General features: G+C 68.9%; 51 protein-coding genes, 1 tRNA gene and 2 pseudogenes (2 of these 54 running past the window's edge). 44 read left to right on the top strand and 10 right to left on the bottom strand.

From position 1 onward, the window contains the following. The 5 genes from ACQY9S_RS11500 to ACQY9S_RS11480 form a co-directional block, all read left to right on the top strand. On the top strand, positions 1–667 hold the 3' portion of the coding sequence (locus ACQY9S_RS11500) for an ABC transporter permease (RefSeq protein WP_428419841.1). It extends 254 nt beyond the left edge of the window; the window shows 667 of its 921 coding nt (coding positions 255–921); its start codon lies off the left edge, out of view; the stop codon is at positions 665–667. Between the two features lie 40 nt (positions 668–707). After that, positions 708–1,853: a BMP family ABC transporter substrate-binding protein gene (locus tag ACQY9S_RS11495; protein ID WP_428419840.1), complete on the top strand. Its 1,146-nt coding sequence runs from the start codon at positions 708–710 to the stop codon at positions 1,851–1,853. A gap of 88 nt (positions 1,854–1,941) precedes the next feature. Beyond that, complete coding sequence (locus ACQY9S_RS11490; RefSeq protein WP_428419839.1) at positions 1,942–2,922, top strand: Rieske 2Fe-2S domain-containing protein; 981 nt, start codon at positions 1,942–1,944, stop codon at positions 2,920–2,922. Next, positions 2,922–4,007, top strand: a complete 1,086-nt coding sequence (locus ACQY9S_RS11485; RefSeq protein ID WP_428419838.1) for an adenosine deaminase — start codon at positions 2,922–2,924, stop codon at positions 4,005–4,007. Before ACQY9S_RS11490 ends, ACQY9S_RS11485 begins: the two co-directional genes overlap by 1 nt. Positions 4,008–4,458: 451 nt before the next feature. Further along, positions 4,459–7,032: an ABC transporter permease gene (locus ACQY9S_RS11480; protein WP_428419837.1), complete on the top strand. Its 2,574-nt coding sequence runs from the start codon at positions 4,459–4,461 to the stop codon at positions 7,030–7,032. Between the two features lie 124 nt (positions 7,033–7,156). On the opposite strand, the gene ACQY9S_RS11475 is transcribed toward ACQY9S_RS11480, so the two are convergent. Beyond that, positions 7,157–7,834, bottom strand: a complete 678-nt coding sequence (locus ACQY9S_RS11475) for a TetR/AcrR family transcriptional regulator (RefSeq protein ID WP_428419836.1) — start codon at positions 7,832–7,834, stop codon at positions 7,157–7,159. Positions 7,835–7,965: 131 nt separating this feature from the next. Here ACQY9S_RS11475 and ACQY9S_RS11470 point away from each other — a divergent pair, with 131 nt between their 5' ends. The 19 genes and pseudogenes from ACQY9S_RS11470 to tatC all read left to right on the top strand — a co-directional run bounded on the left by ACQY9S_RS11470 (position 7,966) and on the right by tatC (position 20,707). Next, entirely contained in the window at positions 7,966–8,925 is a 960-nt protein-coding gene (locus ACQY9S_RS11470) for an ABC transporter ATP-binding protein (RefSeq protein WP_428419835.1), read from the top strand. After that, a complete protein-coding gene (locus ACQY9S_RS11465; protein ID WP_428419834.1) occupies positions 8,922–9,689 on the top strand; it encodes an ABC transporter permease in 768 nt (255 codons plus the stop codon). The genes ACQY9S_RS11470 and ACQY9S_RS11465 overlap by 4 nt, the downstream gene beginning before the upstream one ends. 21 nt (positions 9,690–9,710) lie before the next feature. Then, complete coding sequence (locus ACQY9S_RS11460) at positions 9,711–9,989, top strand: BolA family protein (protein ID WP_428419833.1); 279 nt, start codon at positions 9,711–9,713, stop codon at positions 9,987–9,989. Positions 9,990–10,080: 91 nt separating this feature from the next. Then, complete coding sequence (gene murA / locus ACQY9S_RS11455; protein WP_428419832.1) at positions 10,081–11,346, top strand: UDP-N-acetylglucosamine 1-carboxyvinyltransferase; 1,266 nt, start codon at positions 10,081–10,083, stop codon at positions 11,344–11,346. A gap of 103 nt (positions 11,347–11,449) precedes the next feature. Continuing rightward, the gene (gene hisG / locus ACQY9S_RS11450; RefSeq protein WP_428419831.1) at positions 11,450–12,094 is read left to right on the top strand and encodes an ATP phosphoribosyltransferase; all 645 of its coding nucleotides are present in this window, start codon (positions 11,450–11,452) and stop codon (positions 12,092–12,094) included. Positions 12,095–12,096: 2 nt separating this feature from the next. Continuing rightward, positions 12,097–13,470 carry a histidinol dehydrogenase gene (hisD, locus tag ACQY9S_RS11445; protein WP_428419830.1) on the top strand — a complete coding sequence of 458 codons (1,374 nt, stop codon included), beginning with the start codon at positions 12,097–12,099 and terminating at the stop codon, positions 13,468–13,470. Further along, entirely contained in the window at positions 13,467–14,612 is a 1,146-nt protein-coding gene (gene hisC, locus ACQY9S_RS11440) for a histidinol-phosphate transaminase (RefSeq protein ID WP_428419829.1), read from the top strand. The genes hisD and hisC overlap by 4 nt, the downstream gene beginning before the upstream one ends. After that, positions 14,609–15,208: an imidazoleglycerol-phosphate dehydratase HisB gene (hisB, locus tag ACQY9S_RS11435; protein WP_428419828.1), complete on the top strand. Its 600-nt coding sequence runs from the start codon at positions 14,609–14,611 to the stop codon at positions 15,206–15,208. Before hisC ends, hisB begins: the two co-directional genes overlap by 4 nt. Before the next feature lie 31 nt (positions 15,209–15,239). Beyond that, entirely contained in the window at positions 15,240–15,896 is a 657-nt protein-coding gene (hisH, locus tag ACQY9S_RS11430; protein WP_428419827.1) for an imidazole glycerol phosphate synthase subunit HisH, read from the top strand. 22 nt (positions 15,897–15,918) lie between these two features. Next, positions 15,919–16,665, top strand: coding sequence for a 1-(5-phosphoribosyl)-5-[(5-phosphoribosylamino)methylideneamino]imidazole-4-carboxamide isomerase (gene hisA / locus ACQY9S_RS11425; protein ID WP_428419826.1), 747 nt, complete (start codon positions 15,919–15,921; stop codon positions 16,663–16,665). A 14-nt stretch (positions 16,666–16,679) separates the two neighbouring features. Next, positions 16,680–17,441 (top strand): imidazole glycerol phosphate synthase subunit HisF, encoded by a 762-nt coding sequence (hisF, locus tag ACQY9S_RS11420; protein ID WP_428419825.1) that lies wholly within the window; start codon positions 16,680–16,682, stop codon positions 17,439–17,441. A gap of 151 nt (positions 17,442–17,592) precedes the next feature. After that, positions 17,593–17,982, top strand: coding sequence for a phosphoribosyl-AMP cyclohydrolase (hisI, locus tag ACQY9S_RS11415; protein ID WP_428419824.1), 390 nt, complete (start codon positions 17,593–17,595; stop codon positions 17,980–17,982). After that, positions 17,979–18,338, top strand: coding sequence for a phosphoribosyl-ATP diphosphatase (locus tag ACQY9S_RS11410; RefSeq protein WP_428419823.1), 360 nt, complete (start codon positions 17,979–17,981; stop codon positions 18,336–18,338). Before hisI ends, ACQY9S_RS11410 begins: the two co-directional genes overlap by 4 nt. Next, positions 18,335–18,712 carry a DUF4870 family protein gene (locus ACQY9S_RS11405; protein ID WP_428419822.1) on the top strand — a complete coding sequence of 126 codons (378 nt, stop codon included), beginning with the start codon at positions 18,335–18,337 and terminating at the stop codon, positions 18,710–18,712. The genes ACQY9S_RS11410 and ACQY9S_RS11405 overlap by 4 nt, the downstream gene beginning before the upstream one ends. A 22-nt stretch (positions 18,713–18,734) precedes the next feature. Further along, positions 18,735–19,085, top strand: a complete 351-nt coding sequence (locus tag ACQY9S_RS11400) for a histidine triad nucleotide-binding protein (RefSeq protein WP_428419821.1) — start codon at positions 18,735–18,737, stop codon at positions 19,083–19,085. Between the two features lie 81 nt (positions 19,086–19,166). Continuing rightward, a complete protein-coding gene (gene tatA / locus ACQY9S_RS11395; RefSeq protein ID WP_428419820.1) occupies positions 19,167–19,394 on the top strand; it encodes a Sec-independent protein translocase subunit TatA in 228 nt (75 codons plus the stop codon). A gap of 20 nt (positions 19,395–19,414) precedes the next feature. Then, positions 19,415–19,642 (top strand): annotated as a pseudogene (gene tatB, locus ACQY9S_RS11390) (Sec-independent protein translocase protein TatB); the annotation flags it as partial. Between the two features lie 135 nt (positions 19,643–19,777). After that, a pseudogene (gene tatB, locus ACQY9S_RS11385) lies at positions 19,778–19,915 on the top strand (Sec-independent protein translocase protein TatB); the annotation flags it as partial. Between the two features lie 3 nt (positions 19,916–19,918). After that, positions 19,919–20,707: a twin-arginine translocase subunit TatC gene (tatC, locus tag ACQY9S_RS11380; RefSeq protein WP_428419819.1), complete on the top strand. Its 789-nt coding sequence runs from the start codon at positions 19,919–19,921 to the stop codon at positions 20,705–20,707. 1 nt (position 20,708) lies between these two features. Here tatC and ACQY9S_RS11375 read toward each other — a convergent pair whose 3' ends face one another. Beyond that, positions 20,709–21,869: a S1C family serine protease gene (locus ACQY9S_RS11375; RefSeq protein ID WP_428419818.1), complete on the bottom strand. Its 1,161-nt coding sequence runs from the start codon at positions 21,867–21,869 to the stop codon at positions 20,709–20,711. A 12-nt stretch (positions 21,870–21,881) separates the two neighbouring features. On the opposite strand from ACQY9S_RS11375, the gene ACQY9S_RS11370 reads away from it, so the two are divergent. After that, positions 21,882–22,631 (top strand): Nif3-like dinuclear metal center hexameric protein, encoded by a 750-nt coding sequence (locus tag ACQY9S_RS11370; protein ID WP_428419817.1) that lies wholly within the window; start codon positions 21,882–21,884, stop codon positions 22,629–22,631. Positions 22,632–22,639: 8 nt separating this feature from the next. Further along, entirely contained in the window at positions 22,640–23,650 is a 1,011-nt protein-coding gene (gene pdxA, locus ACQY9S_RS11365) for a 4-hydroxythreonine-4-phosphate dehydrogenase PdxA (protein WP_428425694.1), read from the top strand. Between the two features lie 198 nt (positions 23,651–23,848). Here pdxA and ACQY9S_RS11360 read toward each other — a convergent pair whose 3' ends face one another. Both ACQY9S_RS11360 and mscL read right to left on the bottom strand, forming a co-directional pair. After that, positions 23,849–26,437 carry a DUF1631 family protein gene (locus ACQY9S_RS11360; protein ID WP_428419816.1) on the bottom strand — a complete coding sequence of 863 codons (2,589 nt, stop codon included), beginning with the start codon at positions 26,435–26,437 and terminating at the stop codon, positions 23,849–23,851. Between the two features lie 52 nt (positions 26,438–26,489). Then, complete coding sequence (gene mscL, locus ACQY9S_RS11355; RefSeq protein ID WP_428419815.1) at positions 26,490–26,903, bottom strand: large conductance mechanosensitive channel protein MscL; 414 nt, start codon at positions 26,901–26,903, stop codon at positions 26,490–26,492. Between the two features lie 207 nt (positions 26,904–27,110). Between mscL and petA the strand changes: the two genes are divergently transcribed. From petA to ACQY9S_RS11325, 6 genes are all read left to right on the top strand, one after another. Then, positions 27,111–27,710 carry a ubiquinol-cytochrome c reductase iron-sulfur subunit gene (petA, locus tag ACQY9S_RS11350; protein ID WP_428419814.1) on the top strand — a complete coding sequence of 200 codons (600 nt, stop codon included), beginning with the start codon at positions 27,111–27,113 and terminating at the stop codon, positions 27,708–27,710. Between the two features lie 16 nt (positions 27,711–27,726). Continuing rightward, complete coding sequence (locus tag ACQY9S_RS11345) at positions 27,727–29,127, top strand: cytochrome b (RefSeq protein WP_428419813.1); 1,401 nt, start codon at positions 27,727–27,729, stop codon at positions 29,125–29,127. Between the two features lie 20 nt (positions 29,128–29,147). After that, positions 29,148–29,915: a cytochrome c1 gene (locus tag ACQY9S_RS11340; protein ID WP_428419812.1), complete on the top strand. Its 768-nt coding sequence runs from the start codon at positions 29,148–29,150 to the stop codon at positions 29,913–29,915. 122 nt (positions 29,916–30,037) lie between these two features. Beyond that, the gene (locus ACQY9S_RS11335; protein WP_011828452.1) at positions 30,038–30,652 is read left to right on the top strand and encodes a glutathione S-transferase N-terminal domain-containing protein; all 615 of its coding nucleotides are present in this window, start codon (positions 30,038–30,040) and stop codon (positions 30,650–30,652) included. Positions 30,653–30,674: 22 nt separating this feature from the next. Continuing rightward, positions 30,675–31,217 (top strand): ClpXP protease specificity-enhancing factor, encoded by a 543-nt coding sequence (locus tag ACQY9S_RS11330; RefSeq protein WP_428419811.1) that lies wholly within the window; start codon positions 30,675–30,677, stop codon positions 31,215–31,217. 55 nt (positions 31,218–31,272) lie between these two features. Then, positions 31,273–31,348 (top strand) — tRNA-Thr (locus tag ACQY9S_RS11325). 276 nt (positions 31,349–31,624) lie between these two features. Here ACQY9S_RS11325 and ACQY9S_RS11320 read toward each other — a convergent pair. Continuing rightward, a complete protein-coding gene (locus ACQY9S_RS11320) occupies positions 31,625–31,936 on the bottom strand; it encodes a hypothetical protein (RefSeq protein WP_428419810.1) in 312 nt (103 codons plus the stop codon). Between the two features lie 473 nt (positions 31,937–32,409). On the opposite strand from ACQY9S_RS11320, the gene ACQY9S_RS11315 reads away from it, so the two are divergent. Both ACQY9S_RS11315 and ACQY9S_RS11310 read left to right on the top strand, forming a co-directional pair. Beyond that, complete coding sequence (locus tag ACQY9S_RS11315; protein ID WP_428419809.1) at positions 32,410–33,336, top strand: histone deacetylase family protein; 927 nt, start codon at positions 32,410–32,412, stop codon at positions 33,334–33,336. A 4-nt stretch (positions 33,337–33,340) separates the two neighbouring features. Continuing rightward, positions 33,341–36,031, top strand: a complete 2,691-nt coding sequence (locus tag ACQY9S_RS11310) for a GNAT family N-acetyltransferase (protein ID WP_428419808.1) — start codon at positions 33,341–33,343, stop codon at positions 36,029–36,031. A gap of 58 nt (positions 36,032–36,089) precedes the next feature. Here ACQY9S_RS11310 and ACQY9S_RS11305 read toward each other — a convergent pair whose 3' ends face one another. Beyond that, on the bottom strand, positions 36,090–36,986 hold the full coding sequence (locus ACQY9S_RS11305) for an SDR family oxidoreductase (protein WP_428419807.1): 897 nt from the start codon (positions 36,984–36,986) through the stop codon (positions 36,090–36,092). 45 nt (positions 36,987–37,031) lie between these two features. After that, a complete protein-coding gene (locus ACQY9S_RS11300; RefSeq protein ID WP_428419806.1) occupies positions 37,032–37,772 on the bottom strand; it encodes an SDR family oxidoreductase in 741 nt (246 codons plus the stop codon). Positions 37,773–37,924: 152 nt separating this feature from the next. Here ACQY9S_RS11300 and ACQY9S_RS11295 point away from each other — a divergent pair, with 152 nt between their 5' ends. Together ACQY9S_RS11295 and ACQY9S_RS11290 are read left to right on the top strand one after the other, a co-directional pair. Next, on the top strand, positions 37,925–38,818 hold the full coding sequence (locus ACQY9S_RS11295; RefSeq protein ID WP_428419805.1) for a LysR substrate-binding domain-containing protein: 894 nt from the start codon (positions 37,925–37,927) through the stop codon (positions 38,816–38,818). Between the two features lie 163 nt (positions 38,819–38,981). After that, positions 38,982–39,827, top strand: a complete 846-nt coding sequence (locus ACQY9S_RS11290; protein WP_428419804.1) for a DUF3014 domain-containing protein — start codon at positions 38,982–38,984, stop codon at positions 39,825–39,827. A gap of 211 nt (positions 39,828–40,038) precedes the next feature. On the opposite strand, the gene ACQY9S_RS11285 is transcribed toward ACQY9S_RS11290, so the two are convergent. Then, positions 40,039–40,737 carry a GntR family transcriptional regulator gene (locus tag ACQY9S_RS11285; RefSeq protein WP_428419803.1) on the bottom strand — a complete coding sequence of 233 codons (699 nt, stop codon included), beginning with the start codon at positions 40,735–40,737 and terminating at the stop codon, positions 40,039–40,041. Between the two features lie 169 nt (positions 40,738–40,906). Here ACQY9S_RS11285 and scpA point away from each other — a divergent pair, with 169 nt between their 5' ends. From scpA to ACQY9S_RS11255, 6 genes are all read left to right on the top strand, one after another. Beyond that, positions 40,907–43,066 carry a methylmalonyl-CoA mutase gene (gene scpA / locus ACQY9S_RS11280; protein ID WP_428419802.1) on the top strand — a complete coding sequence of 720 codons (2,160 nt, stop codon included), beginning with the start codon at positions 40,907–40,909 and terminating at the stop codon, positions 43,064–43,066. 4 nt (positions 43,067–43,070) lie between these two features. Continuing rightward, complete coding sequence (meaB, locus tag ACQY9S_RS11275; RefSeq protein ID WP_428419801.1) at positions 43,071–44,084, top strand: methylmalonyl Co-A mutase-associated GTPase MeaB; 1,014 nt, start codon at positions 43,071–43,073, stop codon at positions 44,082–44,084. 66 nt (positions 44,085–44,150) lie between these two features. Continuing rightward, a complete protein-coding gene (locus ACQY9S_RS11270) occupies positions 44,151–45,683 on the top strand; it encodes an acyl-CoA carboxylase subunit beta (protein ID WP_428419800.1) in 1,533 nt (510 codons plus the stop codon). Positions 45,684–45,703: 20 nt separating this feature from the next. Then, complete coding sequence (locus ACQY9S_RS11265) at positions 45,704–47,731, top strand: acetyl-CoA carboxylase biotin carboxylase subunit (protein ID WP_428419799.1); 2,028 nt, start codon at positions 45,704–45,706, stop codon at positions 47,729–47,731. A 7-nt stretch (positions 47,732–47,738) separates the two neighbouring features. Next, positions 47,739–48,203, top strand: coding sequence for a VOC family protein (locus ACQY9S_RS11260; protein WP_428419798.1), 465 nt, complete (start codon positions 47,739–47,741; stop codon positions 48,201–48,203). Between the two features lie 365 nt (positions 48,204–48,568). Continuing rightward, the gene (locus ACQY9S_RS11255) at positions 48,569–49,525 is read left to right on the top strand and encodes a GGDEF domain-containing protein (RefSeq protein WP_428419797.1); all 957 of its coding nucleotides are present in this window, start codon (positions 48,569–48,571) and stop codon (positions 49,523–49,525) included. A gap of 32 nt (positions 49,526–49,557) precedes the next feature. Here ACQY9S_RS11255 and ACQY9S_RS11250 read toward each other — a convergent pair whose 3' ends face one another. Together ACQY9S_RS11250 and ACQY9S_RS11245 are read right to left on the bottom strand one after the other, a co-directional pair. Beyond that, complete coding sequence (locus ACQY9S_RS11250; RefSeq protein ID WP_428425692.1) at positions 49,558–50,022, bottom strand: DUF1854 domain-containing protein; 465 nt, start codon at positions 50,020–50,022, stop codon at positions 49,558–49,560. Positions 50,023–50,081: 59 nt separating this feature from the next. Beyond that, positions 50,082–52,427: an ABC transporter ATP-binding protein gene (locus tag ACQY9S_RS11245; protein ID WP_428419796.1), complete on the bottom strand. Its 2,346-nt coding sequence runs from the start codon at positions 52,425–52,427 to the stop codon at positions 50,082–50,084. A 182-nt stretch (positions 52,428–52,609) separates the two neighbouring features. On the opposite strand from ACQY9S_RS11245, the gene cphA (ACQY9S_RS11240) reads away from it, so the two are divergent. Together cphA (ACQY9S_RS11240) and cphA (ACQY9S_RS11235) are read left to right on the top strand one after the other, a co-directional pair. Then, entirely contained in the window at positions 52,610–54,775 is a 2,166-nt protein-coding gene (gene cphA / locus ACQY9S_RS11240; protein ID WP_428419795.1) for a cyanophycin synthetase, read from the top strand. A gap of 82 nt (positions 54,776–54,857) precedes the next feature. Next, on the top strand, positions 54,858–56,044 hold the beginning of the coding sequence (gene cphA, locus ACQY9S_RS11235; protein WP_428419794.1) for a cyanophycin synthetase. 1,381 nt of this gene lie beyond the right edge of the window; only the first 1,187 of its 2,568 coding nucleotides appear in the window; its start codon is at positions 54,858–54,860; its stop codon lies off the right edge, out of view.

Raw genomic sequence — 56,044 nt, 5'->3', positions numbered from 1 at the left:
CACCAACCAGTACGCCACCGGCCTGGCGCTGAGCCTGTTCGGCGCCGGCTTCTCGGCCTTCGTCGGCGTCGACCTGGTCGGCAAGAAGCTGGCCGACCGCGCGCCGTTCGAGCTGCCGCTGCTGGCTGATATTCCCTTCCTCGGTCCGGCGCTGTTCCGCCAGCACCCGATGGTCTACCTGGCGATCGCGGCGGTCGCGGCGCTGGCCTGGTTCCTGTACCGCAGCCGCGCCGGGCTGGTGCTGCGCGCGGTGGGCGAGTCGCCCGAGTCGGCCCATGCGCTGGGCTACCCGGTGCGCACGATCCGCTTTGCCGCGGTGGTGGCCGGCGGCGCGCTGTGCGGCGTGGCCGGCGCCTTCCTGTCGGTGGTCTACGCGCCGCTGTGGGTCGAGGGTCTGGTGGCCGGGCGCGGCTGGATCGCGCTGGCGCTCACCACCTTCGCCACCTGGCGACCGGCACGTGTCTTGCTCGGTGCCTACCTGTTCGGCGGCGTGACGATGCTGCAGTTCGCGTTGCAGGGCGCGGGCGTGGAGGTGTCGAGCCAGCTGCTGTCGATGCTGCCCTACATCGCCACGATCGTCGTGCTCGCCCTCATCTCGCGCAACCCGCTGTGGATTCGTATCAACATGCCGGCCTCGCTCGGCAAGCCCTTTCATCCCGGCTCGTGAGCCCGCCGGACCGGCCTTTCATCGCATCACAGGAGAAACCATGAACCTACCGAGCAAGCGCGCGCTGCTGAAACTGGCGGCGCTGTCGTCGATCGCGGCGACCGCGGCGCTGATGGGCTGCGGCAAGAAGGAAGAGCCGGTGGCTGCCGCGCCGGCCGCGGCGAGCGCACCCGCCGCGGAGCCGCTGAAGGCCGCCTGGGTCTACGTCGGCCCGGTCGGCGATGCCGGCTGGACCTATGCCCACGACCAGGGCCGCAAGGCGGTCGAGGCGGAGTTCGGCGACAAGGTCAAGACGACCATCGTCGAGAAGGTGCCCGAGGGCGCCGACGCCGAGCGCGTGATCCGCGACCTGGCGGCGCAGGGCAACAAGATCATCTTCGCCACCTCGTTCGGCTACATGGAGCCGATGCTGAAGGTGGCCGGCGAGTTCCCGGACGTGAAGTTCGAGCACGCCACCGGCTACAAGATGGCACCGAACATGCGCCTCTACGATGCCAAGTTCTACGAGGACGCCTACGTGGCCGGCATCGTCGCCGGCACGATGAGCAAGAGCGGCACGATCGGCTTTGTCGGCTCCTTCCCGATCCCCGAGGTGCTGCGCAACATCAACGCCTACACGCTGGGTGCGCAGAGCGTGAACCCGAAGATCAAGACCCGGGTGGTGTGGGTCAGCAGCTGGTTCGACCCGCCGAAGGAAGGCGAGGCCGCACAGTCGCTGATCAACGGCGGCGCCGACGTGCTGCTGCAGAACACCGACTCCTCGGCGGTGCTGCAGACGGCCGAGAAGAACGGCAAGTACGCCTTCGGCTGGGACAGCGACATGAGCACTTTCGCGCCCAAGGCCCACCTGGCCTCGGCCGTGGCGATCTGGGGCGGCTACTACAAGAAGGCCGTCAAGGACGTGATGGACGGCACCTGGAAGAGCGAGCGCACCGTGTGGGGCGTCAAGGAAGGCCAGAACGATCTCGTCAAGGTGGCCGACGTGGTGCCCGAGGCCACGAAGAAGAAGGTCGACGAGATCAAGGCCGGCATGAAGGCGGGGACCTTCGAGGTCTTCACCGGGCCGGTTTCCAGCAACGACGGCAAGGAGGTGCTGGCCAAGGGCGTGGCCGCCGACCAGGCCTGGAAGGACAAGATCGACTTCTACGTCAAGGGCGTCGAGGGCAAGATACCGTCGGCCAAGTGAGCGCAGCGGCCGCGGTTCGCCGTGGCCTGCGGTTCGACACGCCGCCTGCGCCGCGCCGCAGGCGGCGTTTGCATTTCGGGAGCGCGCGATGAACGAACACCGTTGGTGGTACCCCGTGGCCGCGGCGGCCGAACTCGGTGCGAGCCCGCTGCCGGTCGCGCTGTTCGGCGAGGCGCTGGTGCTGTGGCGCGACGAGACCGGCGCCCCGCACGCCTTCACCGACCGCTGCCCGCACCGCGGCACCCGGCTCTCGCTCGGCACGGTGCGTGTGGTCGGTGGCGCGGCGCAGCTCGAATGCCGGTACCACGGCTGGCGCTTCGACGGCGGCGGGCGCTGCGCGGGCATCCCCGCGCTGCCGGAGTTCCGCCCCGCCGATTCGCACGCCGTGCGCAGCCATCCGCTGCGCGAGGCGCACGGGCTGCTGTGGACCACCTTCGGCCCCGGCGCCGATGCGGCCGCCGCGCTGCCCGACCCGGGCCCGGTGCCGGGCCGCGCGGTGGTCTGCGGGCCTTACGACGTGGCGACCTCGGCGCCGCGCGTGGTCGAGAACTTCCTCGACACCTCGCACTTCGCCTTCGTGCACGAGGGCGGGCTCGGCGACCGCGGCCACACCGGGGTGCCGCCCTACGACGTGGTGATCGACGCCGCGGGCGCACCCGGCGTGCCGCACTACCGCGCGTGGCAGCCGCGGGCCAGCGCGCAGGCCGCCGGCGGGACCTGGGTCGACTACCGCTACCAACTGCTGTCGCCCTGCAGCGCACTGCTGCTCAAGCAGGCCAGCGGTGTCGATGCGGCGCCGCAGGAGGCTTATGTGCTGTGGGTCGCACCGCTCGAGCCCGAGCACAGCCGCGTCTGGTTCACGCTGTTCACCAGCGACACGGCGACGCCGGATGCGACACTGCGCGCGTTCCAGCACGCGGTCTTCATCCAGGACCAGCCGGTGCTCGAGTCGCAGCAGCCGCGCCGCCTGCCGCTGTCCGGCGGCGAGGCGCACAGTGCGGCCGATCGCCTGAGTGCCGCCTACCGCCGCTATCTGCAGGAGCAGGGCATCACCTACGGAGTCTGCTGATGAACACACCGATCGCCGCCGCACCGCCCGCCGCGGCAGCCCTGCCCTTCGACGCGGCCCGCATCGCGCGCGGTGCGCTGCCGGCGCTGCTGCGGACCATGCCCAAGGCCGAGCTGCACATTCACATCGAGGGTTCGCTGGAGCCGGAGCTGATCTTCGCGCTGGCCAGGCGCAACGGCGTGGCCTTGCCTTATGACTGCGTCGACGCATTGCGTGCCGCCTACGCCTTCGCCGACCTGCAGAGCTTCCTCGACATCTACTACGCCGGCGCCAGCGTGCTGCTGAAGGAGGCCGATTTCTTCGACATGGCGATGGCCTACTTCCGCCGCGCCGCGGCGGACCATGTGGTCCATGCCGAGCTGTTCTTCGACCCGCAGACCCACACCGACCGCGGCGTGCCGATGGCGACCGTGATCGGCGGCCTGGCGCGGGCGCGCGAGGCGGCGCAGCGCGAGCTGGGCGTCAGCAGCGAGCTGATCCTGTGCTTCCTGCGCCATCTCAGCGAGGAAGCGGCTTTCGAGACGCTGGAACAGGCCTTGCCCCACCGCGGGCACTTCATCGGCATCGGCCTCGACAGCAGCGAGCGCGGCCATCCGCCGGAGAAGTTCGCACGGGTGTTCGCGCGCTGCCGGGAGCTCGGCCTGCGCCTCGTGGCGCATGCCGGCGAGGAGGGGCCGCCGGCCTATGTGTGGAGCGCGCTCGATGTGCTGAAGGTCGAGCGCATCGACCACGGCGTGCGCAGCCTCGAGGACCCGGCACTGGTGGCGCGGCTGGCCGCCGGGCGCGTGCCGCTGACGGTGTGCCCGCTGTCGAACGTGAAGCTGCGCGTGTTCGACACGATGGCGCAGCACCCGCTGGCGGCGATGCTCGACGCCGGCCTGTGCGCCACCGTCAACTCCGACGACCCGGCCTATTTTGGCGGCTACCTGAACCAGAACTTCACCGAGACCTTCGAGGCGCTGCCGGCACTGGGCGCCGCGCAGGCCTACCGGCTGGCACGCAACAGCTTCGAGGCCAGCTTCGCGAGCGCGGCGCAGAAGCAGCGGTGGTGCGATGCGCTCGATGCGCATTTCGCGGGGGTGTGAAGGAAGCCGCCTGTTGAGTGTTGGCGCGGGCGCCGCGCCGGTCCGCTGTGTTGCGTTCATGTCCCCCGCGGCCAACCCTTCGGGCTGACCGCTCCTCCTCTACTTCGCTCCACACAGCGGCCCGTCACGGCGCTTCGATAAGCCGCGGTGTGCCGGGGTTAGAAGACCTTCGCAAGTCACGGTAGTGCGTGCGACCAAGGCGTCGGGTGAATGGCGAAGAGAGGTAAAGGAGGAGCGGTCGGCCGCAAGGCCGGCCGCGGGGGACACGAACGTAGTCGTTCACCCGGCGGCCTGGTCAGCAGCGCGCGGTGCGTGCAAGTAGCACCCAACAAGCAATCAGCAATCAGCCAAGCCGCAAACAGCCTCAAAGCCCCGCGCGGCGCTCGCCGTGACCGCTGCGCTACCGTGCATCTTTTGCCGATACGCTCCCCGCCCCTTGCCTGCCTCTCCGATGAACGCGTCCGCCCCGATCCCGCTGACCCCGCCGACCCTGTGGACCCTGGCACGCCGGCAGCTCGTGCGCGACTTCCGCGCCGGTGAACTGCGGCTGCTGATCGTCGCGGTGATGCTGGCGGTTGCCGCGCTCACCGCGGTCGGCTTCTTCGCCGACCGGCTGAACCAGGGCCTGGCGCGCGACGCGCGCTCGCTGCTCGGTGGCGATGCCATCGTCGCCAGCGACCAGCCGGCGCCGGCGGCACTGGCCGAGCGCGCGCGCGCCGACGGCCTGGCGGTCGCCCGCACCGTGAGCTTCCCGAGCATGGGCCGCGCGCCCGAGGCGCAGGGCGGCGCTTCGCGGCTGGTGGCGGTGAAGGCGGTCAGCAACGGCTACCCGCTGCGCGGCCAACTGAAGATCGCCGATGCCCCGGGGGCACCGGAGCGCACCGCGCCCGGCGTGCCCGCGCGCGGCACCGTGTGGGTCGACGCGGCCATCCTCGATTCGTTGAACCTGAAGCCGGGCGATGCGCTGCTGCTGGGCGATGCGAGCCTGAGGATCGCTGCCGTCATCACCGTCGAGCCCGACCGCGGCGCCGGCTTCATGAGCTTCGCGCCGCGCGCACTGCTGCACGAGGCCGACCTGGCGGCCACCGGCCTGGTGCAGCCCGCCAGCCGCGTGACCTACCGGCTGGCGCTGGCGGGGCAGGGCCCGCGCGGCGATGCGGCGGTGCGGGCCTACGTCGCCTGGGCCGAAGCGCAGGCCACGGCGCAGGGTTGGCGCGGCCTGCGCATCGAGTCGCTCGACAGCGGCCGCCCGGAGATGCGCCAGACACTGGACCGCGCGGCCAAGTTCCTGAACCTGGTCGCGCTGCTGGCCGCGCTGCTGGCCGCGGTGGCGGTCGGCATTGCCGCGCACGACTTCGCGGGCCGTCACCTCGACGACTGCGCGATGCTGCGTGTGCTCGGCCAGTCGCAGCGGCGCATCGCCGGCGCCTACACGGTGGAGTTCGCGGCGGTGGGGCTGCTGGCCAGCGCGCTCGGCGTGGCGCTGGGCCTGGCGGTGCACTTCGTGTTCGTCGCCTTGCTGGCCGGGCTGGTGGACGCGGCGCTGCCCGCGCCCAGCGTGTGGCCGGCGGTGTTCGGCCTCGGCGTCGGCCTCACGCTGTTGCTCGGCTTCGGCCTGCCGCCGGTGTTGCAGCTCGCGCAGGTGCCGCCGCTGCGCGTGATCCGGCGCGACCTCGGCGAGTTGAAGCCGGCCTCGATCGGCGTGCTGCTGGCCGGGTTCGTGGGCTTCGCGGCGCTGCTGCTGGCGGTGGCCTCGGACCTGAAGCTCGGGCTCATCACGGTGGGCGGCTTCGCGGTGGCGATCGGCGTGTTCGCGTTGCTGTCCTTCGTCGCGGTGCAGGCGCTGCGGCGCGCGGTGCCGTCGGCGAGCGCGCCGCGCTGGCTGGTGCTGGCGACGCGGCAGGTCGCGGCGCGGCCCGGTTTCGCGGTGCTGCAGGTCAGTGCGCTCAGCGTCGGCCTGCTGGCGCTGGTGCTGCTGGTGCTGCTGCGCACCGACCTGATCAGCAACTGGCGCCAGGCCACGCCGCCCGACGCGCCGAACCGCTTCGTCATCAACGTGCAGCCCGAGCAGGGCGTGGCCTTCCAGCAGCAGCTGCGCGACGCCGGCGTGAAGGCCTACGACTGGTACCCGATGATCCGCGGCCGCCTGGTCGCGGTGAACGGCCGGCCGGTGAAGCCCGAGGACTACACCGAGGAGCGTGCGCAGCGCCTCGTCGAGCGCGAGTTCAACCTCAGCCACGATGCGCAGCTGCCGGGCCACAACCAGGTGGTCGTGGGCCGCTGGACGGCCGACGAGGCCGGCGCGCTCAGCGTCGAGGAGGGCCTGGCGACGACGCTGGGCGTGAAGCTCGGCGACACGCTGCGCTTCGACATCGCCGGCGTCATGCAGGAGGGCCGCATCACCAGCCTGCGCAAGGTCGACTGGGGTTCGATGCGGGTCAACTTCTTCGTCATGTTCCCGACCGCGCGGCTGCCCGACGAGCTGCCGGCCAGCTACATCGCCGCCTTCCGCGCGCCGCCGACGCCGCCGGGTGCGCCGGGCTTCGACAACGCGCTCGCGCGCGCCTTCCCCAACATCACCAACGTCGACGTGTCGGCCTCGATCGCCCAGGTGCAGCGCGTGCTGGACCAGGTGATCCGCGCGGTCGAGTTCCTGTTCGGTTTCACGCTGGCGACCGGCCTGGTGGTGCTGTTCGCCGCCGTCACCGCGACGCGCGAGCAGCGCGCCCGGGAGTTCGCGGTGATGCGCGCCCTGGGCGCCGGCAGTGCCCTGCTGGCGCGCGTGCAGCGCGCCGAGCTGCTGGGCGTGGGCGCGCTGGCCGGCGTGCTGGCCTCGGTGGCCGCGCTGGCGGTCGGCTGGGCGCTGGCGCGCTATGCCTTCGAGTTCAGCTGGAACGCGCCGTTGTGGGTGCCGCTGGCCGGCGGCGCGGCCGGTGCGCTGCTGGCGCTCGCGGCCGGCTGGTGGGGCCTGCGCGAGGTGCTGACGCGGCCGGTCGTCGAGACGCTGCGCAGCGCTGCGCAGTGAGCGCTGCCGGCTGCGTCGCGCCGCAGGGCTGAAATCCCTGCGCCCGCGCCGCCATGCCAACTCGCACTCGAGCCTGTCAAATCACCTGGCGGCCTCGCCAGCAATCAGCATTTTTCCCCGGGAATCAGTCGCGCAGGTAGCGGCCGGCCAGCATGAGGAGGTGCTCGCGCTGCGCGGGGTCGAGGTAGGGCAGCAGCAGGCTCAGCACGTGCTGGGCACCGCGCAACAGCGCCGCACCGGCGCTCTCGGGCTCGAGGGCCTTGCGCGGGTCGCGCACGTACTCGTAGCTGAGCCAGTAGGTCAGCACCACGACCATCGACGTGGCGACCGGCTCGGCCTCGCGCGGGTCGATGCCCGACTTGCCGAAAGCCTGCGAGTGGCTCAAGCCGTCGAGCACCGCCTTGACCGCATGCTGCTTGTTCTTCAGCACGAACTGGAAGTGGGTTTCCAGGCGGCGGTTCTTGCTGAGCAGGTCGTTCAAGTCGCGGTACAGGAAGCGGTACTGCCAGATCAGCTCGAAGAGCATGTGGAAGAACAGCCATGCGTCCTCGACGTCGCGCACGCCGTCGGCCGCGCGCAGCAGCTCGGTGAGCGCCTTCTCGTAGCGGTCGAACAGGCTGTTGATCAGCTCGTCCTTGGCCGGATAGTGGTAGTACAGGTTGCCGGGGCTGATGTTCAGTTCGGCCGAGATCAGCGTGGTGCTGACGTTGGGCTCGCCGAAGCGGTTGAACAGCTCCAGTGTGACTTCCAGAATGCGCTCTGCCGTGCGACGCGGCGCTTTCTTCGGGACCCGTGGGCTCATGGCGCGGTCGACTCGTTGTCTGGCGAGCGGTCTTGTTTGCGGTCAATCTAGCATCAACGCCGCGCGCGACCAATGCGGGCTGCACCGATGCCGAGGCCTGCCTACAATGCCCGGCTCGCCCCGAGACCTTCATGCCGGCCGTCCGCTTCGACTCCGTTTCCAAGACTTATCGCGCCCCGCGCGGCAGCCAGCGCGGCGACCTCCACGCCTTGCAGGACGTGAGCTTCGACATCGAGCCGGGCGACTTCTTCGGCCTGCTCGGCCCCAACGGCGCCGGCAAGACCACGCTGATCAGCATCCTGGCCGGGCTGAGCCGAGCGACCCGCGGGCGCGTCACGGTGCTGGGCCACGACGTGGTGAGCGACTACGCCAGCGCGCGCAAGGCGCTGGGCGTCGTGCCGCAGGAGCTGGTGTTCGACCCCTTCTTCTCGGTGCGCGAGACGCTGCGCATCCAGAGCGGCTATTTCGGTGTTCGCGTCGACAGACGGGCCAACGACGCCTGGATCGACGAGCTGCTCCACCACCTGGGCCTTGCCGACAAGGCCGACGCCAACATGCGCCAGCTCTCCGGCGGCATGAAGCGCCGCGTGCTGGTGGCGCAGGCGCTGGTGCACCGGCCGCCGGTGATCGTGCTCGACGAGCCGACCGCCGGGGTCGACGTGGAACTGCGCCAGACGCTGTGGCAGTTCATCGCGCGGCTGAACCGGGAAGGCCACACGGTGCTGCTGACCACACACTACCTCGAAGAAGCCGAGGCGCTGTGCGGCCGCATCGCGATGCTGAAGGCCGGCCGGGTGGTCGCGCTCGATCGCACCGCCAACCTGCTGGCCGGCACCGCGAGCACGATGCTGCGCTTCAAGACCGACCAGGCGCTACCGCCGGCCCTGGCCGCGCAGGCCCGGGTCACCGGGCGCATCGTGCAGTTGACAGCGCACGATGCCGCCGAGGTCGAGACGATGCTGGCGGTGCTGCGTGCGGCCCAGGTCAAGGTCGAGGAGCTGGAGATCGGCCGAGCGGACCTGGAGGACGTGTTCCTCGAGATCATGCAGGGGCCGCCGCTGACGCTGAAGCAAGTGAAGCTCGCGGTATGAAGCCGAGCCTGACCGGCGCGCGCACGCTGTTCTACAAGGAGATCCTGCGCTTCTGGAAGGTCAGTTTCCAGACCGTGGCCGCGCCGGTGCTGACGGCGGTGCTCTACCTGCTGATTTTCGGCCACGTGCTCGAAGACCATGTGAAGGTCTACGACGCCGTCGGCTACACCAGCTTCCTGATCCCGGGCCTGGTCATGATGAGCGTGTTGCAGAACGCCTTCGCGAACAGCAGCTCCTCGCTGATCCAGAGCAAGGTGACCGGCAACCTGGTGTTCCTGCTCGTCACGCCGCTGTCGCATTGGGCGTGGTTCGTGGCCTACGTCGGCGCGTCGATCGTGCGCGGTCTGGTGGTGGGGGCCGGGGTGCTGGCGGTGACGGTGTGGTTCGCACCGCCCGGAATGGCCGCGCCGGGGTGGACGCTGGTGTTCGCGGTGCTGGGCGCGGCGATGATGGGCACGCTGGGCCTGGTGGCCGCTCTGTGGGCCGAGAAGTTCGACCAGATCGCGGCCTTCCAGAACTTCATCGTGATGCCGATGACCTTCCTCTCGGGGGTGTTCTATTCGGTCGGCTCGCTGCCCCCCGTCTGGCAGGCGGCCAGCCACCTGAACCCGTTCTTCTACATGATCGACGGATTCCGGCGCGGCTTCTTCGGCGTCAGCGACGTGTCGCCGTGGATCAGCTTGGCGGTGGTCGGCGCGAGCTTCGTCGTGGTGGCCGCGGTGGCGCTGCGCCTGCTGAAGACCGGTTACAAACTGCGGTCTTGAACAGCCCGATACACTGGCGACATGGCAGACCCCACCGCAGAAGACGTGCAGCGCTACATCGCGCAAGGCCTCGCCTGTGAGCATCTGCAGGTGGAAGGCGATGGCCAGCATTTTTTCGCGACCATCGTCGCCGCCGAGTTCGACGGCCTGAGCCGCGTGCGCCGTCACCAGCGGGTCTACGCGGCGCTCGGCGATAGAATGCGCGAACAAATCCACGCGCTGTCGATGAAGACGCTGACGCCGGCCGAATTCGCGGTGCAGGGCTCCCCCGCCCACACCGCCGCTGCCCACCACCACTGATCCACAAGCCGCCCCGTGGCGCGGCTTGTGCGCTCCCTCGTGGCGAGGGCGGTCCGTGCAAGCGCGTGATGAGGGCGGTCAACACCGCACCATGGACAAACTCCTCATTCGCGGCGGCCGCCGTCTTCACGGCGAGGTCGCCATCTCCGGCGCCAAGAACGCGGCGCTGCCGGAGCTGTGCGCCGCGCTGCTGACCGCCGAGCCGGTGCGCTTCTCGAACGTGCCGTGCCTGCAGGACGTGTCAACGACGCTGAAGCTGCTGCGCAGCATGGGTGCGGCGGCCGAGCGCAGCGAGAGCCGGCCCGACGAGGTGACCATCGACGCCGGCCCGCTCAGCAGCCCGGAAGCGCCCTACGACCTGGTGAAGACGATGCGCGCCTCGATCCTGGTGCTCGGCCCGCTGCTGGCGCGCTTCGGCGAGGCCACGGTGTCGCTGCCCGGCGGCTGTGCGATCGGCTCGCGGCCGGTCGGCGAGCACATCAAGGGCCTGCAGGCGATGGGCGCGAACATCTCGGTCGAGCACGGCTACATCATCGCCAAGGCCGAACGCCTGAGGGGTGCGCGCATCACCACCGACATGATCACGGTGACCGGCACCGAGAACCTGCTGATGGCCGCGACGCTGGCCGACGGCGAGACGGTGCTCGAGAACGCCGCGCAGGAGCCCGAGGTCCTCGACCTGGCCGAGATGCTGATCGCGATGGGGGCGAGAATCGAAGGCCACGGCACGAGCAAGATCCGCGTCCAGGGCGTGGCGCGGCTGCACGCGCCGCGCGAAGCGCACCGCATCGTGCCCGACCGCATCGAGGCGGGCACCTTCCTGTGTGCCGTCGCGGCGGCCGGCGGCGAGGTGCTGCTGAAGCACGCGCGCGCCGACCACCTGGACGCCGTGATCGAGAAGCTGCGCGAGGCCGGTGTGCAGATCGAAGCCGGCAGCGACTGGATCCGCGTGCGCTCCGACGGCAAGCTGAGGGCGGTGGGCTTTCGCACCAGCGAGTACCCGGCCTTCCCGACCGACATGCAGGCGCAGTTCATGGCGCTGGACTGCATCGCCGACGGCACCGTGCGCGTCACCGAAACCATCTTCGAGAACCGTTTCATGCACGTCAACGAGATGGTGCGCCTGGGCGCGAAGATCGAGGTCGACGGCCACACGGCCGTCGTCACCGGCGTGCCGCGGCTGTCGGGCGCGACGGTGATGGCGACCGACCTGCGCGCCTCGGCCAGCCTCGTGATCGCCGGCCTGGTGGCCAGCGGCGAAACCGTGGTGGACCGCATCTACCACCTGGACCGCGGCTACGACCGGATGGAAGCCAAGCTGCGCGGGCTGGGTGCGGACATCGAAAGAGTGAAATGACAGCCCTCACGCGCACTTCGTTTGCTTCTCCCCGAGGGGGCGAAGTCTCGAAGGTTCCCGTAGGGGGCCCTTCGTGGCCCATGGCGGCCCGGCGGGAGACCCCATGAGCATCACCCTCGCGCTGTCGAAAGGCCGCATCTTCGAAGAGACGCTGCCGCTGCTGAAGGCGGCGGGCATCGAGGTCACCGAGGACCCCGAGACCTCGCGCAAGCTCATCCTGCCGACCAACCGGGCGGACGTGCGCGTGGTGCTGGTGCGCGCCACCGACGTGCCGACCTATGTGCAGCACGGCGGCGCCGACCTCGGCGTGGTCGGGCTGGACGTGCTGCTGGAGCACGGCGGCCAGGGCCTGTACCAGCCGCTGGACCTGCGCATCGCCCAATGCCGCATGAGCGTGGCGGTGCGCGCCGACTTCGACTATGCGGCGGCGGTCAAGCAGGGCTCGCGCATCCGCGTCGCGACCAAGTACGTCAGCGTCGCGCGCGACCACTTCGCCGAGAAGGGCGTGCACGTCGACCTGATCAAGCTCTACGGCTCGATGGAGCTGGCACCGCTGACCGGGCTGGCCGATGCCATCGTCGACCTGGTGTCCACCGGCAATACGCTCAAGGCCAACCATTTGCACGAGGTGGAGCGGATCATGGACATCTCGTCGCGCCTGGTGGTGAACCAGGCGGCGCTCAAACTCAAGCGCGAAGCGATCCGCCGGCTGATCGACGCCTTTGCTTCGGCCATCCCCCAGGAGTGAACATGAGCGCCCCAGCCCGCGTGAACCTGCGTCACCTGGCCACCACGCAGCCTGACTTCGAGGCGGCGTTCCGGGCGGTGCAGCACTGGTCGGCCGAGACCGACGATGCGATCGAGAGCCGCGTCGCCGGAATACTGGCCGACGTGCGGCAGCGTGGCGATGCGGCGGTCATCGAGTACACCGCGCGCTTCGACGGCCTGGCGGTCTCGTCGATGGCCGCGCTCGAGCTGACGCAGGCCGATTTCGCCGCCGCCTTCGAGGCCGTCACGCCGGCCCAGCGCGACGCGCTGCAGCAGGCCACGCGCCGCATCCGCAGCTACCACGAGCGCCAGCTCGAAGCCACCGGCAAGAGCTGGAGCTACCGCGACGAGGACGGCACGCTGCTGGGCCAGAAGGTCACGCCGCTGGACCGCGTGGGCATCTACGTGCCGGGCGGCAAGGCCGCCTACCCGTCGAGCCTGTTGATGAACGCGGTGCCGGCCCACGTGGCCGGCGTGCCCGAGATCGTGATGGTGGTGCCCACGCCGGCCCGCAGGGACGGCTCGTCCAAGGGTTCGAAGGGCGAGCGCAACACCCTGGTGCTGGCCGCCGCATTCGTGGCCGGCGTCACGCGCGCCTTCACGATCGGCGGCGCGCAGGCCGTGGCCGCGCTCGCCTACGGCACCGCCACCGTGCCCAAGGTCGACAAGATCACCGGCCCCGGCAACGCCTACGTGGCGAGCGCGAAGAAGCGCGTGTTCGGCACGGTGGGCATCGACATGATCGCCGGGCCCAGCGAGATCCTGGTGCTGGCCGACGGCAGCACGCCGGCCGACTGGGTGGCGATGGATCTGTTCAGCCAGGCCGAGCACGACGAGCTGGCGCAGAGCATCCTGCTGTGCCCGGATGCCGGTTTTATTGCCGCGGTGCAGCGCGAGATCGACCGGCTGCTGCCCTCGATGCCGCGCGCCGCGATCATCCGCGCCTCGCTGGAAGGGCGCGGCGCGCTGATCCACACCCGCTCGATGGAGGAGGCCTGCGAGATCAGCAACCGCATCGCGCCCGAGCACCTGGAAGTGAGCTCGAACGAGCCGCAGCGCTGGGAGCCGCTGCTGCGCCACGCCGGCGCGATCTTCCTCGGTGCCTACACCAGCGAATCGCTGGGCGACTACTGCGCCGGGCCGAACCACGTGCTGCCGACCTCGGGCACCGCGCGCTTCAGCTCGCCGCTGGGCGTCTACGACTTCCAGAAGCGCAGCAGCCTGATCGAGGTCAGCGAGCAGGGCGCGCAGACGCTGGGCGTGATCGCCGCCGAGCTGGCCTACGGCGAGGGCCTGCAGGCGCACGCGCAGGCGGCCGAGATGCGGCTGACGAAGAAGCCGGGGGCGCCGCGATGAGCGGCAGCAGCAACGGCAGCACACCGCTGGCGCCGCGCCTCGCGCGCTTCATCCGCCAGGACGTGCAGAACATGCACGCCTACGCGATCCAGCCGTCGGACGGCTTCGTGAAGCTCGACGCGATGGAGAACCCGCACCGCCTGACCGAGGCGCTGCAGGCCGAGCTGGGCCGCCGGCTCGGCGCGCTGGCGATCAACCGCTACCCCGGCACGCGCACCGACGCGCTGCGCGCGGCACTGGCCCGCCATGCCGGAATGCCCGTGGGCTGCGCGCTGATGCTGGGCAACGGCTCCGACGAGCTGATCTCGCTGCTCAGCATGGCCTGCGACGTGCCGCCGGGCGAAGCGGGCCGGAGCGGACCGGCCGTGGTGCTGGCGCCGGTGCCCGGCTTCGTGATGTACGAGATGTCGGCCCGGCTGCAGGGGCTGCGCTTCGTCGGCGTGCCGCTGACCGCCGACTTCGAGCTCGATGCCGAGGCGATGCTGGCCGCGGTGTGCACGCACCGCCCGGCGATCACCTACCTGGCCTACCCGAACAACCCGACCGCGAACCTGTGGGACGACGCGGTGATCGAGCGCATCGTCGACGCGGTGCGCGAGCACGGCGGCCTGGTGGTGATGGACGAGGCCTACCAGCCCTTCGCGAGCCGCAGCTACATCGGCCGCCTGAACTCCCCGGACGCGCGCCACGACCACGTGCTGCTGATGCGCACGCTCAGCAAGTTCGGTCTGGCCGGCGTGCGGCTGGGCTACCTCATGGGCCCGGCCGCGCTGGTGGCCGAGATCGACAAGGTGCGCCCGCCCTACAACGTCAGCGTGCTGAACTGCGAGGCGGCGCTGTTCGCGCTGGAGCACGAAGACGAGTTCGCGCGCCAGGCCGGCGTGCTGCGCGCCGAGCGGGCGCGGCTGCTGGGCGCGCTGCGCGCGATGCCCGGCGCGACGCCGTTCCCGAGCGAGGCCAACATGGTGCTGGTGCGGGTGCCCGACGCGAAGGCCGCGTTCGAGGGCCTGAAGGCGCGCGGCGTGCTGGTCAAGAACGTGTCCGGCCTGCACCCGCTGCTGGCAAACTGCCTGCGCCTCACCGTCGGCCTGCCCGACGAGAACGACCAGATGATCGCGGCCCTGAAAGGTGTCTTGTCATGACCGAACCGAACCGAGTTGCCGAAGTCCGGCGCGATACCGCCGAAACGAAAATCCGCGTGCGCATCGACCTCGACGGCACGGGCGTGGCCAAGCTCGCCACCGGCATCGGCTTCTTCGACCACATGCTCGACCAGCTGGCGCGCCACGGGCTGATTGACCTGGAGATCGAGGCCGACGGCGACCTGCACATCGACGGCCACCACACCGTCGAGGATGTCGGCATCACGCTCGGCCAGGCCTTCGCCAAGGCGGTCGGCGACAAGGCGGGCATCCGCCGCTACGGCCATGCCTACGTGCCGCTCGACGAGGCGCTGAGCCGCGTGGTGGTCGACTTCTCGGGCCGACCGGGGCTGCACATGCGCGTGCCGTTCAAGGCCGGCATGATCGGCGCGCTCGACACCCAGCTGGTCTACGAGTTCTTCCAGGGCTTCGTCAACCATGCCGGGGTGACGCTGCACATCGACAACCTGCACGGCGACAACGCCCACCACCAGTGCGAGACGGTCTTCAAGGCCTTTGCGCGGGCGCTGCGCATGGCGCTGGAGCGCGACCCGCGCATGGCCGGCGTGATCCCGTCGACCAAAGGCAGTTTGTGAGCCACCCCTCCTGAGCCGTGGAGTGCCCGAGATGAGTCGCACCGTCGCCGTCGTCGACTACGGCATGGGTAACCTGCGCTCGGTGTCGCAGGCGGTGCTGCATGCGGCGGCCGGCACCGGCTTCGACGTGGTCGTCACCGCCGAGCCGGACGTGGTGCGCGCCGCGGAGCGCGTGGTGCTGCCGGGCCAGGGGGCCATGCGCGACTGCATGCGCGAGCTGCGCGAGGCCCATGGCGGTGCGCTGCGGGCGGCCGTGCTGGAGGCTGCGGTGAGCAAGCCGCTGATGGGCGTGTGCGTCGGCATGCAGATGCTGCTCGACCACAGCGAGGAACAGGACACGCCGGGCCTCGGCTTGATCGCGGGGCGCGTGCGGCGATTCCAGCTCGAGGGCCGCCTGCAGCCCGACGGCAGCCGCTACAAGGTGCCGCAGATGGGTTGGAACCAGGTGGTCCAGGCGCGGTCGCACCCGGTGTGGGCCGGCGTGCCGGACGCCAGCTGGTTCTATTTCGTTCACAGTTTCTATGCGGTGCCCGCCGATCCGGCGCACAGCGTCGGTGAAACCGACTACGGTGCGCCCTTTACCAGTGCGGTGGCACGCGATAATATTTTTGCCACCCAGTTCCACCCCGAGAAGAGTGCTGCGCACGGCTTGGCCCTGTACCGCAATTTCCTCGGCTGGTGCCCCTGATCCTCCCCCACCCCTGACAGCCATGCTGCTGATCCCTGCCATCGACCTGAAAGACGGTCGCTGCGTGCGCCTGAAGCAAGGCGACATGCAAGCCTCCACCACCTTCGGCGAGGATCCGGCCGCGATGGCCCGGCGCTGGCTCGACGCCGGGGCGCGCCGCCTGCACTTGGTCGACCTGAACGGCGCCTTTGCCGGCAAGCCGGTCAACGAGCCGGCCATCAAGGCGATCCTGGCCGAAGTGGGTGACGAGATCCCGGTCCAGCTGGGCGGCGGCATCCGCGACCTCGACACCATCGAGCGCTACCTCGACGACGGCCTGTCCTACGTGATCATCGGCACCGCCGCGGTCAAGAGCCCGGGTTTCCTGCGCGATGCCTGCACCGCCTTCGGCGGCCACATCATCGTCGGCCTCGACGCCAAGGACGGCAAGGTGGCCACCGACGGCTGGAGCAAGCTGACCGGCCACGAGGTGGTGGACCTGGCGAAGAAGTTCGAGGACTACGGCGTCGAGGGCGTGATCTACACCGACATCGGCCGCGATGGCATGTTGAGCGGCATCAACATCGAAGCCACCGTCAAGCTGGCGCAGGCGCTCAGCATCCCGGTGATCGCCTCGGGCGGCCTCAGCAACCTTGCCGACATCGAGCGCCTGTGCGCGGTCGAAGGCGAGGGCATCGAAGGCGTGATCTGCGGTCGCGCGATCTACAACGGCGACCTCGATTTCGCCGCGGCGCAGGCGCGGGCCGATGCGCTGAACGGCAACGCCTGAGCGTCTTTTCGGCCATGCTCGCCAAACGCGTCATCCCCTGCCTCGACGTCACCGGCGGCCGCGTCGTCAAGGGGGTCAATTTCGTCGAGCTGCGCGACGCCGGCGACCCGGTCGAGATCGCGGCGCGCTACAACGACCAAGGCGCCGACGAGCTGACCTTCCTCGACATCACCGCCACCAGCGACGGCCGCGACCTGATCCTGCCGATCATCGAGGCGGTGGCTTCGCAGGTCTTCATCCCGCTGACCGTCGGCGGCGGTGTGCGCACGGTCGAGGACGTGCGCCGCCTGCTCAACGCCGGGGCCGACAAGGTGAGTTTCAACTCGGCGGCGGTCGCGAACCCGCAGATCATCCGCGACGCGTCCGACAAGTACGGTGCGCAGTGCATCGTGGTGGCGATCGATGCCAAGCAACGGGTCGGCGGCGAGGGCTGGGAGGTCTACACCCATGGCGGGCGCAAGAACACCGGTCTCGACGCGGTGGCCTGGGCGCGGCAGATGGCCGAGTTCGGTGCCGGCGAGATCCTGCTGACCAGCATGGACCGTGACGGCACGCAGATCGGTTTCAACCTGTCGCTGACGCGCGCGGTCAGCGACGCGGTGCCGGTGCCGGTGATCGCCTCGGGCGGCGTCGGGGCGCTGGAGCATCTGGCCGAGGGCATCCAGATCGGCGGCGCCGACGCAGTGCTGGCCGCGAGCATCTTCCACTACGGCAGCTTCACCGTCGGTCAGGCCAAGGCCTTGATGGCCGCGCACGGCATTCCGGTGAGGACGTGACCCACCCCCGTTGCGGCTGCGCCGCTCCCCCTCCAGGGGGCGACGCTGGTGGACCGGCGGAGCCGGATCCACGGCGTCCACTGGGTGGATCGCTGCTTGCCGATGGCGCCGTTCGCGAGGGGGATTGCGCTGACTCGCTAAACTGCCGTGCATGACTTGGCTGGACGACATTCGCTGGGACCGTGACGGCCTGCTGCCGGTGATCGCGCAGGAAGCCGCGAGCGGCGACGTGCTGATGTTCGCGTGGATGAACCGCGAGGCGCTGGCGCGCACCGCCGAGCTGGGCGAGGCGGTGTACTGGAGCCGCTCGCGCGGCCGCCTCTGGCACAAGGGCGAGGAGTCCGGCCACATCCAGAAGGTGCGCGACATGCGCCTGGACTGCGACAACGACGTGCTGCTGCTGAAGGTCGAGCAGCTCGGCCACGAGCCCTCGATCGCCTGCCACACCGGGCGCCACAGCTGCTTCTACCAGCGCTACGAGGCCGGGGCCTGGCACGCCGCCGAGCCGGTGCTGAAGGACCCGGAGCACATCTACAAATGAGCGGCGACGACACCCTGGCCCGCCTGGCGGCCGTGATCGAGTCGCGCCGCGGCGGCGACCCCGACGCCAGCTACGTCGCGCGCCTGTTCCACAAGGGCACCGACGCGATCCTGAAGAAGGTCGGCGAGGAGGCCACCGAATTCGTGATGGCGGCCAAGGACGGCGACCGCCCGAAGATCGTCAACGAGGCGGCCGATCTGTGGTTCCACGCGATGGTGGCGCTGGCGCATTTCGGCCTCACGCCGGCGCAGGTGCTGGCCGAGCTCGAGCGGCGCGAGGGGATGTCGGGCCTCGAGGAATTCGCATTGCGCAAGGTCAAGGGCCGCGAGGCCGAGTCCAAGGAGCGCGGAACATGAACACCGTGATCGACAGCGACGAGCGCGAGCGCTCGCTGAAGACGGTCGGCACCGTCAGCTACCTGCTGCACCTGATCGTCGCCGTCGGCGCGGTGCTGCCCGGCGTGCAGGCCAGCGTGGCACTGCTGATCGTGGCCTTCATCATCGACATGGTGAAGAGGGACGAGGCCGCAGGCACCTGGCAGGCTTCGCATTTCAGCTGGCGCATCCGCACCGTGCTGTGGGCCGGCGGTCTGTACATCGTCACGTCGTGGCTGTGGCTGCTGTTCTTCATCCCCGGCTGGATCGCCTGGGGGCTGATCTCGATCTGGTTCCTCTACCGCATCGTGCGCGGCTGGCTGAACCTGAACGGCAACCAGCCGATGCCGACCTGAACTTCTTCTGCTGCATCCAGTCATGAGCGACCACGATCCGAACTGCGTCTTCTGCAAGATCATCGCGGGCCAGATTCCGTCCCGCAAAGCCTACGAGGACGAGCATGTGCTGTCGTTCCACGACATCAATCCCTGGGCACCGGTGCATGTGCTGGTGATCCCGAAGCGGCACATCGCCACGCTGGCCGACATCGGCCCCGAGGACCAAGACCTGATGGGGCGCATGCTCGCACTCGCCCCGAAACTCATGCGCGAGCTCGGCGTCACCAACGGCTTTCGCACGCTGATCAACACCGGCAAGGACGGCCTGCAGGAGGTCTATCACCTGCACATGCACGTGATCGGCGGCCCGAGGCCGTGGGCCAAGGGTTGAACCACCGCCCGTTGCACGGGTCGGACACGAGGGCTGGCCTAAAATCAATGGTTGCCCGCACTGGGTCTTCAGGAGAACGACATGGGTTCTTTCAGCATTTGGCACTGGTTGATCGTGCTGTTGATCGTCGTGCTGGTGTTCGGCACGAAGAAGCTCAAGAACATCGGCAGCGACCTCGGCGGTGCCGTGAAGGGCTTCAAGGACGGCGTGCGTGACGGCTCGGCGCCGGCCGAACCGCCGCAACAGGTCACTGCGAACAAGAACGCCGACGCGAACACGGTCGACGTCGAGGCGAAGCAGAAGTCCTGAGCGGTCGGAGCGACGCGCGCATGATCGATTTCGGTTTCGACAAGATTGCGCTCATCGGCGCGGTGGCCTTGATCGTCATCGGCCCCGAGCGCCTGCCGAAGGTCGCGCGCACGGTGGGCCACCTGATGGGCAAGGCGCAGCGCTACGTTGCCGACGTCAAGGCCGAGGTCAACCGCTCGATCGAGTTGGAAGAGCTCAAGAAGATGAAGACCCAGTTCGAGGACGCGGCGCGCAATGTCGAGCAGACGGTTGCGAACGAGGTGCACCAGACCAGCAGCGAGGTGAACCAGGCCTGGGATTCGCTGTCGTCTTCCGCTGGCGGCTCCGGCGGCGGTACCGACAGCTACCACGCCGGCGCCGCGCTGAGCGAGCCGCCACCGGTCTACACGCTGCCGCGCAAGAACTGGCGGCTCAAGCGGGGGGCGGTGCCGCAGTGGTACAAGCAGCGGCACGGCGTGCGTGCCAAGGCGCAATCGGGTGCGGCCCGCGTGGCGCGCTTCCGGCCGCCGCGCCCGCTGTAGTCCGTGGGCGCCCCCGAACCCCGCGACGAACTCGAAGGCAGCGAGCAGCCTTTCGTCGCCCACCTTGTCGAGCTGCGCGACCGGCTGATCCGTGCGGTGCTCGCGGTCGTCGTGTGCTTCGGCGCCCTTGCGCTGTGGCCCGGCCCGTCGGCGCTCTACGACCTGTTGGCGGCACCGTTGGTGGCGCAGCTCCCGGCGGGCGCCACGCTGATCGCCACCAACGTGATCTCGCCTTTCCTGGTGCCGCTGAAGATCACCCTGATGGCGGGCTTCATGCTTGCGTTGCCGGTGGTGCTGTACCAGGTCTGGGCCTTCGTCGCGCCGGGCCTGTACATGCACGAGAAGAAGCTCGTGCTGCCGCTCGTCGTGTCCAGCACGCTGCTGTTCCTGCTGGGCGTGGCGTTCTGCTACTTCTTCGTGTTCGGCCAGGTGTTCAAGTTCATCCAGGGCTTCGCGCCGAAGAGCATCACCGCGGCACCGGACATCGAGGCCTACCTCGGTTTCGTGCTGAGCATGTTCGTCGCCTTCGGCGCCGCCTTCGAAGTGCCGGTGGTGGTGGTGGTGCTGGCGCGCATGGGCCTGGTGTCGATCGAGAAGCTGAAGGGCTTTCGGGCCTATTTCATCGTCGTTGCCTTCATCGCAGCGGCGATCGTCACGCCTCCGGACGTGATCTCGCAGCTCGCTCTCGCGATCCCGATGTGCATCCTGTACGAGCTCGGCATCTGGGCTGCCAAGCTGTTCATCAAGCACACGCAGGCCCCCGACGCGACGACGGAAGACCGCCCCGCCTGACCTACTCCCGCTGCTGCCGCGGCGCCTTGGGGCGCTGCGCCACGGTGAGCTGCAGTGCGACCTCGCTGGCGCCCCGCTGGACGACGAGCTGGGCTTTCGACCGCGGCTTCAGCGACGCCACCGCATTGAGCAGCTGCGAGGTGTTGCTGACGGGGGTGTCGGCGACCTTGACGACCACGTCGCCGGGGCGCAGCCCGCCTTCGCTGGCCGGGCCGCCCTGCAGCACGCCGGTGATCAGCACGCCCTGCGAGACCTTGAGGTTGAAGGTCTCGGCGATCTCGGGCGTCAGATCGCGGGGCTCGACGCCGATCCAGCCGCGCGTGACCTGACCGTCCTTGATCAGCCCTTCCATCACCTGGCGTGCGGTCGACACGGGGATGGCGAAGCCGATACCGAGGTTGCCGCCCGAGCGCGAGTAGATCGCGGAGTTGATGCCCATCAGGTTGCCGGCGGCGTCGACCAGTGCGCCGCCCGAGTTGCCGGGATTGATGGCTGCATCGGTCTGGATGAAGTTCTCGAAGGTGTTGATGCCGAGCTGATTGCGTCCGAGCGCCGACACGATGCCGGACGTGACCGTCTGGCCGACGCCGAAGGGGTTGCCGATCGCCAGCACCACGTCGCCGACCTGCAGCGCGTCGGAGTCGCCGAAGCTGACCGCGGGCAGCTTGTCGAGCTTGATGCGCAGCACCGCGAGGTCGGCCTCCGGGTCGGTGCCGATCACTTCGGCCTTGGTGCGCCGTCCGTCCGACAGCACGACCTCGATGTCGTCCATGCGCTCGACCACATGGTTGTTGGTCAGCACATAGCCATCGGACGAGACGATGACACCGGAGCCCACGCCGGTCTGTGCCTGCGAGTCGGGGTCGCCGAAAAAGTAGCGGAACCAGGGGTCGTTGGCGCGCGGATCGCGCGCCGCCGGCGTCTTGCTCGTGATGACGCTCACCACCGCGGGTGCCGCGCGCTTGGCCGCGGCCGCGTAGCTGATGCTGCCGGCTGCCGCCGGGGCCAGCGTGACCTGAGGCGGCGGGACGGACGGCAGCGTGCCGACCACCGAAGACAGCGGCTTGCGCTGCACCCATTCGGGCTTGAGCGTGGCGACGACGAACAGCATCGCCAGCGCCACCGTCACGGCTTGGGAGAAAATCAACCAGAACTTGCGCATGGGAGAGAAGAATTGACAAGCCGCGAAGAACTCGAGAATTACCTCGCGACATTGCTCGAGCTGGAGCGTTTCAAGGATTATGGGCCGAACGGTTTGCAAGTTGAGGGCAAGCCGCAGATCCGCAAGCTCGTCACCGGCGTCACCGCCAGCCTCGCATTGATCGAGGCCGCCGCCGCGGCCGGAGCCGATGCGGTGCTGGTGCACCACGGCCTGTTCTGGCGCGGGCAGGACGGGCGACTGACCGGTTGGCTGAAGAAGCGCGTGGGTGCCTTGCTGGCTCACGACCTGAACCTGTTCGCCTACCACCTGCCGCTCGACGCCCACCCCGAGCATGGCAACAACGCGCAGCTCGGAGCCAAGCTCAAGTTCGTCAGCGAAGCGCGCTTCGGCGAGCAGCAGCTCGGCTTCATCGGTCGGCCGCCGCAGCCGCTGACCGGTGCCGCGCTGTCGGCCCTGGTTCAGTTCCGGCTCGGTCGCGCGCCCACGGTGGTCGAGGGCGACGGTCGGCCGATCCGGCGCGTGGCATGGTGCACCGGTGGTGCGCAGGGCTACTTCGAGGCGGCGATCGCCGCCGGTGCCGATGCCTACCTGACCGGTGAAATCTCCGAGCCGCAGGCCCACATCGCACGCGAGACCGGTGTGGCGTTCTACGCCTGCGGGCACCACGCGACCGAGCGTTTCGGTGCGCCGGCGCTCGGGGCCCATGTGGCGCAGCTGTTCGACCTCGAGCACGAGTTCATCGAGATCGACAATCCGGCGTGAACACCGAGATGCAGCCGCTGGCGATCACGATGGGCGATGCCTGCGGCATCGGCCCGGAGATCATCGCAATGGCCTTCGCGCGCGGCGCGCTGCCGGGCAGTTTCGTGGTCGGAGATGTCGAGGTGCTGCGCCGGGCAGCGGCGATCGTGTCGAGCGTGGAGCGCGTCGGCCTGCCGGTGGCGGTGATCGAGCGGCCGGCCGATGCCGGGGATGTGCCGCCGCGCTGCCTGCCGGTGCTGGTGCCGCCGGGCTTGCCCGCGGGGGTGGCCGGTTTGCCGTTCGGCCGCGTCGATGCGGTGGCCGGTATCGCGGCGGCGGCCTGCATCCGGCACGCCGTGGCCCTGGCGCTGGCCCGCGAGGTGGCTGCGATCGTCACCGCACCGATCCACAAGGAGGCGCTGGCGGCTGCCGGCGAGCCCTACCCGGGTCACACCGAGCTGCTGCAGGCCGAGGCGAGCGCCGGGCCGGTGCGCATGATGCTCGCGAACGACGAGCTCAAGACCGTGCTGGTCAGCATCCATGTCTCGTTGCGCCGGGCGATCGAGGCGGTGAGCTTCGAGGCGGTGCTCGAAACACTGCGCATCGCCCAGCGCGCGGCGGTGCGCTGGGGTCAGGCGGCGCCGCGCATCGCCGTGGCGGGCCTGAACCCGCATGCCGGCGAAGCGGGGTTGTTCGGCGACGAGGAGCTGCGGATCATCGCGCCGGCGATTGCCGCCGCGTGCCGCGAGGGCATCGACGCGCGCGGCCCTTTCGCGCCCGACACGGTGTTCATGCGCGCGCGGCACACGCCCGAGCACCCCGGCGAGTTCGACGTGGTGGTGGCGATGTACCACGACCAGGGCCTGATTCCGGTCAAGTACCTGGGCGTCGAGCGGGGCGTCAACGTGACGCTGGGCCTGCCCTTCGTGCGCACCAGCCCCGATCACGGCACCGCGTTCGACCTCGCCGGCAGCGGCCGGGCCGACCCCGCCAGCCTGATCGCCGCGTGCCAGATGGCCCGCCGCCTCGCGGTCGGCTGAAGCGCGGGGTGGAGGGCTTTCGAGGCAAGGAAGGGCCGCTCCGGGCTACCGCTCGCCCAGCGGCCCCGCCAGCAACGCTCGGTACCTGCAGGCGGCTGGCCGGTGAACGCTTCGAACCTCGGTAACCCCGCGCACACGAACGGCTGCAACGAGCCGAAGCCCGCCAGCTGATTTGATAGGTTTGGATGCGAGTCGGTATCAGAGGCGGCTGCTCGCCACCGTGCCGCGGGTGCCGACCCCCCCCAGCTGCGCGAGCTGCTTGCGGGCGCGCGCCGTCGCGCGCTCGATCAGCTCGGCCTGCTCGAAAGCGCGGAAGCGCTCGGTGTCGCACATGCGCGTGAGCATGCGCGAGGTCATCGAGATCGTCTTCTGGTGCGCCTTGCCGTGGGTGAACACGAAGAAGGCGCGGCCGGGGCTGATCCAGTTCAGGCGCACGCGCTGCCAGCGGCCTTCCACATGCATGCGGTAGGCAATGCCGGTCTGCAGGTGGTGGATCAGCTGCGGGCCGTGCGTCGGCTCCGCGGCCTCCGGCGCCAGGGCCTCGAGCACCACGTCGACTTCGCTGCCGTCGGCGCGCTCGCCGCCGTCGCCGAGATCGATGTCGACCTGCCCATCCCAGTCGACCGCGCTCTCGTCGACCAGACCGATCTGTTGGGCCTCTTCGGGCGAGAAGGTCAGTGGCGCGACATGCTCCTGCGGCGGCGGCAGCTCGGCGGGCATGCTGGGCGCCAGCTCGTCCGCGGTGGGGATCGAAACCTTCTCGACCTGATCGAGGTAGTGCTTGAGCTGGCGCTGTTCGAAGTCGGTCGGTGGCGCGGTCTTCAGCGAGGCCGCGTGCTCCGGCAGCAGCCGAGCGAGGAACTCCTTCTTCGCGGCTTCCGGCCAGCGGATCAGTGCCAGGCCTTCGTTGAGGTCCTTCATCAGCTGTGGCAGCGCCATCAGGAAGCTCTTGCGCAGCTGGGGCTCCCCCTTGGGCTGCACGCTCAGTGCCAGTTCCCGGGCCGCGCGGTTGGCGCGGTGCATCAGCTCCGGCGATCCGAACGGACCCGCCGCCTGCACCTGCACCTGGCTCCACACCTGCGCCAGGAAGTCGCGCACGAAGTCGGGCAGGGCGACCGGCTCCAGATGCGCCTTCAGCTCGCGCATGTAGCGCTGCTGGATGCGCAGCTGGGTTTCCTTGTTGTCGAGCAGCGTGGCGGCCGTCGCGTGTGTGCCGACGTCGCGGGCGCTCTGCTCCTGGACCAGCGCCTCGATCGCCTGCAGCTTGGACTCGTACAGGTCCATCTGGTCGAAGTCGCCCTCGACGATCTCCTGCACCAGCGAGCGCACGCGCTCGATGAAGTCCTTGCCGGGGCCCTGGTCGAGGTCCTCGTAGGCCACCGCGAGCGAGGCGATGCGGTTCACGAAGCGCCGCACCGGGTGGCGCCGCGAGCTGAAGAACCCCACGTCCTTCAGCGCCGCCCGCAGCACCGGCAACTGCAGCCGCGCGATCTGGCGCGCCATCTGCGGCGGCACCTTGCTGTCCGACAGCACCTGGTCGAACAGCGCGCCGACCACGTCGATCACCATGTGGTCGAGCGTGCCGGACGAGGCCCGCATCAGCTCATCGCGGTGCTGGCGGATCACGTTCACCGCCATCAGGCCGGCCAGCGGCGTGATGTGGGACGGGCCGGACAGCGGGCCGCTGCGCGAGCCGCCGCCCGTCGGCGGGCTGCCGTGCTGATCGGTGCCGAGCCCGGCCGTCTCGCCGGCCGCGGCGCTCACGGCGGCCAGTCGTCGCAGCATGTCGAGCATCTGCGCATCGCTGTTCGCACTCGCCGCCGGCGAGTGGCCGCCGGCGAAGCCCGAGGCCGGCGCACCGCCGCGCCCGGAGCCGCTGCCCTGCGCCCCGTAGCCACCGCGCCCGCTCGGCCGCTCGGCGCCGGACGAGATCGAGATGGGCGTGCCTGTTCCGGAGGGGGTGCCCAGGGCGCCCGCCCCCGACGCCGCCTGCAATGCCTGCGGCAGCGCGATGCCGAACAGCGTGTGGAGCATCTGTTCGGCCTGGATCAGGTCGCGCGCCGAGGCCTGGAAGCCGGAGCCATGGAAGCCCGACGTCTGGTAGCCGGAGCTCTCGCGCAGCATCTCGCGCGGCAGGTCGTTGCCCGGACCCTGTACCGTCTTCAGCGCCAGGCCGACCGGCTGCACCCCACGGGCCTGCAGGTCGGCGATGATGCTCGCGTAGCAGGGGCGCATCGCCGTGGCCAGCGCGCGGCCGAACTCGCTGGCGAGGAGGCGGTGCGACTCCGGGTCGTTGTTGACCGCGAGGATCGCGCGGCGCAGCGCCCGGCCGATGAGCTCCGGACGCAGCGGGTTGTGCTCGGGGTCGGGCTCGCCGGCGTGGAGCAGCGCGGCGACGTAGCCGTCGAGTTCGCGGAGCTCCCATTCACACTCGTGCACGATCTGCATGCTCAGGCGGTCGGCCGAAACGCGCTCGTCGACCTCGTCCTCGCCCACCAGGCTGAGCGATTCCCACGAGGTGGTCGCAAGCGAGCGGGTCGAGGTCCGGGGTTCGGCGGCCTCGAGCACGCGATCCCGCAGACCCGCGCCGAAGACCAGGTTGAAGTCGGGCAGCTTGCGGCGCAGGTCGAACTGCGTGGCGGCCATCAGCTGGCGCGTGCTGGCGCTGGCGAACGACGAGGATTGCAGCGCGAGCGTCTGCCCCAGACGGTCGGCAGCCGCCGTGACGGTGGCCTGGATGCGCAGGCATGCCGCGTTCAAGGCGGCCTGGACGTTGGGTGCGTTCACGGAGTCGGCAAAGAGGCGGGCGGACCGTTGCAGCGGTCCGCCCGCAGGCGGGTCACTTGTTCAGGGCGTCACGGATCTCGCGCAGCAGCACGATGTCCTCGGCGGGCGCGGCCGGCGCAGCCGCGGGTTCGTCCTTCTTCAGTCGGTTGATCTGCTTGATCATCAGGAAAATGATGAAGGCGAGGATCGCGAAGTTCAGCGCGACCGTGATGAAGTTGCCATAGGCGAACACGGCACCGGCCTTCCTGGCCTCGGCGAGCGGCAGGCCGGCGGCCTGTCCGGCCAGCGCGACGTAGTAGTTCGAGAAATCGAGGCCGCCGAACAGCTTGCTGACGATCGGCATGATCAGGTCGCCGACGACCGAGTCGACGATCTTGCCGAAGGCGCCGCCGATGATCACGCCGACGGCGAGATCGATCACATTGCCCTTGACGGCAAACTCCTTGAACTCGCTGAAGAAAGACATGCGCGGTCTCCTGAGGACGTTGATGGCTGCCGAGGCGGGCCCTGTGCCCGCACCGCAAGCGAGTATTCCCGAGCTTTGCGGCAAGTCAAGCTGAGCTGGCGCGCAGCTTGCTGCAACTGCAGACAGCGCGCCGGCCTCGGATCGGGGCACTCTGTCGATTAGAATCGATGGTTGTTCAAGAATCAAAGCGCTAGCCCAAGGAATTCCATGAGTGAGCAGCAAGTCGATCACAGCAAACGGACCTGGCTGATCGCCTCGTCCTGTGCCGGTGTTGCGGGAGGTGTCGCAACCGCCGTGCCGTTTGTCAGCACTTTCCAGCCTTCGGAGCGCGCGCGCGCGGCCGGCGCGGCTGTCGAAGCTGACATCAGCGCCCTCAAACCGGGCGAGAAGATGACGGTCGAGTGGCGTGGCAAGCCGGTCTGGATCCTGCGCCGCACGCCCGAGCAACTGGAATCGCTGAAGAAGACCGACGCGCTGGTGGCCGACCCGAAGTCCGAACGCAAGCCCGCGGAAGTCACACCGATGGAGACCACTCGCAACGAGTGGCGCTCGATCAAGCCCGAGATCCTGGTCGTCGTGGGCATCTGCTCGCACCTCGGCTGCTCGCCGTCGGATCGCCTGGTGGCCGGCCCTCAGCCCTCGCTGCCGGACGATTGGCAGGGGGGCTTCCTGTGCCCTTGCCATGGCTCGACCTTTGACCTGGCCGGACGGGTGTTCAAGAACAAGCCGGCGCCGGACAACCTCGAGGTGCCCCCCTACACATTCCTGTCCGACAGCAAGCTGCTGATCGGCGAGGCCAAGGCCTGAGCAGCGCGAGGACACCATGGCCGAATTCAAGACCGCCCCCGCCGACGCGCCGCTCGCCCAGAAGCTGATGACCTGGGTCGACAACCGCTTTCCCGCGACCAAGCTCTACAAGGAGCACCTGTCCGAGTACTACGCGCCGAAGAACTTCAACTTCTGGTACTTCTTCGGTTCGCTGGCGATGCTGGTGCTGGTGATCCAGATCGTCACCGGCATCTTCCTGGTGATGAACTACAAGCCCGATGCGAGCCTCGCTTTCGCCTCGGTCGAGTACATCATGCGCGACGTGCCCTGGGGCTGGCTGGTGCGCTACATGCACTCCACCGGCGCCTCGGCCTTCTTTGTCGTCGTCTACCTGCACATGTTCCGCGGGCTGTTGTACGGCAGCTACCGCAAGCCGCGCGAGCTGGTCTGGATTTTCGGCTGCGCGATCTTCCTGTGCCTGATGGCCGAGGCCTTCATGGGCTACCTGCTGCCCTGGGGGCAGATGAGCTACTGGGGTGCGCAGGTGATCGTCAACCTGTTCGCCGCGGTGCCCTTCGTCGGGCCGGACCTGGCGCTGCTGATCCGTGGTGACTACGTGGTGAGCGATGCGACACTGAACCGCTTCTTCAGCTTCCACGTCATCGCGGTACCGCTGGTGCTGCTGGGCCTGGTGGTGGCGCACATCATCGCGCTGCACGAAGTGGGTTCGAACAACCCGGACGGGGTCGAGATCAAGGAGAAGAAGTGGCCGAACGGCACGCCGATGGACAGCATCCCCTTCCATCCGTACTACACGGTGCATGACATCCTGGGCGTCAGCGTGTTCCTGATGATCTTCACCGCGATCCTGTTCTTCACGCCCGAGCTCGGTGGCTACTTTCTCGAGTACAACAATTTCATCCCGGCCAACCCGCTGCTGACGCCGGCGCACATCGCCCCGGTGTGGTACTTCACGCCCTACTACTCGATGCTGCGCGCGACCACCGACGTGATGGTCAACGTGCTGGCCGTGCTGACCGGTGTTGGTGCGCTGCTGGCGGTTGTCAAGGGTCGCTTCGGTGGCATGGCCAAGATCGCGGTCGTTGTCGCTGCCGTGGTGGCGATCGCGCTGCTGAAGACCTTCGACGCCAAGTTCTGGGGCGTGGTCGTGATGGGCGGCGCGGTCGTCATCCTGTTCTTCCTGCCCTGGCTGGACCACAGCCCGGTCAAGTCGATCCGCTACCGGCCGGACTGGCACAAGTACGTTTACGGCCTGTTCGTGCTGTTCTTCTTCGTCCTCGGCTACCTGGGCATCCAGCCGCCGACCGCTGCCGGCACGCTGATGGCGCAGATCGGCACGCTGTTCTACTTCGGCTTCTTCCTGCTGATGCCGTGGTGGAGTCAGCTCGGCAGTTTCAAGCCGGTGCCCGACCGCGTGACTTTCGCCGCCCACTGAGCCCGCAGGAGCCCGAGAACATGAAGAAGCTGATTGCCCTGCTGCTGGCCGCACTGGCCTTCGCCGGAACGGCCCGCGCTTCCGAAAGTGAAGTCGCCTGGGACAAGTTTCCCGAGAACAAGCTGACCGACGTGGCTGCGCTGCAGCACGGTGCCAAGCTGTTCGTCAACTACTGCCTGAACTGCCACTCGGCCGCCTACATGCGCTACAACCGCCTGCAGGACATCGGCCTGACGGAGGCGCAGATCAAGGGCAACCTGGTGTTCGCTACCGACAAGGTCGGTGACACGATGAGGGTCGCGCTCGATCCGCAGCATGCCAAGGAGTGGTTCGGTGCGGTGCCGCCCGACCTGACCGTGGTCGCCCGCTCGCGCGCGGGGCACGGCGGCAGCGGTGCCGACTACCTGTACACCTACCTGCGCAGCTACTACCGCGACGAGACCAAGACCACCGGCTGGAACAACATGGTCTTTCCGAGCGTCAGCATGCCGCACGTGCTGTGGGAACTGCAAGGGCAGCGGGCCGCCAGGTTCGTCGAAGACACGGACCCGCACGACGAGAGCAAGAAGGTGCACCGCTTCGCCGGCTACGAACAGCTGACCCCTGGCAAACTGACCCCCTTGGCCTATGACGAGGCCGTGGGTGATCTGGTGGCGTACCTGCAGTGGATGGGTGAGCCGGTGCAGAACCAGCGCAAGCGCATCGGCGTCTGGGTGCTGCTGTTTCTGGCGGTGTTCACCGTCATTGCCTGGCGCCTGAACGCTGCTTACTGGAAAGACGTGAAATGACCCCTGCAGGCCGGAGCGCTTGACGCGCTGGCCGGCCTGTGACGGCGTGAGCGGAGTGGGATGCAAGTCCGCTCCGCTTGCGTTTTTGTGACCGCCCCAGACAACGATAGGAGCCCGCCGCCATGATGGTGCTTTACTCCGGAACCACCGATCCCTACTCGCACCGCTGCCGCTTCGTGCTGTTCGAGAAGGGCATGGACTTCGAGATCCGCGATGTCGACCTGTTCGCGAAGCCCGAAGACATCGCGCTGATGAACCCGTACAACGAGGTGCCGATCCTCGTCGAACGCGACCTCATCCTGTACGAGTCGCACATCATCAACGAGTACATCGACGAGCGCTTTCCGCACCCGCAGCTGATGCCCGGCGATCCGGTGGCGCGCGCGCGCGTGCGGCTGTTCCTGTTCAATTTCGAAAAGGAGCTGTTCGCGCACGTGAACCTGCTCGAAGGCCGCAGCGGCGTCAAGGCGACCGACAAGCAGCTCGAGAAGGCGCGCAGCCAGATCCGTGACCGGCTCACGCAGCTCGCGCCGATCTTCCTGAAGAACAAGTACATGCTGGGCGACGATTTTTCGATGCTCGACGTCGCGATCGCGCCGCTGCTGTGGCGCCTCGACTACTACGCGATCGACCTGTCGAAGAACGCGCTGCCCTTGCTGAAGTACGCCGAGCGCATCTTCTCGCGCCCGGCCTACATCGAGGCGCTGACGCCGTCCGAGAAGGTGATGCGTAAGTAAGTCGGGCCGCAGGAGCGCCACGATGACGATCCCCGTCACGCCGGACACCCAGGGCGCCTCCACGCGGCCTTACCTGATCCGTGCGCTGCACGATTGGTGCACCGACAACGGCTTCACGCCCTACCTGGCGGTCTACGTCGATGCCTCGGTGCAGGTGCCCAACGAGTACGTCAAGAACAGCGAGATCGTTCTCAACGCCAGCTTCGAGGCCACCAGCAGCCTGCAACTCGGCAACGAGTTCGTCAGTTTCAAGGCCCGCTTCGGCGGCACGGCCCGCGAGATCGTCGTGCCGGTCGATCACATCATCGCCATCTATGCGCGCGAGAACGGCCAGGGCATGGCCTTTCCTGCGCCACCGCAGGCGCCGCCAGCCGGCGTGGAGCCGGTCGGAGAGGGCAGCAGCGGCGACGCCGGTGCGGCCCGCAGCGGCCTGCGGCTCGCCGCCTCACCGGCAGAGGAGTCGGTGTCCGGCGAAGCCGATGCCGTCGACGACCTCTCGCCCGACAGCGAGCCCCCGCCCGAGCCCTCCGGCGGTGGTCGCCCTTCGCTCAAGCGCGTCAAGTGATCGCGGGGCGCGCCGGCGTCGCAGGGCGCCGGCACTCCTACAATCTTCACGGTACGCCGGCTTAGCTCAGTTGGTAGAGCACCCGCCTTGTAAGCGGAAGGTCTTCGGTTCGATTCCGAAAGCCGGCACCAGTCACAAATGAGCGGGTCGGTCAGTGTCAGCCGGCCATCTGACCCCGATGCGCGGGGCTTTTCCGCGGTTCGGCGAGGCGGTGTGGCTTACAATGCCAGCACTTCGACGACAAACCGGCCGCACGATTGGGCGGATCCAGGAACCCGTGACCTGCGTCGAGAGAACCCGTCGCCTCGCGCTGCTTAGCGCGATCCGCGTTCGGTAGATGAGCCCGCGGCCCTGGTCCTCCAGATTGCCTGCGGGCTTTTTCTTTTGTTCGGCAGACGGCTCGGTGGTCAGATCCTGGCGAGCAGTGCTTCGGTCAGCAACAGTGCGCGTTCGCGTTCGGCGTGGCCTCCCAACATCAGACAGTGCCCGCGCTCGAACAGCACGTTCTCGGCCAGTTCGCACAGCACCGGCATCATGCCGCGGGCGACCAGCATCAGGTCGTCGATGTCCAGGCCTCGCAGTGCGCGGGTCAGCTCGGTGGCGGCGGTGCGGTACTCGCTCGCGTGCATGCCCATCTGCTTGGTCTCGAGGACGCGCATCAGGCACAGCGAAGTGCGCAGGGTTTCGTCCTGCAGGTCGGAAATCAGGGGGTAGGGCAAGGCAAGTCCTTTCGCGGCATCGCCATGGGCGGCGTGCCCCCGTCATATCGGACGCAAAGGCGCGTGTCTTGAGTGCCGTTGTCACGCTGGCATGCGCCCATCCGGACCGGCGGCTGAACTCCGGCGCTCGGGCACCGTCTCCTTGACCAGATCAGATTGAAGCTTGGACAAGGGCTCGTTGCAGCGGTTCGTGTGTGTGGGTTGCTGAGGTTCGAAGCAACACAGCGACCCGGTGCAGCGCCCGCGCTGAGGTTTGCCGTTCGGCCCTCTGGACAAGGCACCGAAGACCGCAACGAGCCGAAGAACGACGGGGGTGATTTGACAGGGTTGAATGCGAGTTGGTATGAGTCGGTCGACCGTGGTTGGCGGCGCAGCCGCACGAGCCTTGTCCTGCATCAGGCGCTTGCAGGCGCATCGCGCGTAAATTGCCCGGATTCCCCGGACTGCCGTCCCCGGGGGCGGAGACGTCGAACGTGCTTGCCGCCTACATCACCCACGCCGAGTGCGCTCGCCATGAAATGGGCCCCGAGCACCCCGAATGCCCCGAGCGCTTGGCGGCCATCCACGACCATCTGCTGGTCAAGGGCCTGCTGGACTACATGATCTGGTACGACGCACCGCTGGCGACCGTCGAACAACTGGCCCGCGCCCACTCGGCCCTGCATGTGCACGAGATCCTGGCGGCATCGCCGGCTGAAGGCCACCGGCAGATCGACCCCGACACCCGCATGAATCCGTTCACGGTGAATGCCGCCCTGCGGGCCGCGGGCGCGGCGGTGCTGGCCACCGACCTGGTGCTGGCCGGCGAGGTGCCGGCGGCGTTCTGCTGTGTCCGCCCGCCGGGGCACCATGCCGAGCGTGCCGCGGCCATGGGCTTTTGCTTCTTCAACAACGTCGCCGTCGGCATCCGCCATGCGCTCGACGTGCACGGCCTGCAGCGCGTGGCGCTGGTCGACTTCGACGTGCACCACGGCAACGGCAGCGAGGACATCCTGCGCGGCGACGAGCGTGTGCTGATGTGCTCCATCTTCGAGAAGGACCTCTACCCGTTCTCGGGCGGCGAGTGCAACGATGCCAACATGGTCAACGTCGGCTTGCCGACGCGCTCTGGTAGCGACGCGTTCCGCCACGCCGTCACGCACAGCTGGTTGCCGGCACTGGCGGCCTTCCGGCCGCAGCTGATCTATGTCTCGGCCGGTTTCGACGGCCACCGCGAAGACGACATGGGCAACCTGGGGCTGGTGGAAGCAGACTACGGGTGGGTCACGCAACAACTGATGGCGGTGGCGCGGCAGCACTGTCAGGGCCGTGTCATCTCCTGCCTCGAAGGTGGCTATGTGCTCAGCCCGCTGGCGCGCAGCGCCGCGGCGCATGTCAGAGTACTGATCGGCGCAGACTGAACCCATGGACAAACACTTCCTCACCCCGCTCTTCGCGCCCGAATCGATCATCGTCCTGGCCGGACCGCCCGGCGACCCGACCGGCCAGACCCCGCAGGCCCGGGTGCTGCACGAGGCCTTGCGGGCCCAGCCCTATGGCGGCAGCCTGCAGTTCCTGGACATCCACGCCAGCGGCACGCTGGCCGATCTGGCCCAGGCGCGGGCCGACCTAGCCATCATCGCGCTGCCCCCCGACGAAGTGGCTGCGGCGCTCGAGGTCGCCTGCCGTCTGGCGTGCCGCTCGGCGCTGGTCATCTCGAGCGGCATCGGCGCCGAGAAGGCCGATGCGCTGAAGAAGATCGCACGCCGCGAAGGCGTCCATCTGCTGGGCCCCAACGGCCTGGGCTTCCAGCGCCCGCTGCTGCAGCTCAACGCCAGTGCCGCCGGACCCCTGGCCAAACCCGGCTCGCTGGCACTGGTGTCGCAATCCGGCGCGCTGACGGCCTCCGTGCTCGACTGGGCCCGCAAGAACGCGGTGGGCTTCTCCACCGTCGTCTCCCTCGGCCCCAACACCTCGGTCGACATTGCCCAGGTGCTGGACTTTCTGGCCAATGACGCGCAGACGCACAGCATCGTCGTCTACGTCGAAGGCATCTCGAGCGCGCGCCATTTCATGAGCGCGCTGCGCTCGGCCGCCAAGGCCAAGCCGGTGGTCGTGCTCAAGGCGGGCCGCAAGCCGGCCGGCAACCAGGCGGCGCAGACGCACAGTGGCGCCATCGTCGGCAGCGACGAGGTGTTCGATGCGGCCCTGCGCCGCGCCGGCGCGGTGCGCGTCCGCTCGTTCGTCGAGCTGTTCTCGGCGGCCAAGTGCCTGGCCTCCCGCTACCGCCCGGTCGGACGGCGCCTGGCCATCGTGACCAACGGCGGCGGCCCGGGGGTGCTGGCGGCCGACTGGGTCAACGAACTCTTCCTGCATCTGGGCCGGCTGTCGCCCGAATCGGTCCGCGACCTGGCGCCCCGGTTGCCCGAGCAAGCGTCGCTGGTGGACCTGATCGACCTGTCGGAAGAGGCCGGTCCCGCGCACTACGAGGCCGCCATCTCGGCGGCCTGCGCCGATGCGCAGATCGACGGCGTGCTCGCCGTCTACTCCCCGAAGGTGGGCGTCGACGCGAACGACGTCGCCGGCGTGCTGGTGAACGTCAAGCAGTCGATGGGCAAGCCCTTGCTGTCGTGCTGGATGGGCGATGCGTCGGTGGGGGCAGCGCGCGCGCTGCTCAACGAGGCCGGCATTCCCAGTTTTCGCACGCCCGAGGCAGCCGTCGGCGCCTTCGGCAACATCGCCTCGTTCTATCAGAACCAGTTGCTGCTGCAGCAGACGCCGTCGCCGCTGTCGGCCCTGGCCAAGCCCGACATCGAAGGCGCGCGCCTGGTCATCGAGAGCGTACTAGCCGAGCGCCGCAAGGTCCTGACCGAGATGGAGTCGAAGACGCTGCTCTCGTCCTTCCACATCCCGGTCACGAACACCATCCTCGCCCGCAGCGCGAACGAGGCGATGATGATCGCCACGCAGCTCGGCTTCCCGGTGGCGCTGAAGATCGACTCGTCCGACATCAGCCACAAGTCCGACGTGCAGGGCGTGGCCCTCAACATCATGAACGGCGCCAGTGCGCGCGATACCTACAACGACATGGTGGAGCGCGTCGCACGCCTTCAACCGGGCGCGCGCATCAATGGCGTGACCGTGCAGAAGATGGCGCGCGCCCGGCGCGGTCGGGAGATCTACATCGGCCTCGTCACCGACGATCCGTTCGGCCCGGTGATCGTGTTCGGCGCGGGCGGCACGATGATCGAGCTGATCAACGACCGCGCCATGGAGCTGCCGCCCCTGAACCACTTCCTGGCGCGCCACCTGATCGAACGCTCGCGCGTCGCCGAAACGCTGCTCGAATGGCGCGGTGCCAGTGCGGTGAACCTGGACGCGCTGGAGCAGGTGCTGCTGCGCGTGTCGGAGATGGTGTGCGAGCTGCCGCAGCTGCGCGAGATGGACATCAACCCCATCATCGTGGACGAGTCGGGCGCCGTGGCGGTGGACGCGCGCATCGTCATCGACAACGCGCCCCAGGCGGTGAGCGGCCGCACCGACAACTACAACCACCTGTCCATCCTGCCGTATCCCATGCACTACGAGCAGGTCTGGCCGCTGCGCGGCGGTGGCGAGTACACCGTGCGGCCCATTCACCCCAACGATGCCCAGATGCTGCAGGACCTGATGCACCATCTGTCGCCGCAAAGCCGCTACTTCAGGTTCGTGTCGTCGATGACCGAGCTGTCGCCGTCGATGCTGGCGCGGTTCACGCTGATCGACTACGACCGCGAGATGGCGCTCGTCGCGGTCCTCAAGGAACGCAGCGCATCGGTCGACGGCGAGATCACGGAGACCGAGCGCGTGGTGGGTGTGTCACGCTACATCACCAACCCCGACCAGTCGAGCTGCGAGTTCTCGCTGGTGGTGGCCGACGACTTCAATGGCAAGGGCATCGGCTCGCGGCTGATGGAAAGCATCATGGACGTGGCACGCGAGAAGGGCCTGGCGGAGATCGACGGTCTGGTGCTGGCCAACAACGCCGACATGCTCAAGCTGATGCGGTCGCTGGGCTTCGCGGTCAAGCGCTTCGCGGACGATCCCGACTTCATGCTGGTGAGTCACACCCTGTAGCCGGGGTCGACCGGGCCGCCGTCGCGCACGACGCGGGCGATCCGGCGCCGGCGGCGGTTCACGCCGCAACGACCGTGGGCCGCAACAGATCGGCGATGCCGATGCGTCGTGCGAAATCCTCGCGGACGCGTTCGGCGACCTCGGTCACGGCGCCTGCACCGTCGTCGAGGAAGTCGATCACCGAACGGAACGGGCGCTCGCCGTGCGGTAGCCCGACGATGCGCGCGATCTCGTCGGCCACGGCCTGCGGGTCGGCATGCTCTGGCATCAGCGCGCCGAGGCGCGCGCCGACCTGGTCCATCAGGCCGTCGTAGCGCGAGTAGGCCGCGACGGTCGCCGCGTCGGCCGGCTTGCCCGCGTTCGGGAAATGGGCGGTGCCTTTCGTGAACGCGCCGGGGACCACGATCGAGGTTTCGATGCCGAAGCGGGCCACCTCGTAGGACAGCGTGATCGCGAGCGAATCCATCGCCGCCTTCGCAGCCGCATAGGGCCCCAGGAAGGGCGGGAAGCCGCCGCGCGCCGTGGTGCTGCTCACCCACAGCAGCAACCCCGCTTGCTGCGCGCGCATGAAGGGCAGCGCCGCCTTGTTGACGCGCTGCGTGCCGAAGAGGTTGGTGTCGAACACCGCGACCATCTCGTCCGGGGTGAAGGCTTCGGTCGGCCCGAGCACGAGGTGGCCGGCGTTGTGGACGACGACATCGAGCCGGCCTTGCTCGCCGACGATGTGCTGCACGGCCTGGTCGGCAGATGCCTGCGACAGCACGTCCAGTTCGACGGCCCGCAGGTCGTGGCCTTGCGCGTAGCCCCAGTCGCGCAGTTCGCGAACGCGCGGCGCGTTGCGCCCGGCGATGTCGCGCATGCTGGCGTAGACGGTGTGGCCGGCGGCGGCGAGAGCGCGCGCGGTGAGATGGCCGATGCCGGTGGAGGCGCCGGTCACGAGGATGACGGATTTCATGGTGTGTCCTTGGGTCGGTGGCTGCCTGGGGTCCGTTGCGTGGGATCAGACGATGCCGCCGTTGACGCGCAGCGTCTGGCCATTGATCCAGCCGCCGTCGCGGCCGACGATCAGTGCCACGGCGTTGGCGATGTCTTCGGGCGCGCCGAGCCGCTCCAGTGGTGCGGCCTTGGCCATCCGGTCGATGGTCTCGGGTGACTTGCCGTCGAGGAACAGCGCGGTCGCCGTGGGCCCCGGCGCGACGGCGTTGACGGTGATGCCCTTGCCGCGCAATTCCTTGGCGAGGATGTTCGTCATCACCTCGATCGCGCCCTTCGATGCCGCATACACCGCATAGCCGGGCAGGCCCAGACCGATCACGCTGGTCGAGAAGTTGACGATGCGTCCACCGGTCTGCAGCCGGCCGGCCGCCTCGCGCATGGTGTTGAAGCTGCCCTTGACGTTCACCGCGAACAGGCGATCGAAGGTCTGGTCATCGGTCTCGGCGAGCGGCGGCAGGCCGGCCGGCATGATGCCGGCGTTGTTGACCAGCACGTCGATGCGGCCGTAGGCGCGCACGGCTTCGTCGAACAGGTGGCGCACGGCGGCCGCGTCGGCGACATCGGCCTGCACCGCGATGGCCCGTCCGCCGGCGGCGGTGATGGGATCGACGACCTTGGCGGCTTGCGCCGCATTGCCGGCGTAGTTGACGACGACCGCGTAGCCGTCCTGCGCAAGACGCTTGGCGATGGCGGCGCCGATGCCGCGCGAGGCGCCGGTGACGATGGCGACCTGGGGGGTGTTCATGGCTGTGCTCCTGATCGAAGGGGGGCTGGTCCGGGTCCGCCAGCGATTCCGGCGGGTCGGTGAAGCGAATTGTTCTGTAGGTGAATGAATAGATAAATGCACTAAAGTTGGCAGGACTATCCAAAAACAGAAAACAATGGGGGCCCCTCCGCATGGACCGTTTGGACGCGATGCAGGTGTTCGTTCGCATCGTCGAACTCGGCAGCTTCACCAAAGCGGCCGACGAACTGCAGCTGCCCCGTGCGACGGTGACGCACGTCATCCAGCAGCTCGAACGACGTTTGGGCGTGCGACTGCTTCACCGCACCACGCGGCAGGTGAGCGCGACGCTGGACGGCGAGGCCTACCACCGGCGCTGCCAGCGCCTGCTGGCCGACGTCGAAGAGGCCGAGTCGGCCTTCAGTCAGTCGGCAGTCAAGCCCAAGGGGAAGTTGCGCGTGGACCTGCAGGGCACGCTCGCGATGCATTTCCTGCTGCCGCACCTCGGGGGCTTCTTTGCCAGCTACCCCGACATCGAGCTCGAGATCGGCCTCGGCGACCGGCTCGCCGACCTGGTGCGTGAAAGCATCGACTGCGTGCTGCGGGCCGGCGAGCCGCGCGACTCGAGCATGGTGGGACGGCGCGTCGCACTGCTCGAGCAGGTGACCTGCGCCAGCGCGGCCTACCTCGACACGCACGGCGAACCCGCGACGGCCGAGGCCTTGCGGGCGCACCGGGCCGTCAACTATGCCGGGGTCAACGGCAAGGTCTATCCCTTCGAGTTCGTCGTCAACGGCCAGCCGCGGGCCATGCAGCTGCGGGGCTCGGTGACGGTGAGCCATGCCGATGCCTACGTGGCCTGCTGCGAGGCCGGTCTGGGGCTCGTGCAGCTGCCGCGCTATCACGTCGAGCGCCAGCTGGCCGCCGGCACGCTGAGAGAGGTGTTGCCGCAATGCCGGCCCGCCCCGATGCCGGTCACGTTGCTCTACCCGCACCACCGGCAGCTGTCGCCGCGCGTGCGCGTCTTCGTCGACTGGGTGGCCGACCGGATGCGGCAGGGCGCATGATGCGCCGCGTCGCTGTTGCGCCGTGCTGCCCGGCTTGCCAATCGGACCAGGAACTTCCGGGCCGTGCGCTCGTCCACCGCGAAGGCGATCCGCCGGCCTGCGGCCGTTGTGCAGGCAAGCCGCCGCCCGCGGGCCGGCGGGTGTCCAAACCGGGGAGACAGGCATGAACAAGTTGATCTACGGCGTGGCCCTGCTGGCCTTTGCCGTGGCCGTGGGAGGCCTGGTGTACTGGCGCAACCGCGTGCCGTCCCAGGTCCCCGCCGTGGTGCCGCCGCCGGCCGAGGTGGCCGCGCCGCCGGAAGCGGCCTCGGCGCCTGCAGAGCCGGCCATCCGCCATCCGATCCCGGCGTCCGCACCCGAAGACACGGGGAGCGCCGCGCTGCCCGCGCTGGCGCAGTCCGACCCCGTTGTCCGGTCCGCCCTGGTCGAGCTGTTCGGTCGCCAGTCCGTGCTGTCCTTCCTTCAGCTCGACGGCTTCGCGCGCCGCGTCGTGGCCACGGTGGACAACCTGGCGCGGCCGCATGCGGCGCCGCGGCTGTGGCCGGTCAACCCGATGCCGGGTCGTTTCAGCGTCGAGCCCGGGGCCGGGGGGGAGGTGATCGGCGCGAGCAATGCCGCGCGCTACGCGGCCTTCGTGTCCTTTGCCGAAGCCACCGACACCGGCCGTGCGGTGGCGCTCTATGTGCGGCTGTACCCGCTGTTCCAGCAGGCCTACCAGGAGCTGGGCTACCCGCGCGGCTACTTCAACGACCGGCTGGTCGACGTCATCGACCACCTGCTGCAGACGCCGGAGCCTGCGGGCCCGTTGGCAGTCGTGCTGACCGAGGTGAAGGGTCCGGTCCAACCGTCGCGGCCCTGGGTGCGCTACGAGTTTGCCGACCCGACGCTGGAGGCGCGATCGGCGGGGCAGAAGATGCTGTTGCGAATGGGGCCGCAGCAGAGGCAGGGCCTGAAGGCGAAGCTGGTGGAGATTCGCGCGCAGATCACGCGTGCACCGGCTGGGCGGTGAGCTTGTCCGGGAGTTGAGTCGTCTGCGCGGGCACCGCGCCGGGCCGCTGTGTTGCGTTCATGTCCCCCAGGCCGGGCGCCGCCCGGCCTTCCTCCTTTACTTCACTCCACACAGCGGCCCGTCACGGCGCTTCGATCTACCGGGGTGTGCTGGGGTTGGAAAACCTTCGCATGCCCGATGGCCTGGTCAGCAGTGCGCCCCAGACAAGCTCTCAGCGCATCGCCGCCGCCTCTTCGCCGTTGGCGAGATGCTGTCGCATCAGCCGCTGGGCCTGCTCGGCATCGTGCGCGCGCAGCGCGGCCATGAGCTGGCGGTGCTCGTTCAAGGAAGCTTCCAGGCGGCCCTGCTTGAACAGCGAGTGGTGGCGGTTGAGCTTCATCACCTTGCGCAGGTCGGCAACCATCTGCACGCGCCAGCGGTTGTCGGCCAGTTCGAGCAGGCGCAGGTGGAAGCGCTCGTTGGCGGCGAAGAAGCGGTCGCGGTCGCCCAGGTTGAGCTCGAGTTGCTGGTGCAAGGCTTCCAGTTCCGCCAGCTGTTCGGGTGCGATCCTCGCCGCCACCGCGGCCGCAGCGTCGCTTTCGAGCAGCGCGAGCAGGTGGAACACCTCCGACAGGTCGCGCGCCGACACCTCGGTGACATAGGCGCCACGGCGCAGCTTCATCGTCACCAGGCCCTCGGCGGCCAGCACTTTCAGCGCCTCGCGCAGCGGCGTGCGGCTGATGCCGTACTCGACGGCGAGCGCTTTCTCGTCGATCCAGCTGCCCGGCGCGAGCCGGTGCGACAGGATGCGCGTGCGCAGGGCCTCGGCAACCTGTTCGTACAGCGCGCGGTCGGGCAGCGCGCCGGCATCGTGGCCGGCCGGCGTGCGGTCCAGGACGGAGCTGGTGAGTGAAACGGTCGGTTCGGGCATGGGTGCCTGGCGGCTGCCTTGGTGCAGTGCACACAAGGCGTGTTTGTAATTCAGTTTTGAATTATGATCGTGACTCAGCTCGTCGTCCAGCCCGAACCACCGTGCCGGATGCGCGCCGCGCCCGTCGCAGCGGCGCTTTGCACACCGTTCACCGCAGGAAAGAGTCGCCATGTCCGATCGCCCCGTACTTTCGCCCGAGGATCTGGCGGCCTGGCACAAGGCCGCCGCGAAGTCGGCCCCCGGCGGCGACGTGTCGGCGCTGAACTGGGTCACGCCCGAGGGCATCACCGTCAAGCCGCTGTACACCGCGGCCGACCTTCAGGGCCTGCCGCACATCGACACGCTGCCCGGCTTCGCGCCCTACCTGCGCGGCCCGCAGGCCACGATGTACGCGGTGCGGCCCTGGACCATCCGCCAGTACGCCGGCTTCTCGACCGCCGAGGAATCGAACGCCTTCTACCGCAAGGCGCTGGCCGCCGGCGGGCAGGGTGTGAGCGTCGCCTTCGACCTGGCCACCCACCGCGGCTACGACAGCGACCACCCGCGCGTGACCGGCGACGTCGGCAAGGCCGGCGTGGCGATCGACAGCGTGGAGGACATGAAGATCCTGTTCGACGGCATCCCGCTCGACAAGGTGTCGGTGTCGATGACGATGAACGGCGCGGTGCTGCCGGTGCTGGCCGGCTACATCGTCGCGGCCGAAGAGCAGGGCGTGAGCCAGGACCAGCTGAGCGGGACCATCCAGAACGACATCCTCAAGGAGTTCATGGTCCGCAACACCTACATCTTCCCGCCCGAGCCGAGCATGCGGGCCATCGGCGACATCATCGAGTACACGGCGCAGAACATGCCGCGCTTCAACTCGATCTCGATCTCCGGCTACCACATGCAGGAGGCCGGCGCGAACCAGGCGCTGGAGCTGGCCTTCACGCTGGCCGACGGCAAGGAGTACGTGCGCACCGCGCTCGCCAAGGGCCTGAGCGTCGACGAGTTCGCCGGCCGCCTGAGCTTCTTCTGGGCGATCGGGATGAACTTCTACCTCGAGATCGCCAAGATGCGCGCCGCGCGCCTGCTGTGGTGGAAGATCATGCAGGAGTTCGAGCCCAGGAACCCGAAGAGCCTGATGCTGCGCACCCACTCGCAGACCTCGGGCTGGAGCCTGACCGAGCAGGACCCGTACAACAACGTGGTGCGCACCACCATCGAGGCGATGGCGGCAGTGTTCGGCGGCACGCAGAGCCTGCACACCAATGCGCTCGACGAGGCGATCGCGCTGCCCACCGAGTTCAGCTCGCGCATCGCGCGCAACACCCAGCTCATCATCCAGGAAGAGACCCACATCACCAACGTGGTCGACCCCTGGGCCGGCAGCTACATGATGGAGAAGCTGACGCAGGACATGGCCGACGCCGCCTGGGCCATCATCGAGGAGGTCGAGGCGATGGGCGGCATGACCAAGGCGGTGGACTCCGGCTGGGCCAAGCTCAAGATCGAGGCCAGCGCCGCCGAGAAGCAGGCCCGCATCGACTCCGGCAAGGACGTGATCGTCGGCGTCAACAAGTACAAGCTCGGCAAGGAAGACGCGGTCGACTTCCTCGACATCGACAACGTGAAGGTGCGCGACAGCCAGATCGAGCGGCTCGAGGCGATCCGCGCGCGCCGTGACTCGGGCAAGGTGCAGGCCGCGCTGGACGCGCTGACACAATGCGCCGAATCGGCCCAGGGCAACCTGCTCGACCTGAGCGTCAAGGCGATCCGCCTGCGCGCCACGGTCGGCGAGGTGTCCTCGGCGCTCGAGAAGGTCTGGGGGCGCCACCGCGCCGATACGCAGAAGGTGACCGGCGTGTACGCAGCTGCCTACGACTCGGCCGAAGGCTGGGAACAACTCAAGACCGAGATCGCCGCGTTCGCCGACGACCACGGCCGCCGGCCGCGCGTGATGATCGCCAAGCTCGGCCAGGACGGCCACGACCGTGGCGCCAAGGTGGTGGCCACCGCCTTCGCCGACCTCGGCTACGACGTCGACATGGGTCCGCTGTTCCAGACCCCCGACGAATGCGCGCGCCAGGCGATCGAGAACGACGTGCATGCGATCGGCGTGTCCACGCTGGCCGCCGGCCACAAGACGCTGGTGCCGGCCATCGTGGCCGAGCTGAAGAAGCAGGGCGCCGACGACATCATCGTGTTCGTCGGCGGCGTGATCCCGCGCCAGGACTACGACTTCCTCTACGAGGCCGGCGTCAAGGGCATCTACGGCCCCGGCACGCCGATCCCGGCCTCGGCGAAGGACGTGCTCGAGCAGATCAAGAAGGCCATCGCCGCCCATTGAGCCGATGGCTGCCGTCCCCGACCAGACGCTGATCGACGGCGTGCTCGGCCCGGCCGGGCCGGTGCAGCGCCGCGCCATCGCCAAGACCATCACGCTGCTCGAGTCCTCGCGCGAGGACCACCGGCTGCGCGCCGACGAACTGATCAACACGCTGCTGCCGCACAGTGGCCGCTCGCTGCGGCTGGGCATCTCGGGCGTGCCGGGGGTCGGCAAGTCCACCTTCATCGAGAGCCTGGGGCTGTTCCTGGTGGAGCGCGGCCACCGCGTCGCGGTGCTGGCGGTGGACCCGTCGTCCAGCGTCTCGGGCGGCTCCATCCTCGGCGACAAGACGCGCATGGAGCGGTTGTCGGTCGACGAGCGCGCCTACATCCGCCCCAGCCCGGCCTCGGGCACGCTGGGCGGCGTGGCCGAGAAGACGCGCGAGGCCATGCTGGTGGCCGAGGCGGCGGGCTACGACGTGGTGATCGTGGAGACCGTCGGCGTCGGCCAGAGCGAGATCGCGGTGGCCGGCATGACCGACATGTTCGTGCTGCTGCAGCTGCCCAATGCCGGCGATGACCTGCAGGCCATCAAGAAGGGCGTGATGGAGCTGGCCGACCTGGTGGTGATCAACAAGGCCGACCTCGACGAGGCCGCCGCGACGCGCGCGCGGGCGCAGATCACGTCGGCACTGCGGCTGCTGGGGCAACACGGCCACGCCGACCGCGCGGCGCACGACGCGATGTCATGGCATCCGCAGGTGCTGCAGCTCAGTGCGCTCAAGGGCGCGGGGCTGCCCGAGTTCTGGGCCAATGTCGAGCTCTTCCGCGAGCTGCAGAAGCAGAGCGGCCGGCTCGCCGCGCGCCGCCACCAGCAGGACCAGGCCTGGATGTGGGAGCGCATCGAGACCGGCCTGAAGGCGCGCTTTCGCAACCACCCACGCGTGCGCGAGGCGCTGGCCGCCACCAGCGCCGAGGTGCGCGCCGGCCGCCTGGCGGCTTCGGTCGCAGCGCGCCGGCTGCTCGACCTCGCCGACTGATCCCCGCGAATCTTTCGCTGCTTCGTCCCACCCGACACATCCATTTAGGCCGAGAGGACCACCGACATGCACGACATCATCGAAGAGCTCAAGCGCCGCCGCGCCCGCGCCCGCCTGGGCGGCGGCGAAAAGCGCATCGAAGCGCAGCACGGCAAGGGCAAGCTCACCGCGCGCGAGCGCATCGAGCTGCTGCTCGACGCCGGCACCTTCGAGGAATGGGACATGTTCGTCGAGCACCGCTGCACCGACTTCGGCATGGCCGACAACAAGATCCCCGGCGACGGCGTCGTCACCGGCTACGGCATGATCAACGGCCGCCTGGTGTTCGTCTTCAGCCAGGACTTCACCGTGTTCGGCGGCGCGCTCAGCGAGGCGCACGCCGAGAAGATCTGCAAGGTGATGGACCAGGCGATGAAGGTCGGCGCGCCGGTGATCGGCCTGAACGACTCCGGCGGCGCGCGCATCCAGGAAGGCGTGGCCTCGCTGGGCGGCTATGCCGAGGTGTTCCAGCGCAACGTGATGGCCTCGGGCGTGGTGCCGCAGATCAGCCTGATCATGGGGCCGTCGGCCGGCGGCGCCGTCTATTCGCCGGCAATGACCGACTTCATCTTCATGGTGAAGGACAGCAGCTACATGTTCGTCACCGGCCCCGAGGTGGTGAAGACGGTGACGCACGAGGAAGTGACCGCCGAGGAGCTGGGCGGCGCGACCACCCACACCACCAAGAGCGGCGTCGCCGACATGGCCTTCGAGAACGACGTCGAGGCCATCCTGATGCTGCGGCGCTTCTACAACTACCTGCCGCTGAACAACCGCGAGAAGGCGCCGGTGCGCCTAGGCGGCGACCCGGCCGAGCGGCTGGACTATTCGCTCGACACGCTGGTGCCGGACAACGCCAACAAGCCCTACGACATGAAGGAGCTGATCCTGAAGGTCGCCGACGACGGCGACTTCTTCGAACTGCAGCCCGAGTACGCGAAGAACATCCTGATCGGCTTCGCGCGCATGGAGGGGCAGACGGTCGGCATCGTCGCCAACCAGCCGCTGGTGCTGGCCGGCTGCCTGGACATCAAGAGCAGCATCAAGGCCGCGCGCTTCGTGCGCTTCTGCGATGCCTTCAACATCCCGGTGGTGACCTTCGTCGACGTGCCGGGCTTCATGCCCGGCACCAGCCAGGAGTACGGCGGCATCATCAAGCACGGCGCGAAACTGCTGTATGCCTACGCCGAGTGCACCGTGCCCAAGGTCACCGTGATCACGCGCAAGGCCTACGGCGGCGCCTACGACGTGATGAGTTCCAAGCACCTGCGCGGCGATGTCAACTTCGCGTGGCCGAACGCCGAGATCGCGGTGATGGGCGCGAAGGGCGCGGTGGAGATCATCTTTCGCGAGGACAAGGGCGACCCGGCCAAGCTGGCTGCGAAGGAGGCCGAATACAAGGCGCGCTTCGCCAACCCGTTCGTCGCCGGCGCGCGCGGCTACATCGACGACGTGATCCAGCCGCACGAAACGCGCAAGCGCATCTGCCGATCGCTGGTGATGCTGCGCGACAAGAAGCTCGAGAACCCGTGGCGCAAGCACGGCAATATTCCTCTTTGACGCGGCGAGGGAACGACAGCATGTTCACCAAGATCCTGATCGCGAACCGCGGGGAAATCGCCTGCCGCGTCATCAAAACGGCCAAGAAGCTCGGCATCGCGACGGTCGCGGTCTATTCCGAGGCCGACCGCGACGCGCGCCACGTGGAGCTCGCCGACGAATCGGTGCTGCTCGGGCCGGCACCGAGCCGCGAGTCCTATCTGGTGGCCGACAAGATCATCGCGGCCGCGAAGCAGACCGGCGCGCAGGCCATCCACCCGGGCTACGGCTTCCTGTCCGAGAACGAGGACTTCGCGCGCCGTGTCGAGGAAGAGGGCCTGGTCTTCATCGGCCCGAAGCACTACTCGATCGCTGCGATGGGCGACAAGATCGCCTCGAAGAAGCTCGCCAACGAGGCCCGGGTCAACACCATTCCCGGCTGGAACGACGCGATCGAGTCGGCCGAGCGCGCGGTCGAGATCGCGAAGGGCATCGGCTACCCGGTGATGATCAAGGCCAGCGCCGGCGGCGGCGGCAAGGGCCTGCGCGTGGCTTTCGACGACAAGGAGGCCTTCGAGGGTTTCTCGTCCTGCCGCAACGAGGCGCGCAACAGCTTCGGCGACGACCGTGTGTTCATCGAGAAGTTCGTCGAGGAGCCGCGCCACATCGAGATCCAGGTGCTGGGCGATGCGCACGGCAACGTGGTCTACCTGCTCGAGCGCGAGTGCTCGATCCAGCGCCGCCACCAGAAGGTGATCGAGGAGGCCCCCAGTCCCTTCATCAGCGACACCACGCGCAAGGCGATGGGCGAGCAGGCCGTGGCGCTGGCCAAGGCGGTGAAGTACCAGAGCGCGGGCACGGTGGAGTTCGTGGTCGGCAAGGACCAGAGCTTCTACTTCCTCGAGATGAACACGCGGCTGCAGGTCGAGCACCCGGTCACCGAATGCATCACCGGGGTCGACCTGGTCGAGCTGATGATCCGCGTGGCCGCCGGCGAGAAGCTGCCGTTCGCGCAGACCGACATCCGGCGCAACGGCTGGGCGATGGAATGCCGCATCAACGCCGAGGACCCGTTCCGCAACTTCCTGCCATCCACCGGCCGCCTGGTGCGCTACCAGCCGCCGGTGCAGACGATGGAAGCCGCGTTGCCGATGCCGCCCGACGGCGGCGTGCGGGTGGACACCGGCGTCTACGAAGGCGGCGAGATCCCGATGTACTACGACTCGATGATCGCCAAGCTCATCGTGCACGGCCGCGACCGGCTCGACGCGATCGCGAAGATGCGCGAGGCGCTCAACGCCTTCGTCATCCGCGGCATCAGCAGCAACATCCCGTTCCAGGCAGCGCTGCTGGCGCACCCGAAATTCGTCGCCGGCGACTTCAACACCGGCTTCATCGCCGAGCACTTTCCGAAGGGCTTCAAGGCCTCGGACGTGGTGCACGAGGACCCGGACTTCGTTGTCGCGCTGGCCGCAGCGGTGAACCGCAAGTACCTGGCGCGCTCGGCGGCGATCAGCGGTCAGCTGCCCGGGCACGGCCTGCGCATCACCGCCGACTACGTGGTGCGGGTGCGCGGCGAGCAAGGCGCGGCAAGCTACCGGCCGGTGCACGTGCAGGCGAACGGTTCGGTGAACGTGACGGTCGATGGCAAGCACTACCAGTTCGAGAGCGACTGGCGCTACGGCGAGGTGCGCATCGGCGGCAGCTGCAACGGCAAGCCCTTCACCGCCCAGGTCGAACGCCAGGGTCTTGAACTGCGCATCAGCCACAACGGCTTGCGCATCGACGTGCTGGTGCTGTCGCCGCTGGCCGCCGAGCTGCAGAAGCTGATGCCCTACAAGGCGCCACCCGATACGAGCAAGTTTCTCCTCGCGCCGATGCCGGGCCTGCTGGCCGACGTGGTGGTGAAGCCCGGCCAGACCGTGGTGGCCGGCGAAAAGCTTGCCGTGGTGGAGGCGATGAAGATGGAGAACATCCTCATCGCTGCGCAGGACGGCACCGTGGCCGAAGTGCTGGCCGGCAAGGGCGAGAGCCTGTCGGTCGACCAGCCGATCATCCGTTTCGCGTGAGGTGGCGATGAGCAGCAAGCCCTTTCGCATCCTCGGTCTGCAGCAGATCGCCATCGGCGGCCCCGACAAGCAGCGCCTGCGCGCGCTGTGGGTCGACATGCTCGGCCTGGCGGTCACAGGCCATTTCGTCTCCGAGCGCGAGAACGTCGACGAGGACATCTGCGCGATGGGTCGCGGCGCGCACGCGGTCGAGGTCGACCTGATGCAGCCGGTCGATCCGGACAAGAAGCCCGCGGTGCATGCCACGCCGCTGAACCATGTGGGCCTGTGGGTCGACGATCTGCCGAAGGCCGTCGAGTGGATGACGGCGAACGGCGTGCGCTTCGCCCCGGGCGGCATCCGCAAGGGCGCGGCGGGCCACGACATCTGCTTCATCCACCCGAAGGGCAACGACGAGTTCCCGGTGGGTGGCGAGGGCGTGCTGATCGAGCTGGTGCAGGCGCCGGCGGAGGTGGTCGCAGCGCTGGGCTGAGCGCGTGGCGATCGCGTGCCGGTCCTTGCAGTGCGGCCCCTGGATGCTCTGCTCGGGCCAGCTATCGGCGGATTCCCGTCGCGTTGGCGGCGCGCCTTGGTAGACTCGTGTAACCGAGAGGGCAGTGCCGGCACCGTGCCGCCAGCCTTGCACTCGAGGTTGCAGCACGGGTCCGGGAGGGAGGCGAACCGACGTTGTTCGGCGCCCAGGCCGGTGTTGTGTCCGCCGGCGTGCAGTGCGCGCGGGGCGGCGATGCGAACCAAAGCACGGCGGCCAACAAAGAAGAAACGCTCGCAGTGATTTCAGGAAACTACCCCGACAGTGTCGAGCGGAGCAGCGAACTTCTGCGTCTCGCGCTTCCACAGATGGCCAGGCATTCGGTGGCCTTGCACCCGATCAACTATGCCGTCTGGTACGAGTGCGTTTCAGGGCGAAGCGGTGAGTTGAAGGCGGAGATCGAGCGGCTGACCGCCGATGGCCGGGCGCTGACCGAAGCGGATGTCACGCGGCTGTTCAAGAAGTTCGTCGCCCCGGTGGGACTCGAGACCTCGGAGCGTGTCGCGGAGAGCGCCCGGCGCATCCTTCAGGGCATGGAGCAGTCGGCGCTGGAGGCCACGGATCGCACCTCGGCCTTCGACCAGTCGCTGTCGCAATGGCAGGCCGAACTCGACCGCGAAGCGCGCGACAGCACGGCGCTGCAGGAGGTGGTCGACAGCACGCGCCAGATGACCGATGCGGTGCGCCAGCTCCAGAGCCGGCTCGATGTCAGTCAGAAGGAGATCGCACAGCTGCGTGCCGAGGTGGCCGCGGTGCGCAGCGAAGCGCAGTCGGACAGCCTGACCGGCCTGCACAACCGCCGCTCCTTCGAGCAGCACGTCGCGAAGTTCCTGGCCGATCGCCAGTCGGCCATGTCGCTGGTGCTCGTCGACATCGACCACTTCAAGCTGGTGAACGACACGCACGGTCACCTGTTCGGCGATCAGGTGCTGATGGCGGTGGCGCGCGTGCTGAGGGAGAGCCTGCGCATCGATGACATTGCGGCGCGCATCGGCGGCGAGGAGTTCGCCCTGCTGCTGCCGTCGACGCCGCTCAAGGGGGCGGTCGAACTGGCCGAGCGCATCCGCACCGCGATCGCCGGCAGCCGCATCCGCCGCCGCAACAGCGAACAGCAGGTCGGCCAGATCACGGTGTCGCTCGGCGTTGCCGATCTGTGGCCGACCGACAACGGCGAGAGCTGGTTCACGCGCGCCGACGAAGCCTTGTACACGTCGAAGCGCGAAGGCCGCAATCGCGTGACGGCGCCTTCGTTGCAGCACCGCTAGTTCGCGTCCCTGCCGCCCGGGCGCCGGGTTTTCTAGAGGAAGCGTTCCAGCAGTTTCTTCGAGCGCCGGTCGAGCGCGAGCCGATCGCGCACGAGGAACTGGATGCCGTGGCTGTCGACGACCAGCAGGGCGCCGCGGCCGAGGCGGCGGATGTCCTCCTCGCCCTTGAGCACGAAGCTCGTGTTGCCGCGATCGGTCCGGACCGTCCAGGTGCTGGGCGTCGAGAACGTCGATACGCTCACGATCTGCTCGATCTCGGGCGTGAACTCGCGGCTTGCGAGTTCTTCCTCGACGAGCGCGCGCGCGCCGGCCGGCAGCGCGCTCAGGTGCTCGATCCACTGCAATTCGCGCCCGTCGGTGCCGACGATCGACAGGCCCTCGTCGGGTGCGGCGATCGGGAAGGCCCGCACCGGCACCACGCCGTCGTGAAGCACCCCGTCCGGCGTCGTCAGCACGAGCCGACCGAAGGCGTTGCGTTCGATGTTCAGCGCGCTCATGGGAGTACCTTCGGTGCTGCGCACCTCGGTGCGGGCCACTTCGGGCGGCCGGGCGGGGCTCATGCCAGCCCCCCTTGCGGCGTGTGCGCCGACGGCGACAGCGCCGAGGGAGCAGGCTGCTCGAGCGCCTCGCCGTCGTCGCCCTCGACGCGGCGCAGTTGCGCCTCGTAGAGTCGCCAGTAGGCGCCGCGTTGCGCCATCAGCTCGTCGTGCGGCCCCACCTCGACGATGCGGCCGCGGTCCATCACCACCAGCCGGTCGGCCTTGCGCAGCGTCGAGAGGCGGTGCGCGATGGCGATCGTGGTGCGGCCCTGCACGAGGTTGTCGAGCGCTTTCTGGATCTCCTTCTCGGTTTCGGTGTCGACCGAGGAGGTGGCCTCGTCGAGGATCAGGATGCGCGGGTCGATCAGCAGTGCGCGCGCGATGCTGATGCGCTGGCGCTCGCCGCCCGACAGCCCCTGACCGCGCTCGCCGACCAGCGAGTCGTAGCCCTGCGGCAGCCGCAGGATGAACTCGTGCGCGTGCGCGGCCCGTGCGGCGGCCACGATCTCCGCGCGCGTCGCGTCCGGCTTGCCGTAGGCGATGTTCTCGGCGATCGTGCCGAAGAACAGGAAGGGTTCCTGCAGCACCAGGCCGATGTGGCGCCGGTAGTCGGCCACGCCGAAGCGGCGGATGTCGATGCCGTCGACCTTGATCGCGCCGTCGGTCACGTCGTAGAAGCGACAGATCAGGTTGACCAGCGTGCTCTTGCCGGAACCACTGTGGCCCACCAGGCCGATCATCTCGCCGGGGCGGATGTCGAGTTCCAGGCCGCGGATCACGGTGCGCGAACCGTAGCGAAAGCCGATGTCGGCCAGCTCGATGCGACCCTGCAGCGTGCCGACGGGCTGCCCCGGCTGCGCCGGTGAACCGACAGGAACCGGCTGCGCCGGTTCGGGCACGTTGGACACGTGATCGAGGATGTCGAAGATGCGCTTGGCGCCGGCGGCGGCCTTCTGTGTCACCGAGACGATGCGGCTCATCGAGTCGAGCCGGCCATAGAAGCGGCCGATGTAGGCGATGAAGGCGGTCAGCACGCCGACGGTGATCTGGTTCTTGCTCACCTGCCAGATGCCGAAGGCCCACACCACCAGCAGCCCGACCTCGGTCAGCAATGAGACGGTGGGCGAGAACAGGCTCCAGGTCTTGTTGAGCCGGTCGTTGACCGCGAGGTTGTGCTTGTTGGCGTCGCGGAAGCGGTCGGCCTCGCGCTGCTCCTGCGCGAAGGCCTTGACGACCCGGATGCCGGGGATGGTGTCGGCCAGCACGTTGGTCACTTCCGACCACACGCGGTCGATCTTCTCGAAGCCGGTGCGCAGCCGGTCGCGCACCAGGTGGATCATCCAGGCGATGAAGGGCAGCGGCAGCAGCGTCACCACCGCCAGCCAGGGGTTGATCGAGGCCAGGATCACCGCCGTCATGCCGATCATCAGCACGTCGGTCGCGAAGTCCAGCGCGTGCAGCGACAGGAAGACGCAGATGCGGTCGGTCTCGGAGCCGATGCGCGCCATCAGGTCGCCGGTGCGCTTGCCGCCGAAGTAGTCGAGCGACAGGCGCAGCAGGTGCTCGAAGGTGGTGGTGCGCAGGTCGGCGCCGATGCGCTCGGACACCAGTGCCAGCAGGTAGGTGCGGGCCCAGCTCAGGCCCCAGGCGGCCAGTGCCGCCGCCAGCAGGCCGCCCAGCAGCATCAGCACCAGCATCGGGTCGATCTGCTGGCCGTTCTGGAACGGGATCAGCACCTCGTCCATCAGCGGGATCGTCAGGTAGGGCGGCACCAGCGTTGCGGCGGTGGAGGCCATCGTCAATGCGAAGCCGATGGACAGATCCTTGCGGTAGGGCCGGGCGAAGCGCCACAGGCGCAGCAGCACCCAGGTGGACGGCGGTGAGTGCTGCTCGCGGCTGCACAGCGGGCATTCGTCGCTGTCGGCCGGCAAGGGCGCCTGGCAGGTCGGACACAGCAGGCCGTCGTCGCCGAGCACCTCGCCGGTGCGCCGGCTCGCCTGCTGCTGCTCGAACAGTTTGTGCAGGCGCAGCGCTTGCACGTTGTTACGCAGGGTGAAGTGCCAGCCGGCCCGCCGCGTCGCTAGGTCGTGCAGCTCCAGCGTGCCGACGCCGGCATGGTCGGCGTGGCGCAGCGTCAGGCCGTCGTCCAGCGGCCAGTTGCGCCAATCGTCGGTGCCAGGCTCGCGGGCGAGGAGGTGCCGGTCGGTCAGTGCCAGCAAGCCGGCCGCGAAGTGCAGGCGCCGGTCCAGGTCAACCTCCAGCACGGCCAGAACGTTCTCGTTGGGTGCGAGATGCGAACGGAGCGCGAGGCGGGCCGGGGCTTCCCCGGCTGTTGGAGCGTCGACTGGATGGTGATGATGCATTCTGAATTGTTTTCGAAGACCCACAAGGCGGCCCTCAATCCCTCGGAAGGGCCCGAGATTCTCACCGAAGCGGGGCTTGCGTGCCGCATGGAGAGCGGCCCGGAGCGCGGTGCCAAGGAGCCCGTCGGGCGCACAATCGTGCGTCGGGCCTGGGCTGCCCGGGCTCCTCGTCCCCGCCGAAAATGAGCAAGAAAAACGACCTGCAACTGCTCCGCATCAACTACCTGCGCGGCCCCAACGTCTGGACCTACCGGCCGGTGCTGGAAACCTGGCTCGACCTCGGCGAGCTGGAAGACCATCCCTCCCACCTTCTGCCCGGCTTCAACGAGCGTCTGTGCAAGCTGCTGCCGGCGCTGCAGGAGCACCACTGCGGCGTCGGCGAGCGAGGCGGCTTCCTGCAGCGCCTGCAGGAGGGCACCTGGTGCGGCCACGTGCTGGAGCATGTGGTGATCGAACTCCTCAACCTGGCGGGCATGCCCACCGGCTTCGGCCAGACCCGCAGTACCTCGCAGCGGGGCGTCTACCGCATGGTGTTTCGCGCCCGCGACGAGCAGGTGGCGCGCGCGGCGCTGGCCGACGGCCACCGGCTGCTGATGGCCGCGGTCAACGACGAAGCCTTCGACGTGCCGGCCGCGGTGGCGCGGGTGCGCGAGCAGGTCGACGACTCCTACTTCGGCCCCAGCACCGCGGCCATCGTTGCCGCCGCCACCGAGCGTGGCATCCCGCACATCCGTCTCAATGACGGCAACCTGGTGCAACTCGGCCACGGTGCCCGCCAGCGCCGCATCTGGACGGCCGAGACCGACCGCACCAGCGCGATCGCCGAAGGCATTGCCGGCGACAAGGATCTGACCAAGCGCCTGCTCAAGTCCTGCGGCGTGCCGGTGCCCGAAGGCGGGGTGGTTGCCGGCGCCGAGGCCGCCTGGGCCGCAGCGCAGGACATCGGCCTGCCGGTCGCGCTCAAGCCGACCGACGGCAACCATGGCCGTGGCGTCACGCTGGATCTGAGCACGCGCGAGGACATCGAGGCGGCCTACGCCTTTGCCGACCTGCACGGCAGCGAGGTGATGGTCGAGCGCCATGTGCGCGGCCAGGAGCACCGCCTGCTGGTCGTCGGCGGCCGGGTGGTGGCCGCCGCGCGCGGCGAAACCGCCTGGGTCACCGGCGACGGCCGCTCGACGGTGAGCGAGCTGGTCGACACCCAGATCAACACCGACCCGCGGCGCGGCGCGAACGAGGATTTTCCGCTCGGCCTGATCGAGGCCCACAACGACGGCGCGGTGCTGTCCGACCTGCAGCGCCAGGGGCTCACGCCGGCCTCGGTGCCGGACAGCGGACGCCGGGTGCTGATCCAGCGCAACGGCAACGTCGCGATCGACTGCACCGATCTCGTCCACCCCGAGGTCGATCACATCGTGTCGCTCGCCGCCCGCGTGGTGGGGCTCGACATCGCCGGCGTCGACGTGGTGGCCGAAGACATCTCGCGCCCGCTGGCCGAGCAGGGTGGTGCGATCGTCGAGGTCAATGCCGGACCGGGCCTGCTGATGCACCTGCAGCCGGCCGAGGGCATGCCGCGTCCGGTCGGGCAGGCCATCATCGACCACCTGTTTGCCGAGCACGAGACCGGACGCATTCCGATCGTCGGTGTGGCCGGCACGCGCGGCACGCAGACCATCGCCCGGCTGGTGGCCTGGCTGGTCCACCTGAGCGGCCGGCATGTCGGCCTGGCCTGCCGCGACGGACTCTTCCTCGGCGGGCGCCATGTCGAGCGGGGCGACTGCGCCCACTGGGAGGCCGGCCACCGGCTGCTGATCAACCGCCAGGTCGATGTGGCGGTGATCGAGAACGGTGCCGAGACCATCCTGCGTGACGGCCTTGCCTACGACCGCTGCCAGGTCGGCGTCGTCACCGACCTCGACGGTGCCCAGGCGCTGGCCGAGTTCGACATCCGCGAGTCCGACCAGATGGTGAAGGTGCTGCGCACCCAGGTCGACGTGGTGCTGCCGGACGGCGTCGCGGTGCTCAACGCGGACGACGAGCGCGTGGCGGAGCTGGCCGGGCTGTGCGATGGCGAGGTCATCCTCTATGGCCTCGATGCCGCGGCGCCCGCGATTCAGGCGCTGCGCGCGAAGGGTGGCCGCGCGGTGTTCGTGCGCAGCGGCCGTGCGGTGCTGGCGAACGGCGGCGTCGAGACGCTGGGGGCCGATTTCGCGCGCGGCCGCATGGCACAGGTGCCGCGCGAGACCATGCTCGCGGCCATCGCCACCGCCTGGGCGCTGGGGATTGCGCCCGAGCTGACGGCCGCCGGCATCGAGACCTTCCAGACCGAACTGAAGGTGGCGCGCTGACGCGCGCCTGCACCCTCGACCCGACAAGCGACCCGAGCGGTGATCCCACGGCGACCCGGAACCACGATCAAGAAGAAGAACGATGGAAGTTTCCCGCATCCGAGCCCTGCGCGGCCCCAATCTGTGGAGCCGGCACACCGCGATCGAGGCGATCGTCTCGTGCACCGCGCCCGAGTGCGAGATCGCCGATCCCGCCGGCCTGGAAGCGCGTCTGCGTGCGCTCTTCCCGGGTATCGGCGCGCTGAAGTCGGCCGCGCATGGCGCGCCGGTTTCGCTGGCTCACCTGCTCGAGGCGGCAACGCTGGCGCTGCAGGCGCAGGCGGGCTGTCCGGTGACCTTCAGCCGCACCTCGGCGACCGTCGAGCCCGGCGTCTACCAGGTGGTCGTCGAGTACAGCGAGGAGGAGGTCGGCCGTCTCGCGTTCCAGCTCGCTTGTGAACTGATCGAAGCCGCGCTGCACGGCCGCGGCTTCGATGTCGACGCGGCGATCACGCGCCTGCGCGAGACCGACGAAGAGTTGCGCCTGGGCCCGAGCACCGGCGCCATCGTCGACGCGGCGCTGGCGCGTGGCATCCCTTACCGCCGCCTGACCCAGGGCAGCATGGTCCAGTTCGGCTGGGGCTCGCGGCAGCGGCGCATCCAGGCCGCCGAGGTCGACTCGACCAGCGCGGTGTCCGAGGCCATCGCGCAGGACAAGGACCTGACCAAGACCCTGCTGCGCGCCGCCGGCGTGCCGGTGCCGATCGGCCGGCCGGTGGCCAGCGCCGACGAGGCCTGGGCGGTCGCCGTCGAGATCGGTCTGCCGGTGGTGGTGAAGCCGCAGGACGGCAACCAGGGCAAGGGCGTCACCGTCAACATCGTCGACCGCGCCCACCTCGACGTGGCCTACAAGGCCGCGGCCGAGATCGGCGAGGTGATGGTCGAGAAGTTCCTGCACGGCAGCGACTTCCGGCTGCTGGTGGTCGGCGACCGGCTGGTGGCCGCGGCGCGGCGCGAGCCGCCGCACGTGATCGGCGACGGCGTGCACACGGTGCGCGAGCTGGTCGATATCGTCAACGCCGATCCGCGGCGCGGCGAGGGCCATGCGACCTCGCTGACCAAGATCCGCTTCGACGAGATCGCCGTTGCGCGGCTCGGCGCCCAGGGCCTGCAACCGGATTCGGTGCCCGAGAAGGGTCGGCGCGCGATCCTGCGCAACAACGCCAACCTGAGCACCGGGGGCACCGCGGCCGACGTGACCGACGACGTCCACCCCGACGTGGCCGCGCG

Origin of the sequence: Methylibium sp., from assembly GCF_965279545.1 — a bacterium.
Classification (GTDB): domain Bacteria; phylum Pseudomonadota; class Gammaproteobacteria; order Burkholderiales; family Burkholderiaceae_C; genus Methylibium.
This window is presented reverse-complemented; position numbering and strand designations above follow the sequence as displayed.

Excerpts from the sequence above, each read along its gene's own strand:
- ACQY9S_RS11495 (WP_428419840.1), top strand. The coding sequence starts at position 708 with ATGAACCTACCGAGCAAGCGCGCGCTGCTGAAACTGGCGGCGCTGTCG.
- ACQY9S_RS11490 (WP_428419839.1), top strand. The coding sequence starts at position 1,942 with ATGAACGAACACCGTTGGTGGTACCCCGTGGCCGCGGCGGCCGAACTC.
- ACQY9S_RS11485 (WP_428419838.1), top strand. The coding sequence starts at position 2,922 with ATGAACACACCGATCGCCGCCGCACCGCCCGCCGCGGCAGCCCTGCCC.
- ACQY9S_RS11480 (WP_428419837.1), top strand. The coding sequence starts at position 4,459 with ATGAACGCGTCCGCCCCGATCCCGCTGACCCCGCCGACCCTGTGGACC.
- ACQY9S_RS11475 (WP_428419836.1), bottom strand. The coding sequence starts at position 7,834 with ATGAGCCCACGGGTCCCGAAGAAAGCGCCGCGTCGCACGGCAGAGCGC.
- ACQY9S_RS11470 (WP_428419835.1), top strand. The coding sequence starts at position 7,966 with ATGCCGGCCGTCCGCTTCGACTCCGTTTCCAAGACTTATCGCGCCCCG.
- ACQY9S_RS11465 (WP_428419834.1), top strand. The coding sequence starts at position 8,922 with ATGAAGCCGAGCCTGACCGGCGCGCGCACGCTGTTCTACAAGGAGATC.
- ACQY9S_RS11460 (WP_428419833.1), top strand. The coding sequence starts at position 9,711 with ATGGCAGACCCCACCGCAGAAGACGTGCAGCGCTACATCGCGCAAGGC.
- murA (WP_428419832.1), top strand. The coding sequence starts at position 10,081 with ATGGACAAACTCCTCATTCGCGGCGGCCGCCGTCTTCACGGCGAGGTC.
- hisG (WP_428419831.1), top strand. The coding sequence starts at position 11,450 with ATGAGCATCACCCTCGCGCTGTCGAAAGGCCGCATCTTCGAAGAGACG.
- hisD (WP_428419830.1), top strand. The coding sequence starts at position 12,097 with ATGAGCGCCCCAGCCCGCGTGAACCTGCGTCACCTGGCCACCACGCAG.
- hisC (WP_428419829.1), top strand. The coding sequence starts at position 13,467 with ATGAGCGGCAGCAGCAACGGCAGCACACCGCTGGCGCCGCGCCTCGCG.
- hisB (WP_428419828.1), top strand. The coding sequence starts at position 14,609 with ATGACCGAACCGAACCGAGTTGCCGAAGTCCGGCGCGATACCGCCGAA.
- hisH (WP_428419827.1), top strand. The coding sequence starts at position 15,240 with ATGAGTCGCACCGTCGCCGTCGTCGACTACGGCATGGGTAACCTGCGC.
- hisA (WP_428419826.1), top strand. The coding sequence starts at position 15,919 with ATGCTGCTGATCCCTGCCATCGACCTGAAAGACGGTCGCTGCGTGCGC.
- hisF (WP_428419825.1), top strand. The coding sequence starts at position 16,680 with ATGCTCGCCAAACGCGTCATCCCCTGCCTCGACGTCACCGGCGGCCGC.
- hisI (WP_428419824.1), top strand. The coding sequence starts at position 17,593 with ATGACTTGGCTGGACGACATTCGCTGGGACCGTGACGGCCTGCTGCCG.
- ACQY9S_RS11410 (WP_428419823.1), top strand. The coding sequence starts at position 17,979 with ATGAGCGGCGACGACACCCTGGCCCGCCTGGCGGCCGTGATCGAGTCG.
- ACQY9S_RS11405 (WP_428419822.1), top strand. The coding sequence starts at position 18,335 with ATGAACACCGTGATCGACAGCGACGAGCGCGAGCGCTCGCTGAAGACG.
- ACQY9S_RS11400 (WP_428419821.1), top strand. The coding sequence starts at position 18,735 with ATGAGCGACCACGATCCGAACTGCGTCTTCTGCAAGATCATCGCGGGC.
- tatA (WP_428419820.1), top strand. The coding sequence starts at position 19,167 with ATGGGTTCTTTCAGCATTTGGCACTGGTTGATCGTGCTGTTGATCGTC.
- ACQY9S_RS11375 (WP_428419818.1), bottom strand. The coding sequence starts at position 21,869 with ATGCGCAAGTTCTGGTTGATTTTCTCCCAAGCCGTGACGGTGGCGCTG.
- pdxA (WP_428425694.1), top strand. The coding sequence starts at position 22,640 with ATGCAGCCGCTGGCGATCACGATGGGCGATGCCTGCGGCATCGGCCCG.
- mscL (WP_428419815.1), bottom strand. The coding sequence starts at position 26,903 with ATGTCTTTCTTCAGCGAGTTCAAGGAGTTTGCCGTCAAGGGCAATGTG.
- petA (WP_428419814.1), top strand. The coding sequence starts at position 27,111 with ATGAGTGAGCAGCAAGTCGATCACAGCAAACGGACCTGGCTGATCGCC.
- ACQY9S_RS11345 (WP_428419813.1), top strand. The coding sequence starts at position 27,727 with ATGGCCGAATTCAAGACCGCCCCCGCCGACGCGCCGCTCGCCCAGAAG.
- ACQY9S_RS11340 (WP_428419812.1), top strand. The coding sequence starts at position 29,148 with ATGAAGAAGCTGATTGCCCTGCTGCTGGCCGCACTGGCCTTCGCCGGA.
- ACQY9S_RS11335 (WP_011828452.1), top strand. The coding sequence starts at position 30,038 with ATGATGGTGCTTTACTCCGGAACCACCGATCCCTACTCGCACCGCTGC.
- ACQY9S_RS11330 (WP_428419811.1), top strand. The coding sequence starts at position 30,675 with ATGACGATCCCCGTCACGCCGGACACCCAGGGCGCCTCCACGCGGCCT.
- ACQY9S_RS11310 (WP_428419808.1), top strand. The coding sequence starts at position 33,341 with ATGGACAAACACTTCCTCACCCCGCTCTTCGCGCCCGAATCGATCATC.
- ACQY9S_RS11305 (WP_428419807.1), bottom strand. The coding sequence starts at position 36,986 with ATGAAATCCGTCATCCTCGTGACCGGCGCCTCCACCGGCATCGGCCAT.
- ACQY9S_RS11300 (WP_428419806.1), bottom strand. The coding sequence starts at position 37,772 with ATGAACACCCCCCAGGTCGCCATCGTCACCGGCGCCTCGCGCGGCATC.
- ACQY9S_RS11295 (WP_428419805.1), top strand. The coding sequence starts at position 37,925 with ATGGACCGTTTGGACGCGATGCAGGTGTTCGTTCGCATCGTCGAACTC.
- ACQY9S_RS11290 (WP_428419804.1), top strand. The coding sequence starts at position 38,982 with ATGAACAAGTTGATCTACGGCGTGGCCCTGCTGGCCTTTGCCGTGGCC.
- ACQY9S_RS11285 (WP_428419803.1), bottom strand. The coding sequence starts at position 40,737 with ATGCCCGAACCGACCGTTTCACTCACCAGCTCCGTCCTGGACCGCACG.
- scpA (WP_428419802.1), top strand. The coding sequence starts at position 40,907 with ATGTCCGATCGCCCCGTACTTTCGCCCGAGGATCTGGCGGCCTGGCAC.
- meaB (WP_428419801.1), top strand. The coding sequence starts at position 43,071 with ATGGCTGCCGTCCCCGACCAGACGCTGATCGACGGCGTGCTCGGCCCG.
- ACQY9S_RS11270 (WP_428419800.1), top strand. The coding sequence starts at position 44,151 with ATGCACGACATCATCGAAGAGCTCAAGCGCCGCCGCGCCCGCGCCCGC.
- ACQY9S_RS11265 (WP_428419799.1), top strand. The coding sequence starts at position 45,704 with ATGTTCACCAAGATCCTGATCGCGAACCGCGGGGAAATCGCCTGCCGC.
- ACQY9S_RS11260 (WP_428419798.1), top strand. The coding sequence starts at position 47,739 with ATGAGCAGCAAGCCCTTTCGCATCCTCGGTCTGCAGCAGATCGCCATC.
- ACQY9S_RS11255 (WP_428419797.1), top strand. The coding sequence starts at position 48,569 with ATGGCCAGGCATTCGGTGGCCTTGCACCCGATCAACTATGCCGTCTGG.
- ACQY9S_RS11250 (WP_428425692.1), bottom strand. The coding sequence starts at position 50,022 with ATGAGCGCGCTGAACATCGAACGCAACGCCTTCGGTCGGCTCGTGCTG.
- ACQY9S_RS11245 (WP_428419796.1), bottom strand. The coding sequence starts at position 52,427 with ATGCATCATCACCATCCAGTCGACGCTCCAACAGCCGGGGAAGCCCCG.
- cphA (WP_428419795.1), top strand. The coding sequence starts at position 52,610 with ATGAGCAAGAAAAACGACCTGCAACTGCTCCGCATCAACTACCTGCGC.